Source organism: Streptomyces sp. KL116D, assembly GCF_030766975.1.
Lineage (GTDB): Bacteria > Actinomycetota > Actinomycetes > Streptomycetales > Streptomycetaceae > Streptomyces > Streptomyces longispororuber_A.
Genome location: NZ_JASERH010000046.1, coordinates 1 through 56,644, shown reverse-complemented (window position 1 = coordinate 56,644; position 56,644 = coordinate 1). Strand labels below are relative to the sequence as shown.

General features: G+C 70.8%; 51 protein-coding genes and 3 pseudogenes (1 of these 54 cut by a window edge). 35 read left to right on the top strand and 19 right to left on the bottom strand.

Translation table 11 applies throughout. The features are described from left to right. The 3 genes from RBJ77_RS18490 to RBJ77_RS18480 all read right to left on the bottom strand — a co-directional run. Positions 1-803: the 5' portion of an NAD(P)/FAD-dependent oxidoreductase gene (locus tag RBJ77_RS18490; protein WP_372346311.1), read on the bottom strand. 181 nt of this gene lie to the left of the window's left edge; the window shows 803 of its 984 coding nt (coding positions 1-803); the start codon lies at positions 801-803; its stop codon lies beyond the left edge, outside the window. A gap of 157 nt (positions 804-960) precedes the next feature. Then, complete coding sequence (locus RBJ77_RS18485; RefSeq protein ID WP_372346038.1) at positions 961-1,149, bottom strand: ferredoxin; 189 nt, start codon at positions 1,147-1,149, stop codon at positions 961-963. Continuing rightward, positions 1,146-2,318 (bottom strand): cytochrome P450, encoded by a 1,173-nt coding sequence (locus RBJ77_RS18480; RefSeq protein ID WP_372346037.1) that lies wholly within the window; start codon positions 2,316-2,318, stop codon positions 1,146-1,148. The genes RBJ77_RS18485 and RBJ77_RS18480 overlap by 4 nt, the downstream gene beginning before the upstream one ends. Before the next feature lie 178 nt (positions 2,319-2,496). Between RBJ77_RS18480 and RBJ77_RS18475 the strand changes: the two genes are divergently transcribed. From RBJ77_RS18475 to RBJ77_RS18450, 6 genes are read left to right on the top strand one after another with little or no spacing between them, the layout of a single operon-like run. After that, a complete protein-coding gene (locus tag RBJ77_RS18475; RefSeq protein ID WP_372346036.1) occupies positions 2,497-3,471 on the top strand; it encodes a phosphotriesterase in 975 nt (324 codons plus the stop codon). Positions 3,472-3,521: 50 nt separating this feature from the next. Beyond that, a complete protein-coding gene (locus RBJ77_RS18470; RefSeq protein ID WP_372346035.1) occupies positions 3,522-4,475 on the top strand; it encodes a phosphotriesterase in 954 nt (317 codons plus the stop codon). A 10-nt stretch (positions 4,476-4,485) separates the two neighbouring features. After that, complete coding sequence (locus tag RBJ77_RS18465) at positions 4,486-5,601, top strand: FAD-dependent oxidoreductase (protein WP_372346034.1); 1,116 nt, start codon at positions 4,486-4,488, stop codon at positions 5,599-5,601. Positions 5,602-5,606: 5 nt separating this feature from the next. Continuing rightward, complete coding sequence (locus tag RBJ77_RS18460; protein ID WP_372346033.1) at positions 5,607-6,560, top strand: alpha/beta hydrolase; 954 nt, start codon at positions 5,607-5,609, stop codon at positions 6,558-6,560. Further along, positions 6,557-7,513, top strand: coding sequence for an MBL fold metallo-hydrolase (locus RBJ77_RS18455; protein WP_372346032.1), 957 nt, complete (start codon positions 6,557-6,559; stop codon positions 7,511-7,513). Before RBJ77_RS18460 ends, RBJ77_RS18455 begins: the two co-directional genes overlap by 4 nt. 17 nt (positions 7,514-7,530) lie before the next feature. Beyond that, positions 7,531-9,246, top strand: a complete 1,716-nt coding sequence (locus RBJ77_RS18450) for a CocE/NonD family hydrolase (protein ID WP_372346031.1) — start codon at positions 7,531-7,533, stop codon at positions 9,244-9,246. Between the two features lie 34 nt (positions 9,247-9,280). On the opposite strand, the gene RBJ77_RS18445 is transcribed toward RBJ77_RS18450, so the two are convergent. After that, a complete protein-coding gene (locus tag RBJ77_RS18445; RefSeq protein WP_372346030.1) occupies positions 9,281-9,913 on the bottom strand; it encodes an ATP-binding protein in 633 nt (210 codons plus the stop codon). Between the two features lie 66 nt (positions 9,914-9,979). On the opposite strand from RBJ77_RS18445, the gene RBJ77_RS18440 reads away from it, so the two are divergent. Further along, entirely contained in the window at positions 9,980-10,270 is a 291-nt protein-coding gene (locus tag RBJ77_RS18440) for a hypothetical protein (protein WP_372346029.1), read from the top strand. A 239-nt stretch (positions 10,271-10,509) separates the two neighbouring features. Continuing rightward, the gene (locus RBJ77_RS18435) at positions 10,510-11,706 is read left to right on the top strand and encodes a serine hydrolase domain-containing protein (RefSeq protein ID WP_372346028.1); all 1,197 of its coding nucleotides are present in this window, start codon (positions 10,510-10,512) and stop codon (positions 11,704-11,706) included. A 43-nt stretch (positions 11,707-11,749) separates the two neighbouring features. Here the strand turns inward: RBJ77_RS18435 and RBJ77_RS18430 are convergent, their stop codons facing one another. Further along, positions 11,750-12,643: a phosphorothioated DNA-binding restriction endonuclease gene (locus RBJ77_RS18430; protein ID WP_372346027.1), complete on the bottom strand. Its 894-nt coding sequence runs from the start codon at positions 12,641-12,643 to the stop codon at positions 11,750-11,752. Between the two features lie 23 nt (positions 12,644-12,666). Beyond that, complete coding sequence (locus RBJ77_RS18425) at positions 12,667-13,047, bottom strand: hypothetical protein (RefSeq protein ID WP_372346026.1); 381 nt, start codon at positions 13,045-13,047, stop codon at positions 12,667-12,669. Positions 13,048-13,413: 366 nt separating this feature from the next. On the opposite strand from RBJ77_RS18425, the gene RBJ77_RS18420 reads away from it, so the two are divergent. From RBJ77_RS18420 to RBJ77_RS18405, 4 genes are all read left to right on the top strand, one after another. Next, positions 13,414-14,280: a helix-turn-helix domain-containing protein gene (locus RBJ77_RS18420; protein ID WP_372346025.1), complete on the top strand. Its 867-nt coding sequence runs from the start codon at positions 13,414-13,416 to the stop codon at positions 14,278-14,280. Between the two features lie 29 nt (positions 14,281-14,309). Then, on the top strand, positions 14,310-14,528 hold the full coding sequence (locus RBJ77_RS18415; RefSeq protein ID WP_305128255.1) for a DUF397 domain-containing protein: 219 nt from the start codon (positions 14,310-14,312) through the stop codon (positions 14,526-14,528). 78 nt (positions 14,529-14,606) lie between these two features. Then, a complete protein-coding gene (locus tag RBJ77_RS18410; protein WP_255975880.1) occupies positions 14,607-15,422 on the top strand; it encodes an SAM-dependent methyltransferase in 816 nt (271 codons plus the stop codon). Positions 15,423-15,468: 46 nt separating this feature from the next. After that, a complete protein-coding gene (locus tag RBJ77_RS18405) occupies positions 15,469-16,065 on the top strand; it encodes a gamma carbonic anhydrase family protein (protein ID WP_372346024.1) in 597 nt (198 codons plus the stop codon). Between the two features lie 15 nt (positions 16,066-16,080). Here RBJ77_RS18405 and RBJ77_RS18400 read toward each other — a convergent pair whose 3' ends face one another. After that, positions 16,081-16,506, bottom strand: coding sequence for a hypothetical protein (locus RBJ77_RS18400; RefSeq protein ID WP_372346023.1), 426 nt, complete (start codon positions 16,504-16,506; stop codon positions 16,081-16,083). A 190-nt stretch (positions 16,507-16,696) separates the two neighbouring features. Then, positions 16,697-17,440 carry a hypothetical protein gene (locus RBJ77_RS18395; protein WP_372346022.1) on the bottom strand — a complete coding sequence of 248 codons (744 nt, stop codon included), beginning with the start codon at positions 17,438-17,440 and terminating at the stop codon, positions 16,697-16,699. Between the two features lie 318 nt (positions 17,441-17,758). Here RBJ77_RS18395 and RBJ77_RS18390 point away from each other — a divergent pair, with 318 nt between their 5' ends. Continuing rightward, positions 17,759-19,804 carry an acyltransferase family protein gene (locus tag RBJ77_RS18390; RefSeq protein ID WP_372346021.1) on the top strand — a complete coding sequence of 682 codons (2,046 nt, stop codon included), beginning with the start codon at positions 17,759-17,761 and terminating at the stop codon, positions 19,802-19,804. 27 nt (positions 19,805-19,831) lie between these two features. Here the strand turns inward: RBJ77_RS18390 and RBJ77_RS18385 are convergent, their stop codons facing one another. Beyond that, entirely contained in the window at positions 19,832-20,527 is a 696-nt protein-coding gene (locus RBJ77_RS18385; RefSeq protein ID WP_372346020.1) for a TetR/AcrR family transcriptional regulator, read from the bottom strand. A 53-nt stretch (positions 20,528-20,580) separates the two neighbouring features. Here RBJ77_RS18385 and RBJ77_RS18380 point away from each other — a divergent pair, with 53 nt between their 5' ends. Continuing rightward, positions 20,581-21,711: an FAD-dependent oxidoreductase gene (locus RBJ77_RS18380; RefSeq protein ID WP_372346019.1), complete on the top strand. Its 1,131-nt coding sequence runs from the start codon at positions 20,581-20,583 to the stop codon at positions 21,709-21,711. A 44-nt stretch (positions 21,712-21,755) separates the two neighbouring features. On the opposite strand, the pseudogene RBJ77_RS18375 reads toward RBJ77_RS18380, so the two are convergent. Further along, positions 21,756-22,273 (bottom strand): annotated as a pseudogene (locus tag RBJ77_RS18375) (hypothetical protein); the annotation flags it as partial. 27 nt (positions 22,274-22,300) lie between these two features. On the opposite strand from RBJ77_RS18375, the gene RBJ77_RS18370 reads away from it, so the two are divergent. Next, positions 22,301-22,942, top strand: coding sequence for a hypothetical protein (locus RBJ77_RS18370; RefSeq protein ID WP_372346018.1), 642 nt, complete (start codon positions 22,301-22,303; stop codon positions 22,940-22,942). A 53-nt stretch (positions 22,943-22,995) separates the two neighbouring features. Here RBJ77_RS18370 and RBJ77_RS18365 read toward each other — a convergent pair whose 3' ends face one another. Continuing rightward, a complete protein-coding gene (locus RBJ77_RS18365) occupies positions 22,996-23,355 on the bottom strand; it encodes a nuclear transport factor 2 family protein (RefSeq protein WP_372346017.1) in 360 nt (119 codons plus the stop codon). 151 nt (positions 23,356-23,506) lie between these two features. Between RBJ77_RS18365 and RBJ77_RS18360 the strand changes: the two genes are divergently transcribed. Beyond that, positions 23,507-24,073 carry a TetR/AcrR family transcriptional regulator gene (locus RBJ77_RS18360; RefSeq protein WP_372346016.1) on the top strand — a complete coding sequence of 189 codons (567 nt, stop codon included), beginning with the start codon at positions 23,507-23,509 and terminating at the stop codon, positions 24,071-24,073. A gap of 80 nt (positions 24,074-24,153) precedes the next feature. Here the strand turns inward: RBJ77_RS18360 and RBJ77_RS18355 are convergent, their stop codons facing one another. Further along, positions 24,154-25,029, bottom strand: coding sequence for an alpha/beta fold hydrolase (locus RBJ77_RS18355; protein ID WP_372346015.1), 876 nt, complete (start codon positions 25,027-25,029; stop codon positions 24,154-24,156). A 145-nt stretch (positions 25,030-25,174) separates the two neighbouring features. Here RBJ77_RS18355 and RBJ77_RS18350 point away from each other — a divergent pair, with 145 nt between their 5' ends. Further along, entirely contained in the window at positions 25,175-25,675 is a 501-nt protein-coding gene (locus tag RBJ77_RS18350; protein ID WP_372346310.1) for a CGNR zinc finger domain-containing protein, read from the top strand. Between the two features lie 194 nt (positions 25,676-25,869). Further along, positions 25,870-26,616 (top strand): cyclopropane-fatty-acyl-phospholipid synthase family protein, encoded by a 747-nt coding sequence (locus RBJ77_RS18345; protein WP_372346014.1) that lies wholly within the window; start codon positions 25,870-25,872, stop codon positions 26,614-26,616. Between the two features lie 86 nt (positions 26,617-26,702). On the opposite strand, the gene RBJ77_RS18340 is transcribed toward RBJ77_RS18345, so the two are convergent. Then, positions 26,703-27,164: a pyridoxamine 5'-phosphate oxidase family protein gene (locus RBJ77_RS18340; RefSeq protein ID WP_372346309.1), complete on the bottom strand. Its 462-nt coding sequence runs from the start codon at positions 27,162-27,164 to the stop codon at positions 26,703-26,705. A gap of 223 nt (positions 27,165-27,387) precedes the next feature. Here RBJ77_RS18340 and RBJ77_RS18335 point away from each other — a divergent pair, with 223 nt between their 5' ends. The 7 genes from RBJ77_RS18335 to RBJ77_RS18305 all read left to right on the top strand — a co-directional run bounded on the left by RBJ77_RS18335 (position 27,388) and on the right by RBJ77_RS18305 (position 38,969). Further along, a complete protein-coding gene (locus RBJ77_RS18335) occupies positions 27,388-28,008 on the top strand; it encodes a sugar O-acetyltransferase (protein WP_372346013.1) in 621 nt (206 codons plus the stop codon). Between the two features lie 105 nt (positions 28,009-28,113). Beyond that, complete coding sequence (locus RBJ77_RS18330; protein ID WP_372346308.1) at positions 28,114-28,878, top strand: GNAT family N-acetyltransferase; 765 nt, start codon at positions 28,114-28,116, stop codon at positions 28,876-28,878. A gap of 307 nt (positions 28,879-29,185) precedes the next feature. After that, a complete protein-coding gene (locus RBJ77_RS18325) occupies positions 29,186-29,602 on the top strand; it encodes a hypothetical protein (protein ID WP_372346012.1) in 417 nt (138 codons plus the stop codon). A 104-nt stretch (positions 29,603-29,706) separates the two neighbouring features. Further along, positions 29,707-31,755 carry a flotillin family protein gene (locus RBJ77_RS18320; protein WP_372346011.1) on the top strand — a complete coding sequence of 683 codons (2,049 nt, stop codon included), beginning with the start codon at positions 29,707-29,709 and terminating at the stop codon, positions 31,753-31,755. An 87-nt stretch (positions 31,756-31,842) separates the two neighbouring features. Continuing rightward, positions 31,843-36,726 carry a DNA repair ATPase gene (locus tag RBJ77_RS18315; protein WP_372346010.1) on the top strand — a complete coding sequence of 1,628 codons (4,884 nt, stop codon included), beginning with the start codon at positions 31,843-31,845 and terminating at the stop codon, positions 36,724-36,726. 378 nt (positions 36,727-37,104) lie between these two features. Beyond that, positions 37,105-38,169, top strand: a complete 1,065-nt coding sequence (locus tag RBJ77_RS18310; protein ID WP_372346307.1) for a PucR family transcriptional regulator — start codon at positions 37,105-37,107, stop codon at positions 38,167-38,169. A 221-nt stretch (positions 38,170-38,390) separates the two neighbouring features. Next, entirely contained in the window at positions 38,391-38,969 is a 579-nt protein-coding gene (locus tag RBJ77_RS18305) for an O-methyltransferase (RefSeq protein ID WP_372346009.1), read from the top strand. A 55-nt stretch (positions 38,970-39,024) separates the two neighbouring features. Here the strand turns inward: RBJ77_RS18305 and RBJ77_RS18300 are convergent, their stop codons facing one another. Beyond that, positions 39,025-40,323 carry an LCP family protein gene (locus RBJ77_RS18300; protein ID WP_372346008.1) on the bottom strand — a complete coding sequence of 433 codons (1,299 nt, stop codon included), beginning with the start codon at positions 40,321-40,323 and terminating at the stop codon, positions 39,025-39,027. Positions 40,324-40,638: 315 nt separating this feature from the next. On the opposite strand from RBJ77_RS18300, the pseudogene RBJ77_RS18295 reads away from it, so the two are divergent. Both RBJ77_RS18295 and RBJ77_RS18290 read left to right on the top strand, forming a co-directional pair. After that, positions 40,639-40,902: pseudogene (locus tag RBJ77_RS18295) on the top strand (kinase); the annotation flags it as partial. 304 nt (positions 40,903-41,206) lie between these two features. Beyond that, on the top strand, positions 41,207-41,635 hold the full coding sequence (locus RBJ77_RS18290) for a VOC family protein (RefSeq protein ID WP_372346007.1): 429 nt from the start codon (positions 41,207-41,209) through the stop codon (positions 41,633-41,635). A 47-nt stretch (positions 41,636-41,682) separates the two neighbouring features. Here RBJ77_RS18290 and RBJ77_RS18285 read toward each other — a convergent pair whose 3' ends face one another. Next, positions 41,683-41,967 carry a cupin domain-containing protein gene (locus RBJ77_RS18285; protein WP_372346006.1) on the bottom strand — a complete coding sequence of 95 codons (285 nt, stop codon included), beginning with the start codon at positions 41,965-41,967 and terminating at the stop codon, positions 41,683-41,685. A gap of 223 nt (positions 41,968-42,190) precedes the next feature. On the opposite strand from RBJ77_RS18285, the pseudogene RBJ77_RS18280 reads away from it, so the two are divergent. Next, positions 42,191-42,539, top strand: a pseudogene (locus tag RBJ77_RS18280) (hypothetical protein). 177 nt (positions 42,540-42,716) lie between these two features. Here the strand turns inward: RBJ77_RS18280 and RBJ77_RS18275 are convergent. After that, positions 42,717-43,070, bottom strand: a complete 354-nt coding sequence (locus RBJ77_RS18275) for a hypothetical protein (RefSeq protein WP_372346005.1) — start codon at positions 43,068-43,070, stop codon at positions 42,717-42,719. 374 nt (positions 43,071-43,444) lie between these two features. On the opposite strand from RBJ77_RS18275, the gene RBJ77_RS18270 reads away from it, so the two are divergent. The 3 genes from RBJ77_RS18270 to RBJ77_RS18260 all read left to right on the top strand — a co-directional run bounded on the left by RBJ77_RS18270 (position 43,445) and on the right by RBJ77_RS18260 (position 46,908). Continuing rightward, entirely contained in the window at positions 43,445-43,693 is a 249-nt protein-coding gene (locus RBJ77_RS18270; protein WP_372346004.1) for a hypothetical protein, read from the top strand. A gap of 119 nt (positions 43,694-43,812) precedes the next feature. Beyond that, positions 43,813-45,987 carry a hypothetical protein gene (locus tag RBJ77_RS18265; protein WP_372346003.1) on the top strand — a complete coding sequence of 725 codons (2,175 nt, stop codon included), beginning with the start codon at positions 43,813-43,815 and terminating at the stop codon, positions 45,985-45,987. A 288-nt stretch (positions 45,988-46,275) separates the two neighbouring features. Continuing rightward, positions 46,276-46,908: a hypothetical protein gene (locus RBJ77_RS18260; protein WP_372346306.1), complete on the top strand. Its 633-nt coding sequence runs from the start codon at positions 46,276-46,278 to the stop codon at positions 46,906-46,908. A 1-nt stretch (position 46,909) separates the two neighbouring features. On the opposite strand, the gene RBJ77_RS18255 is transcribed toward RBJ77_RS18260, so the two are convergent. Beyond that, complete coding sequence (locus RBJ77_RS18255; RefSeq protein WP_372346002.1) at positions 46,910-48,073, bottom strand: agmatine deiminase family protein; 1,164 nt, start codon at positions 48,071-48,073, stop codon at positions 46,910-46,912. A gap of 127 nt (positions 48,074-48,200) precedes the next feature. Between RBJ77_RS18255 and RBJ77_RS18250 the strand changes: the two genes are divergently transcribed. Further along, positions 48,201-49,751 (top strand): isocitrate lyase/phosphoenolpyruvate mutase family protein, encoded by a 1,551-nt coding sequence (locus tag RBJ77_RS18250; protein WP_372346001.1) that lies wholly within the window; start codon positions 48,201-48,203, stop codon positions 49,749-49,751. Here RBJ77_RS18250 and RBJ77_RS18245 read toward each other — a convergent pair. Further along, entirely contained in the window at positions 49,714-50,556 is an 843-nt protein-coding gene (locus tag RBJ77_RS18245) for an SDR family NAD(P)-dependent oxidoreductase (RefSeq protein WP_372346000.1), read from the bottom strand. The two genes, RBJ77_RS18250 and RBJ77_RS18245, sit on opposite strands and share 38 nt — an antisense overlap. Positions 50,557-50,701: 145 nt before the next feature. Here RBJ77_RS18245 and RBJ77_RS18240 point away from each other — a divergent pair, with 145 nt between their 5' ends. The 3 genes from RBJ77_RS18240 to RBJ77_RS18230 all read left to right on the top strand — a co-directional run bounded on the left by RBJ77_RS18240 (position 50,702) and on the right by RBJ77_RS18230 (position 55,554). Continuing rightward, complete coding sequence (locus tag RBJ77_RS18240) at positions 50,702-51,283, top strand: TetR/AcrR family transcriptional regulator (protein ID WP_372345999.1); 582 nt, start codon at positions 50,702-50,704, stop codon at positions 51,281-51,283. A 255-nt stretch (positions 51,284-51,538) separates the two neighbouring features. Then, on the top strand, positions 51,539-54,994 hold the full coding sequence (locus RBJ77_RS18235; protein WP_372345998.1) for an alpha-N-acetylglucosaminidase TIM-barrel domain-containing protein: 3,456 nt from the start codon (positions 51,539-51,541) through the stop codon (positions 54,992-54,994). 176 nt (positions 54,995-55,170) lie between these two features. Then, entirely contained in the window at positions 55,171-55,554 is a 384-nt protein-coding gene (locus RBJ77_RS18230) for a hypothetical protein (protein WP_372345997.1), read from the top strand. Positions 55,555-55,647: 93 nt separating this feature from the next. On the opposite strand, the gene RBJ77_RS18225 is transcribed toward RBJ77_RS18230, so the two are convergent. After that, positions 55,648-56,388, bottom strand: coding sequence for a dienelactone hydrolase family protein (locus RBJ77_RS18225; protein WP_372345996.1), 741 nt, complete (start codon positions 56,386-56,388; stop codon positions 55,648-55,650). Positions 56,389-56,644: the final 256 nt, after the last annotated feature.

The window sequence follows — 56,644 nt, the reverse complement described above, 5'->3', positions numbered from 1 at the left end:
AGGCCGAACTGCTCGGTCCAGAAGTACGGCCGGAAGCGCAGCGGGGGAGCCTGGTCGCCGTGGAGCAGGGCGCGTGCCGCGGTTCTGGCCTGCTCGATCGTGTTGCTCCACAGCGGGACGCGGCGCACTCCGTGCGGGGTGGGGAAGGCCGCGAGATCGCCGACGGCCGCGACGTCCGGCCGGGCCAGGCCCCGCACGTCGACCGGGACGGCTCCGTTCGCCGTGAGTCCGGTGTCCGCGAGCCACTGAGTGTTGGGGACGTCGCCGACGGCGCTCACGATCAGCTCCGCTTCGACGGTTTCCCCGCTGTCGAGGACCACCCGGCCGGCGTCCGTGGTCCCGTCGATCCGCGCGGCCGTCTCGGTCCGTACGAGAGTCAGCCCGCTGCTGAGCGCTGCGGACACGAAGACACCGGCGAGGTGCGGGCCGAGCTGCCGGGTGAGCGGAGTGCCCTGCGAGACGAGGGTGGTGCGGCAGCCGGAACCCACGCACGCCGATGCGATCTCCATGCCGAGCGGGCTGCCGCCGATCACGACGACCGACGGTGCGGACGCGAGCCGGTCGCGCAGGGCCACCGCGTCGTCGAGCCCGCGCAGGGTCGCCTCGTCGGGCAGGCCGGACAGCCGCCGGGCCCGGGATCCGGTGGCCAGGACCAGCCGGTCGTACGGCAGGTCCGTGCCGTCGTCGAGGGCGACGCGCCGCCGGGCGAGGTCGAGCCGGGTCGCGCGGACGCCGAGCAGTTCGGTCGCCCCGTGGCTTGCCGGGGGCAGCTCGTGCGCGGTGCGGGCGTCGCGGTCACGCAGCAGTGCCTTCGACAGGGCGGGCGGCTGTACGCCGGGTGCGGTTCGTCGCCGACGATGGTCAGGTCGCCGTCGAACCCGGCTTCGCGCAGGCTGTCGGCGGCGGTCAGGCCGGCGATCCCGTTGCCGACGACCACGATGCGGCCGGCCGCTGTGGTGCTCATGCGATCCTCAGCGCGGCGACCGGACAGACGCGTACGGCGGCCTGCGCCGGAGAGGTGTCGCTCTCCGCCAACTCCTCGCGGTCCAGGACGAGTTCACCGTGCTCGTCGAGGTGCATGAGCTGGGGTGCGGCCTCCTCGCACAGGCCGTGACCCTCGCAGCGCGGGCGGTCGAGGACGATCTTCATGCGGGGATCACCTCCAGGACGGGGAGCCGCTCGATGCTCCGGGTGATGTTGGCGGGGACGCGGACCTCGGGGCCGACGACGAGGCGTCGGACGCGCCGTGCCAGTGCGTCGATGACGGCGTGGGCCTCCAGCCGGGCGAGTCCCTGGCCGGCGCAGCCGTGCGGTCCGTAGCCGAAGGCGAGGTGGTCGACCGGGTTGCGGGCGACGAGGAAGGCGTCGGGGTCGTCGTAGTGCCGCGGATCGCGGTTGCCGGCGCCGAGCAGGAGGGCGACCTGGGAGCCCGCCGGGACGACGGCGCCGTCGACGACGACGTCCTTGGTGGTGCGGCGGCCCCAGGCGTTGACGGGCGGCCAGTGGCGCAGTACCTCGTTGAAGGCGGCCGGTACCAGGGACGGGTCGGCGCGGACCAGGTCGAGCTGGTCGGGGTGCGCGGCGAAGAGGGCGACGACGTTGCCGATCGCGGCCACGGTGGTGTCGAGACCGGCGCCGAGGTACTGGTGGATGACGTGGCCCGCCGTGCCGGGCGGCACGGCGCCGCGGGCCTCGGCCTCGAAGATGCCGCGGCCCACGGACCCCGCGGCGAGGTCGTCGGCGGTGACCTGTGCGCACCACGCGTACAGCTCGCCCGCGACCGGGAAGCTCTCGGCGGTGCGCCGGTTCATCGGCCCGATGACCTGCATGGCCGCCTGGCCCCAGCGCAGCATGTTGGTGCGCACGTGCCCGGTGAAGCCGATCAGGTCGGCCACGACCTCCAGCGGGAAGGCGCGGGCGAGCGCGTCGACGGCCTCGAAGGAGCCCTGGTCGACGAGTTCGGCGACGAGGGCGTCGGCCTTCGCCTCGATGCCGCCCTTGAGTCCGCGCAGCGCACGGGGCGTCAGGTTCTCGGTGAGCGCCGCGCGCAGCCGGGTGTGTTCCGGCGGGTCGGAGGCGAGGGAGGTGCCCGTGAGCGCCTCGTCGGCCGCCGGGTTGAAGGCGATCGAGGTCGAGGAGAAGGACTCCCAGTCCGCGAGTGCGCCGCGCACGGCGTCGTAGCGCGTGAGTGCGTACAGGTCGTTCGAGGGGAGCCGGACGACCGGACCGAGCTCCCGCAGCGCGGCGTACGCGGGATACGGGTCGACGACGACGTCATCGGCGAACAGGTCGACGTCCGAGGTGGGTGGGGTGCTCATGGGCTCAGTGAAGTGGCTCGCCCGGCATCGAACAAATGAATGATTGGCATGCCGAAGCATGCGCGCCATTCATTATTTTTTCACAGTGTCTGTTTCATTGACGTCATGTAAAGCGAATGGCTAACGTGAGCGCAGCCACAGGGTGCTGAGCACCCCATCCCGCACACGTGAGGCAGGCATGAGCGGCAAGAGCAACACTGTGAACACCGTCCTCGGCCCCGTGCCGGCCGGGGAACTGGGTGTCGTTTCGGTCCACGAGGCGCTGCTGTCCGTGGTCCCGGGCGCCGAGCACGCCTTCGACATCACCATCGACCGCGCCGAGGTCTTCGAGATCCTCGCCGCGAAGCTGACGGACTTCCGCGCCCACGGCGGCGGCACCGTCGTCGACAGCACCGGCATGTTCCACGGCCGCGACGTCCGGCTGTACGAGGCCCTCTCCCGCGCGACCGGCGTGCACGTCGTGGCCTCCACCGGCCAGGGGCCCGAGGAACTGCTCGGCGGCTACTTCCTGACACCGCAGACGAACCCGCCGACGCCGTGGCCCGCCGACAGGTTCGCCGACCTGTTCGCCAGGGAGGTCACCGAAGGCATGGTCGTGCCGCGCGTCGAGCGACGCGGCGCCGCCGGGCTCGTGGCCACCACCGCGACCCGTACGGGGATGACCGCGACCGACGAGAGCCTCTTCCGCGGCGCGGCGCGCACCGGCCTGAGCACCGGCGTCGCCGTCTCCGTCCGCCCCGGCGCCGACGCCGTCCACGACCTCGACGTCGTCCTCGACGAGAAGCTGCCCGCCGACCGCGTCGTCGTCGGCGATCTGGACCGCGTCGACGTCGTCGCCGCGGGCGCACCCCTGGGGGTCGCCCGGCGCGGCGCGTACGTCGCCCTCGACCACGTCGGCGCGGCGGACCCCGATCACCTCGCCGATCCCGAACGCGCGGCCCTCGTGGCCGAGTTGGTGCGCGCCGGGCACGGCGACCGTGTCCTGCTGTCGAGCAGCGCGACCGGCGTGGCCAAGGGGCACTCCGGCAACGACATCGCCTACAGCCACCTGCTGACCGACTTCGTCCCGCTCCTCACGGCGCAGGGACTCGGTGACGACGACGTGCGGCGGATCCTCGTCGACAACCCGCGCGACCTGCTGTCCGTGCGCTGACCGCACCGACGCGCCGACCCATCAAATTCCGCTCCCTGAAGGTGAGTTCTGTGTCGCGAGTGAATACCGTCCTGGGACCCGTCCCGGCCGAGGAGCTGGGGCTCGTGGCCGTCCACGAGCACATCGGCTACGGCATGCCCGGCTCCGAGCTGGACACGCAGTGGTGGAAGACCCCGGAGCGGCGCTACGAGGAGACCGTCCCGAAGCTGCGGCGGTTCCACGACCACGGCGGCGGCACCTTCGTCGACGCCACCGGCATCTGCAACGGCCGCGACGTCGACCACTACAAGTCGCTGTCCGCCAAGACCGGCGTGCACATCGTCGCCTGCACCGGTTTCGTCGGCGGCGACACCGCCCTGCCGCACTTCGCCCGAGCCGACGTCGACTACCTGATGCGGCAGTTCGTCCACGAGATCACCGTCGGCATCGCCGGCACCGGCAGCCCCGCCGGCGTCATCAAGGTCGGCGTCAGCCGCGGCGGCCGGATGACGGACCTCGACAAGCGGATCTACCGGGCCGCGGCCCGCGCCGCCCTCACCACCGGCGTACCGATCCTCACCCACCTCGCCATCGACGCGGAGAACGCGATCGCGATCTTCGAGGAGGAGGGACTCCCGCTGCACCGCGTGCTGTTCGGCCACGTCGACGACGGCGTCAACGCCGACAAGACGCGCGACGTGTGGATCGCCGAGCAGGGCGGCCGCATCGGCTTCGACACCTTCGGCTACGAGACCGAGCTGCCGGACCCGCCGTTCTGGGCCCGCCCCCGCCAGGAACGGCTCGACCACTTCCTGAGGTTCATCGGCGACGGCCGCCTGAAGCAGGTGCTCGCCTCCGCCGACGCCAACTGCAGCCCGCTCGGCTGGCCCGGCGTCAAGGGGCACACCGTCAACTACATCTTCGAGGACCTCATCCCGGACCTCCGCGACGCCGGCCTCGACGAGACCGCCATCAGGACGATCTTCGTCGACAACCCCGCGGACTTCCTGACCGTCCAGAACTAGAGAGACACACATGCACTCCTCTGACCTGAAGAAACTGAAGATCGCGGTCGTCGGGGCGGGATACGGCGGCGCGGCGGCGGCCAAGGCGCTGAGCCTGCTCGGCGCCCAGGTCGACGTCTACGAGCAGGCCGGCCGCATCCGCGAGGTCGGTGCCGGCATCGGACTGCGACCCGCCACCATGAACCGGTTCCGCCAGTGGGGCACCTTCGACGCCGTCGCGGACGTCAGCTCGCCCAGCGAGTACTTCGAGATCCTGACGGCGGACGCCGAACCGATCATGAAGGAGGCGTGGCCCGCCGCCGAAGGGCAGACCCGCACCCACCTGATCCACCGCGGCGACTTCATCGACGCCCTCCTCGGCGTCCTGCCCGACGGCATGGTGCACCTCGGCCACAAGCTGGAGCGCGTCCAGGACCTGGGCGACCGCTCCCGGCTCACCTTCACGGGCGGCCGGACCGTCGAGGCCGACCTGGTCGTCGGCGCCGACGGCATCAAGTCCGTCGTGCGCGAGCAGCTGTTCAGCGCCGCGCAGCCGGTCTTCTCCGGCGAACACGCCTACCGCGCCGTCATCTCCGCCGACGCCGCCCACGGCATGGTCACCGACGACAACCTGCGCATGTACATCGGCCGCGGCACCAAGGTCTACCTCCTGCCGCTGCGTCACCGCGGCCAGGTGTCCTTCGACATCACCGCCCTGTGCCCGGACGGGACGTGGGCGCCCGAGGTCACCAAGGACGACCTCATGGCGACCGTCGAGGGCTTCGACGAGCGCCTCGTGAGCATCACGCGCGATCTCGACATGAGCACTGTCAACATCCGCGCGGTCTACGACATCGACCCCATCGACACCTGGCACTCCGACTCGGTCGTCCTCGTCGGCGACTCCGCCCACTCGATGCTCCACCACCAGGGCCAAGGCGCCAACTCCGCGATCGAGGACGCCGGAGCACTCGCCGACGCCCTGCGCGACGCCGCCTCCCTGCCCGCGGCACTGGCCCACTACCAGGCCACCCGTAAGCCGGTCACCGACGAGCTGCAGCGCATCTCGCGCCAGGGCTGGACCGAGGCGGAGATCGACGACGTGTTCCCCGGCCAGAAGCCCGCGGCCACCGCACCGAAGGAGTAGCCCCGATGCCGCTGCACCCCGAGATCGCCAAGGTCCTGGCCGCGCTGCCCGCCCCGCCCGACGGCCCCCTCGACCCGGTCGCGCTGCGCGCCGCCGACGAGACCCAGGTCGCGCCCGCCGCCGACCGACTGCCGCTCCACACGGTCCGGGACACCACCGCCCGGACCCCGTCCGGCGACGTGCCCGTCCGCGTCTACACGCCCGACGACGCCGAACGGCACGGCCTGCTCGTCTACTTCCACGGCGGCGCCTTCTTCCTCGGCAGCCTGGAGACCCACGACCACGTCGCACGGGCACTGGCGAAGGAGACCGGACTCAAGGTCGTCTCCGTCGGCTACCGCCTGGCACCCGAACACCGCTACCCGGCCGGACTCGACGACTGCTACGCGGTCGTGCGCTGGGCCGTCGAGCGGGGGGCGACGCTCGGCTGGGACGGTACGACCCTCGCCGTCGCGGGCGACAGCTCCGGCGGCACCTTCGCCGCCGCCGTCGCCGCCCGCGCCCACGACGACGGCTTCGACCGCATCACCCACCAGATCCTCTACTACCCCTCCCTCGACCTCGACTTCGACGTCGACCGGTACGCCTCACTGCGCGAGAACGCCGAGGGCTACGGCCTGGAGACGGCCGGACTGCGGCCCTTCAACGCCTTCTACCTCGACAGCGGCGCCGACCCCGCCGACCCGCTCGTCTCGCCCGTGAAACGCGCCGACCTCACCGGCCTGCCGCCCGCACTCGTCGTCACCGGTGAACTCGACCCGCTGCGCGACGAGGGCGAGGAGTACGGGCGGAGCCTGGGCGCGGCCGGCGTCGAGACGACGGTCAGCCGGTACGTGGGCGCGGGCCACGGCTTCGTCCAGCACTTCTCCTGGATCCCCGAGTTCCACCAGGTGTTCGCGCAGACAGCCGAGTTCATCGACGGTCCGGCGCGGCGCGTGGGGGAGGGCCGCACCCCATGACGCATGCCGAGAAGCACGAGACCGTCGCCGTCCATCCCCTCGTCTCCCCGTGGGGCAGGTTCGGCCTGTACAGCTTCTTCATCGACGCACCCGAACCGGCCGTCGTCGACACCGGGATCGCCTCGTCGCCCGACGAGGGCATGGCCCCCGCCCTCGCAGCGATCGGCCGCCGCATCGAGGACGTCCGCTGGATCCTGCTGACGCACGGTCACATCGACCACATCGGCGGCGCGTTCGCCCTCTGGGAGCGCACCGGGCGGCGTGCCCGGGTCGTCATCCACGAGGCCGACGCCCCGCTGCTCCGCTCCCGGCGCGCCCACGTCGACGAGTACCTCGCCGGCCGGGGCCGCTACCTGGCGGACCCCGAAGGCGAGGCGAACGTGAGCGCCGCGACACGGGCCGTCATCTCCGGCGAGATGGAACCCCACCTCCTCGTCCGGGGTGGCGAGACCCTCTCGCTCGGCGGCGACGTCACTGTCTCCGTCCACGCGATCCCCGGCCACACCCCCGGTTCCGTCGCCTACTCCGTGGACGGGCAGCGCTCCGTCTTCGTGGGCGACGCCGTCCAGGTCCACGGCGCCGCGAACGGCTTCCCCGGCTACACGGACCCGGCCGCGTACCGCGGCAGCCTGGTGCGCCTGCGCGACGAGATCCGCCCGCACCACCTGTACCTCGGACACCCCTACCGCCGCGCGGACGGCACTCCCTACGGCGTCGAACTGGACGCCTCCCAGGCCCACGAGGCCCTCACCCAGAGCCTCGCCGCCGAGGAACGGGTCGGCGCGGCCGCCCGCGCCTGCCTGGCGGCTGGCCACCGGGAGACGGACTCGCCGTACTCCCCGTTCGCCGCCGTCGCCGAAGCGGTCGGCTACACGGGCGACCCCACCCTCGAACCCTCGCCGTTCTTCACGTCGATGCACGGCTACCGCGAGCAGTCCGACCAGAACGCGTGACACAGGAGCAGCGCACCATGACCGACATCCAGACGCTGCGGGCGGGCGAGCAGACCATCGCCGTCCGCAAGGACCTGCGGGTCCCCCTGCGCGACGGCGTGGAACTCGCCGCCGACGCCTACCACGCCGTGGACGACACCCCCCGCCCCGCGCTCATCGCGATGAGCGCCTACGGCAAGGAGCTCCAGGCCCTCGCCCTCACCACCCCGCCGCAGCGCCGGCCGAGCCCCATGTGGGACGGCTGCATCGAGGCCGGCGACATCGCACGCGTCGTCAAGGAGGGCTACGTCCACGTCATCGGCGACATGCGGGGCACCGGCGACTCCGGCGGCGTCATGATCGGCAACTACAACTTCGGCGGCGTCCCGCAGGGCCAGGACCTGTACGACGTCGTCGAGTGGGTCGCCGCGCAGCCCTGGTGCGACGGCAACGTCGGCATGATCGGCATCTCGTACTTCGGCTCGATGCAGGTCCTCGCCGCCGCCGAGCGGCCCCCGCACCTCAAGGCGATCTTCGTGAGCGGCGGCCACTTCGACTTCTACGAGACGACGTACCACGGCGGCGTCATGTGGTTCATGCCCCGCGCGGCACGCGAGGGCCGCGGCGGCGACTCCGGCATCGCCCACACCGACGTCAAGTCCCGTATGCAGGAGGTGTATTCACCGCAGGAGCTGAAGAAGCTCGTCGACGAACGCCTCGCCGACCCCGACGTGGCCGCCTGGCCGAACCTCGTGCACGTCCTCAAGTACCCGAAGAACCGCGAGTTCTGGTTCGACATCGTGATGAACCCCCTCGACGGCGACTGGTACGAGGAACGCAACCCGGTCAACCTGGCCCGGAACATCGACATACCGGTGTATCTCCAGATCGACCAGGGCCGCGGTTGGACGGTGGACGGCCACATCGAGCTCTTCAACGCCCTCAAGGGCCCCAAGAAGCTGGACATCGGCTCCTACCCGCCGATGCAGTCGCGCCCCTGGATCGAGGAGCACGACAAGATGTTCCGCTGGTACGAGTACTGGCTGAAGGGCATCGACAACGGCGTCATGGACGAGCCGGCCGTCAGCGTCTTCGTCGAGGGCTCGCGCGAGGTGGTCACCGCCGCGCAATGGCCGCCCAAGGAGATCGCACACAAGGCGCTCCACCTGCGCCCGCGCCACAAGCTCTCCTTCGAGCCCGAGTCGATGGGCGCCGAGCACGCCGTCCCCGACGGCTTCTACCAGGCACCGCTCACCGTCACCGACAAGGTGGAGGTGCTGACCTGGAGCACCGAGCCGTTCGAGGAACCCGCCGAACTCATCGGCACGGGTGCGGCGCACCTGTTCGCCGAGATCGACCAGCCCGACACCAACTTCATCCTGCGCCTGTGGGACGAAGCCCCGGGCGGCGGACGGCAGTTGATCACCACCGGCTACCTCAAGGCGTCGCACCGCGAACTCGACGAGGAGCGCACCACCGAGGGCGACCCCTACCACCCGCACACCCGGTCCGTACCGGTGGAGCCCGGAAGGATCGAGGAGTACGTGCTGCGGCTCTATCCGTTCGCCGCCACCTTCCGGCAGGGCCACCGCCTGGTCGCGGAACTCTCCAACAACGAGCCCCTCGCCGACGCCCACAACGCCCTGCTGCCGCCCGACGCCTTCCATCTGCCGGTGGGCCGCCCGGTGACGCACCGGATCTACCGCGACGCCGCGCACCCCTCCCGCCTGGTCCTGCCGTTCACGACGACCTGACCGGATGAACCGGCGCGCCCCCCCCGAGCGCGCCTCACCCGGCGGCGGCCCGGCGATCGTCGATCTCGACGTGCAGCCGCGGCCGAGCGGCCACGATCCGGTCGAGGTCGTCGGGGCCGAGGGCGTGAGCCGAGCGCAGGGGCGGGCCGGGCAGGAAGTGCACGACGGTCCCGGTGCTTCCGTCGTCGACGACCGGCTCCAGACCGCTCGTGGGCACACCGAGTCCGTACCGCTGCTGCCACGACCCGTTGTGGCGGCGGTTGGTGTGGATGAGCCACGTACTCAGGGCTGCGACGACGGACATGCCCCGGCGCGGATGTCCGTCGGGCAGCGGCGGGGCGGCGGGGTCGTCGAAGAAGCGGAGGTCCTTCGTCGCCATCACTGGCTTCTTCACGACCTCGCCCTGTTCGTCGACGCGTGTGTCGGTGCCGCGCCCGTCGTCGGCGACGGCCACGGACCCGTCGGCGCCGAGGGTGACGCGGCAGTGCCCGCCGCTGCCGCAGTCGGCCTCGTCCGCCGCGTAGGCGACGACTTCGAGGACCAGATGCAGCAGGCCGCCGGGCGCGAACGAGAAAGGATTCCGGCGAACGTGCTCAAGGTGGTCGTGGTCCACGGTGGCGGCCCAGTCGTGTGTGGTGTTCCGCCAGGAAGCCCTCGGTGTCTCCATCAAGGAAGTATGCGCAAGGGGAGGGCGAGGGGGAGGGGGAGGGGTACGGGCAGGTGCAGGGGGCCGGTGGGGCAGACCTGCACTTCGGCCATGTCGAGCACCCGGCCCCGATCCGCAGGTTCCACCGAGGAGCAGTTGTCGATCGTCGATGCGTTGATCGTCGACGATCCGGACGGCCAGGACACCGACGAGGCGCCCGAGCCGCTGGCGTCCCTGTGCAGGGTGGCCGGGCGCCTGCAGCTGTGGCAGGTGCCGTCGGCCGGTCGCCGACTCGGGCTGACGATCGGTCAGGCCGACCGGGAGTTTCCCTACGAGTTGCTCGCCGCCGTCGCAGACAGTTCCACGCTCCCGATGTGAGTGCCGGGACCGCGGCGCCACGGCGCCATTGACGACGCACGCGGGCCGGCACTGCCGCGGGGCCGCACCAGAGGGTCGTCCCGGGGGTTAGCCCCACCGCCGGTCCGGTTGATCACCCCATCGCAGCGCCCCTCCCGCTCGGACATGCTGAACCGCAGGCACAGGGCGGGGATGCGCACGGCCCCCGTATCGGGTCTCCGCATGTCGCGGTGGTCCTGGCAGCGGCGAAGGAGCATCACGTGAGCAAGTACGAGCGGACCAAGCGGACCATGGGCGGGGCACTCACGGCGGCCGTGGCGGTCGGCGTCGTGGCGGGCGCGCTGCCGGACGGCGTCGCGAGCGCCGCGACCACGGACCGGCCGGCCTCCGCCCGTTCCGCCCCCACCGGCGGCCACGCCCGACTACAGGCGATCATGGACCGGTTGACGACGGTCGACGGGGCGCCCGGAGCGCTCCTCCAGACGGGGGACCGGCACGGCGGCACCACGGTGCTCACCAGCGGTGTCGCGGACGTGCAGAGCCAGGCCCCGGTGGACCGCGACAGCAGGTTCCGGATCGGCAGCATGACCAAGCCGTTCGTGGCCACGGTCGTGCTCCAGCTGGTGCGGGAACAGCGCGTCGTCCTGGACGCACCCGCGGCGCGCTACCTGCCCGACCTCATGCGTGACGGCGACGGCAACAAAGACAGCAAGATCACCGTCCGGCAGCTGCTCCAGCACACCAGCGGCCTGCCCGACTACCTCGACCTGCTCTCCCCGGCGGAGATCCTCAAGGACCCGTTCGCCCACCACGACCCCCGCGACCTGGTGAACCTCGCGCTGGCCGCGCCCCGCACGTTCGAGCCCGGCAAGGGCTGGGACTACTCGAACACCAACTACCTGCTGGTCGGCATGCTCATCGAGAAGGTCACCGGCCACCCCTACGGCGACGAGATCCGCCGGCGCATCATCGAACCGCTGAACCTGAGCCGGACGTCCCTGCCCGGCGACGTTGCGGAGATCGAGGGCACGCACCCGCGCGGATACGTGCGCCCCGGCAAGGACGCCCCGCTCGTGGACTTCACCGAGTTCAACCCGTCCGTCGCGGGAGCCTCAGGCGAGATGATCTCCAGTGCGGGCGATCTCAACCACTTCCTGGACGCCCTCGTCGGCGGCGAGCTGCTGTACCCGGCCGAACTGCGGCAGATGATGACGACCGAGCGCACCGGCGACAAGGGCCGGCGGTACGGCCTCGGCCTGGAGAGCAACAAGCTGCCCTGCGGCGGCCGGTACTGGGGCCACGGTGGTGACGTCTTCGGCTTCCAGAGCGCCGGCGGTGTCACGGCCGACGGAAGGCAGGCCACGGTGATGGCGACCGTCGACCCGGGCGGCACGGACGCACAGGACGACGACATGAAGGCAGCCATCGAGACGGCGCTCTGCCAGGACCGGCGCTAGGAGCCCCCGTAGCCAGAGCTGTTGGGAGCGCCCTTGCGGATCGTCAGGCCGGTACGGACGGGCGTGGTTCGCCGCGGAAGACCTCGCTGAAGTGCCAGGCGCGGTGGTCGTCGGCGACGCGGCGGGCGCCCGGCTGGGGACCGGTGAGCGGACGGCCCGCGAGCGCTGTGACCTGCGCGCGGGCTGCCGCGCTGTGGCCGACGAAGCTCTGTGAGACCAGGACGCGGTGGTCGTCGCCGACTCCGAGGACGCCCTTGTCGAAGAGCTTGTGGTGCAGCGAGCACAGGCACAGCCCGTTGTCCACGCGATCCGGTCCGCCGAAGGCCCACCAGTGCACGTGCGCGGCTTCCAGCCCGACGGACACCGCGCCGATCCGGCCGTCGTAGCCGCAGAAGGCGCACTGGAACTCGTAGGCGGTCAGGACCAGTTCGCGCATCCGCCGGTCACGCCGCTGCCGGGCGGCGAAGAGCCTCTCGGTCTCGGCCGACTCCAGGTCCAGGCCGACGGCTTCGCACAGTTCGCTGTGGAGCGAGGGAGGGAAGTGCAGGTCGAGCAGTGACCTGGCCATGCGGTGCAACAGATCCGGGTCACGCCTCAGATCGGTCCGGAGATCCGGCGCGAGCCGTCCGGTGGCTCCCGACTCCCGCAGTTCCCGGAGGCCCGTTCCGGGACTGCCCGGTCCGCGGGCGGTGCGCACTTCCCAGACGCCGTCGCTGACCAGGTGGTGGAAGGGATAGGCGGGGGTCGTCCTGTGCGGCGGACCGTACTCGGTCAGCAATCGCCGGAGGTCATCCTCCACCGCGCTGAACGGCAGCTCCCCGTCGGCGTCCTCCTGGAACCGGCCGAGGGCGTACAGGAGCAGCAAGGGCTTGTGCGGCGCGCGCGTCCCGCTGCGGGTCCACTGCCGTAGCTTCGTGGTGCGCTCGAGCCAGTCCATGGCCGGTGATCATAGCGACGGGATCACCGGGCCTCGCCGCTCCGGGACGACAACGGCGCCCACGTGTACCGGACCCGCACCCCGTGATCGCGGAGCCAGGCGGTCTCCCGGTGGCGGAGTTCGTGGGCGGACTCCGGGGCGATCGCGCTGGGCCAGCGGACGAGTACCGCGGTGACGTGGCCCGTCTGCACCAGCTGTCGCACCCGTCGCCAGCCCCGGCGCTCGGCCGGGTCCGGCTCGCCGTACGTGTCGGTGACGATCTCGGAGATCGTCAGCCCGCGCTCCTGGGCGAACGCGCGCCCTTCCGTCTGCGCGCACTGCGTGGCTTGACCGGGTGCGCCCGGTGCTCGGTCGGCGCATACGTACAGCACGACGGGAGAGGCGAGTTCACCGTGGGGGGTCATGGGTGCCTTCTGTGAGTGGGCCGACGAGCGGGGTGTGTCTGTCGCGCGAAGGGGGACGCGTCGGGGCGGTGCGGTGCCGACGGCGGTGTGCGCCGCAGGGCGAGGTGGGCCGCCGCCGTGGGGGCGGGGGTCGTGGTCGGCTCGGGCCGGAGACCATGCCGACGAACGCGTCGGCATCGTGCGTCCCTCCCGGGCCGGATGCTGCGTCAGAGCTGTGACGTGACCGCTCATGTTGCAACTATGCGCGTGATCGCACTCACGCTGCAACCGACTCCCTGATAATTTCAGCAGGGCGGGTATCACCATGGCGTCGACATCAAGTCACTGCCAGAATGGTGTTGTTGATGAACCCTCAGGAGGTTGGGCGTGAGTGAAGCCCGTTCCGGCACCAGTGCGCCGACAGTCCTGCGCATGATCCTCGGCCGTCGGCTGCAGGACATGCGACTGGGCGTCGGCGCCTCGCTGGAGGACGCGGCGAAAGCTCTGCGCGTGAAGACCCTGACGATCCGCCGGCTGGAGAAGGCCGAGGTCGCCCTGAAGCCTCTCTATGTCGAGAAGCTCCTGGAGACCTACGGTGCGGACCGCCAGGAGATCGACGAGTTCGTCGACCTGGCCGAGCAGGCCAACGAGCCGGGCTGGTGGCACTCCTACCGGGACGTCGTGCCCAGCTGGTTCACGGCCTACGTCAGCCTGGAGACCGGCGCCAAGACCCTGCGTACGTATGAACCCCAGTACGTCACCGGACTCCTGCAGACTCCCGAGTACGCGCACGCCGTCCTGCGCGGCGGCCTGCCGAACGGCAGCGAGGAGGAGGTCGCGCGCCGCGTGGAGCTGCGCATGCGCCGCCGGAGCCTGCTGGAGAAGGAGGACGCGCCGACGCTCTGGGTGGTCATGGAGGAGGCAGTCCTGCACCGGATGGTGGGCAGCCCCGACGTGATGCGCGAGCAGATCGAGTGCCTCCTGGAGATGTCCGAACTCCCGCACATCAGCGTGGACATCGTGCCGTTCGCGGCGGGCGCGCACGTCGGTGCATGCGCTCCCTTCACGTACTTCCGGTTCGAGGAGCCCGAGCTGCCCGACATCGTCTACAGCGAACTCCTGTCCGCCTCGGTCTACTTGGACCAGCGCGCGGACGTCGTCGCTCACCTGGAGGCACATTCCCGTATGGCTCTGCTCACGTCGTCCGAGGACAGCAGGGCGCTCTTGAACCGCATGCGCAAGGAGTACTCGTGACGATCACCGACGAGGGCGTCTACAACGGGATGCCGGCCCGTGATCTCGGGGAGCACGGCTGGGAGCGCCCTTGGAGCGGGCCGAACGGCGGGCAGTGCGTCGAGACGAAGAGACTCGCCGACGGCCGCGTGGCCGTGCGGCAGTCGACCGACCCGGCCGGACCGGCGCTGATCTACGCACCGGAAGAGATCGCCGCGTTCGTCCGCGGCGTCAAGGAAGGCCTGGCCGACCACTTGGCCGCCGGCTGAACCGGCGGCACGAGGGACGAGGACCCGGTCCCTCACCCGGCCCGCGGGCCGACCGACACACGCAGGAAAGGGAGAACATTGACCAGCAGGCAGGCCGGCCGGGATCTCGACACGAGCAAGGCGCACTCGGCCCGGATGTACGACTACTTCCTCGGCGGCAAGGACCACTTCGAGATCGACAAGGAAGCCGCGCTGGTCGCCGCCCAGGCCCACCCCGGCATCTACGTGACCGCCCGCGAGAACCGGGCGTTCATGCACCGGGCCACCCGCGTCCTGGCCCAGGAGCACGGCATCCGCCAGTGGCTCGACATCGGCACGGGCATCCCGACCGAACCGAACCTGCACCAGGTCGCGCAGTCCGTCGCCGTCGACGCCCGCGTCGTGTACGCGGACAACGACCCGCTCGTCCTCAAGTACGCCGAGCGCCTCATGCGCAGCACGACGCAGGGCCGCACGGCCTATGTCGAGGCCGACGTCACGGACCCCGATTCCCTGATGGCCGCGGTGGAGGACGCGGAGGTCCTGGACTTCGACCAGCCCGTCGCCCTCTCCCTGAACGCCCTCATGCACTTCATCACCGACCCGCACGACCCGTACGCCATCATCAAGCGGCTGCTCGACCCGCTTCCGGTGGGCAGTGCCCTCGCCATGAACCACTGCACCCCCGACTTCGACCCCGTCACGTGGAACAAGGTCGCGGAGGTCTACACCAAGTCCGGTTCTCCGGTGCAGTTCCGCTCGCACGACGACGTGAGCCGCTTCTTCGACGGGCTCGATCTGATCGATCCCGGCATCGTCTGCTGCCACCGCTGGCGGCCCGCGGGTTCCTCCGACGGATCGGAGCCCACGGACGCCCAGATCAGTCTGTTGGCGGGCGTCGGCATCAAGCGCTGACGTCGCGCTCCAGCCCTCCGGGGGTGCCTGGTCTAGGCTCATCGGCATGTTGATCGAGCACCGCGGGAAGCGGCCAGTGGTCCCTGCATCCGCCTATGTGGCTCCGTCGGCCGTGCTGTGCGGCGCGGTGGTGCTGGGCGAGCGTGCGCGGGTGCTGCACGGTGCCGTCCTCACGGCGGAGGACGGCGAGGTGCGGGCCGGCCGGGACGTGGTGGTGATGGAGAACGCCCTGGTGCGGGGCAGGGCGAATCATCCGGCCGTGCTCGGGGACGCGGTGCTCATCGGGCCGCACGCCCACGTCAACGGGGCGCGCGTCGAGGACGAGGTCTTCGTGGCCACCGGGGTGTCGATGTTCCCCGGGGCGGTGGCGGGGACCCGCTCGGAGTTGCGGATCAACAGCGTCCTCCACGTGAACTCCACGCTGCCCCCGGACACCGTGGTGCCCATCGGCTGGATCGCGGCCGGTGACCCGGCACAGCTCTTCTCCCCTGACCAGCACGCCGAGTTGTGGGCGGTGCAGGAGGGCCTGGACTTCCCCGGCACCGTCCAGGGCGTACCGCGGGGCACGTCCATGCGCACCGTCATGGCCCGCCAGACCGACTTCTACGGCGCTCACCGGGACGACCGGCCCCTGCCCGAGTGACCCGTCCCGACCGGGTCAGCGGATGGTGACCTGAACGGTGTTGGAGACGGCACCGCCACCGACCATGCGGATCTTGTTGAGGCCCTTGATGCCGAGCTTGACGCGCAGGTTGTAGGCGTGGCTGCGGGTGGTGTTCATGTGGATCGGCAGACTGACCCAGCCCTTGCGCTGCAACTGCTGCAGCGTGACGCGGGTGCCGGCCGCCATGCGGGTGGACGAGCCGTAGACGCGGAACTCCTGCCAGGCCTTCGCGGACTTCACCGTGGCCTTCGCGGACAGGGTCGGACGGGGAGCCGTCTTCTCCGCGGCCTGCTGTACGCCGCCGACTGCGGCGTGAGGGGCGGTGGTTGACGCGGTCGCGACTGCCGCGGTGGCCAGCGGTGCGGTGCACATCAGCAGACCGAGGCCGAGACCGGCAGTGCGCGTCAGGGCGGAATTCATTGAGTCTCCCGTACGTCGGGTGGCAATGGAATTCACGCAATATATGACGATATGCGCGAGATGTCGGGAGTGACATGCGGGTGGGCGCCGTGGAGGCGGTGTCAGCCCGCGGCGCCCCGAGGCTGGTCTCATTGCCTCCGGCGACCTGGCGACTTGGCGACCCGGCGATCCGGCGGCCCGGCGAGGCTCGTCAGTGCACGCGATCCCCGCAATCCGCCGGGAGCAGCACGGTGCCCGGCGGCAGTTCGGCCGGTTGGCGACCGGTGACCCGCAGACACGCCTCGGCTTCGGATTCGACTTCGGCTTCGGATTCGGATTCGGGCGAGCCTGCCGCGAGCGGGTACTCGACGGTGACCTCGCTCAACCCGGCGATGACGCCCGCGCGATGCGTCTCCGCCTCGTGCACGCCGTCGGGAAGACGGCCGGCCAGGATGCCGAAGGCCACCGCGTCGCCGCTGTCGGCGACGCACTCGCGGACCTCGAAGCGCCAGTGCGTGTCCGCGTCGGCCAGCAAGGACCTGCCCGCCTTGCCGAGGCCGACGAGGAAGGCGCGGCGGACCCGCAGATGGTGGGCGATGGCGCAGCACAGCGGAACCGCGATGCCGTCGTGATCCGTGACCCGGGTGTACCCGGCATGCGGGTAGCAGTCCAGGGCCTCGCCCAGCAGCCCCAGCGCGGTGCCCCGTGCCACCGGAGGCCCGTGCTGCGCGATGTCCAGGAGCAGCGGGGCGGCGACCGCGGCCGCCGGAAACGCGGCGGCACTGTGACCGTGAAGGATCCCGCGGTCGGCGAGCCGCGAGCGGGCCTCGGCCACCTGCCTCAGGTCCACCGCCTCGGCCAGGGCCTTCAAGCCACGGACGACGACCGCCGGTTCGTACCGGTCGGGACGGCCCGGCAGCGAGGCCCAGTCGACTGCGTCGATCTCCTCCAGCATGCCGGCATCGTCGCACGCGCCGACGGCGGATCGGGATTCCGAGGCCGTGCGTGAACCCGGGCCCAACGGCAGGTGAGCCGCAGGTCACGCGGGATCGGGGACCGGTGGAACTCCTTTGGCGGGCCGCAACTGTCGGGCCTCCGCACCCGTCCCACGAGTGCACCCGCGCACCGCGCGACCTGTGACCCGTGAGGAAGATGAACCGCCGTGACCCAAGCACCACCCCTGCGACGGCCTGGACGACACCTGCCGAGGCCGAGAGCGGCGGAGCGTCCACCGGCGCCGGGCCGACGGGCGGACATCCAGGGGCTGCGGGCGGTGGCGGTCACCCTCGTGGTGCTCGCCCACGCCGGGATACGGCACTTCCGGGGCGGCTACATAGGCGTCGACGTCTTCTTCGTCATATCTGGATTCCTCATCACGTCGCTGCTCCGCCGAGAACTGGCGCGCACGGGCCGCATCCGCGTGGCCCGCTTCTACGGCCGGCGCGCCCTGCGCCTGCTGCCGGCGTCGACCCTCGTCGGCGTGCTCACGCTCGCCGGGGCGTACTTCTACCTCTCCAAGGCGCGCTTCGACGCCTACGTGGGTGACGCGATCGCCAGCAGCCTGTACGCGGTCAACATCCGCCTCGCCGTGACCGGCACCGACTATCTGCAGGCGACCGCCCCGCCGTCGCCGTTCCAGCACTTCTGGTCGCTGGCCGTCGAGGAACAGTTCTACGTGGTGTGGCCGTTGGTGCTGGCCTGCGGTTATCTGCTCGCCGGGCGGCTCCGGGGGCGAGGATCGGGGAAGCCCGCGTTCGCATTCGCGGCGCGGGGCGTGCCGTTCCTGATCGCCGCGGCCCTCGTCGTGGTCTCGTTCGCCCTGAGCGTCCGCACGACGGGACCGTCGCCCTCCTGGGCCTACTTCGGCTCGCACACCCGGGCGTGGGAACTGGGAGTGGGGGCGTTGCTCGCGCTGTCCGCGCACCGGCTGCGGCGGATGCCTCCGCTGCTCGCCGGGGCGCTGTCCTGGGCGGGGCTCGCGGCGGTGGTCGGGGCGGCGCTGGTGTTCGACGACGCGACCCCCTTCCCCGGGTACGCGGCGCTCGTCCCGGTCGTGGGTGCGGCGATGGTGCTCGGCGGCGGTTGCGTCCCGACTCGCTGCGGCGGTGAACTCCTGTTGCAGCAGAGGCCGTTGACCTTCGTGGGCGGCCTCTCGTACGGCTGGTACCTGTGGCACTGGCCGCTGCTCGTCATCGCGCCCGTCGCCCTGGACCGGCCGACGGCCGGTGCGTGGACCGCGCTCGCGGTGTCCGCGTGCGCCCTGCTGCCGGCCTGGCTGACGCTCCGGCTCGTGGAGAACCCGCTGCGGTTCGGCACGGCCTTCCACGACCGGCCGCGCCGGGCACTCGGACTCGGCGCCGGACTGACGGCCGGCGCCGTCGGTCTCGCGCTCGTCGCGACGCTCTTCCCGCCCGCGATCGACTCCGGCCGCCCGGCCCCCGCGCTGGCCGCGACGCTCGACCGGGCGCCGGACCCGCAGGCGCGCCTGAACCAGCTGCTGGCCGAACCGAACGACACCATCCCCGGCAACTTGTCGCCGCGCCTCACCGACATCAAGGCGAACAGATCCGCCGTCTACCGCGACGGCTGCCACGTGAACCTCGGCTCGGTCGCCGTGCCGTCGTGCGTCTACGGCGATCGGGGCGCGGCCACCACGGTCGTGCTGTTCGGCGACTCGCACGCCGCCCAGTGGTTCCCCGCCCTCGAACGGCTCGCCCGCGAGCGGCACTGGCGGCTCGTCTCCCTGACCAAGGCATCCTGCAAGGTCGCCGACGTCACGATCGTCACCGACGGCCGGCCGTACACCTCCTGCGACGTCTGGCGCTCGAAGGCGCTGGCCCGGATCGCCGCGCTGCGGCCCGACCTGGTGATCGCCTCGTCGTCCGACGCCGGAGACCTCGCACACCCGGAGGCCGGGGGAGCGGAACGGCAGTGGACGGCGGGATTCGAGCGGACCTACCGGGCCATCCGCGCGGCCGGGGCCGAGGTGGCGGCGCTCCTCGACACGCCCTGGCCGGAGTCGGACGCGGTGGACTGCGCCGGGACGCACCCGCTGGACCTGACGAGGTGTACGACGAGTCCCGGCCGGGCGGCGAAGGACCCGGCCAGGACGCGCGCGGCCCGCTCCGCCGCCGCGACGACCGGCGCCACGGTCGTCGACCCGACCCGCTGGCTGTGCACGCCCACGGTCTGCCCGGTGGTGGTCGCCGACACGCTCGTCTACCGCGACGACGGACACATGGCGGAGGCGTACGCACGAGCCGTCGCCCCGGTCATCGGGGCCGAACTGTCGCGGCGGTTCAAGGTCTTGGGAGGGTGAGTCGAGTGCGCTTGGGCTGAGGGGACGTCAGGTCCGTGGCGGTGGCGCGAGCTTGGCGGCCACGGCGTCGAGGACCCAGTCGAGACCGGTCGCGAAGGACGTCTCGGCGTCCACGTCCGAGCCGTCGTGCACGAGCTTGGCCAGCGCCGGGAAACGGCCCGTGGCCAGCATGCGCGTCAGGTGCGGACCGGAGGCGCGCTGCCAGTCGTGCTGGGACAGGCCCGTGGCGCGCTCGGCCCGCAGGTTCGCGATCTCCCGGCGGATCGCACCGGTCGAGTAGGCGCTGACGGTCTCCACGGCGCGCATGGCGGAGTCGATGTCGGTGACGCCGACGAGTGACGACAGGGTGGTCTCGGCGACGGCCAGACCGTTCGGCCCCAGGGCCGGTCGTCCGCCGAGCAGGTCGGCCAGCCATTCGTGGCGGAGGGCGGCCTGCCGGGTCCGGTGGGCGAGCGAGCTCAGCGCCGCCCGCCAGTCGGCGGGCGGCTCCTCGGGGAGCAGCTCGCCCTGCACCTCGTCCACCATGAGGTCGAACAGCTCCTCCTTGGTCGAGATGAATCCGTACAGCCGCATCGGCCCGGCGTTCAGCCGGGCGGCGACCTTCCGCAGCGACACGGCCGTCAGGCCGCCCTCGTCGGCCAGCGCGACGGCGGCGGCGACGATCCGCTCGCGGTCGAGCGGCGCGGGGCGCGTCGGCGGTTCCGGCCGATCCCAAACAGTCATGTCAACACCGTACCGTTGCGATACGCCGCCTCGACTCAATACAGTGTATCGCCATGAGACACCGCATTGCAGTGGTCGGAGGCGGACCGGCCGGCCTCACCTTCGCCCGCGTCCTCCTTCGCCATGATTACTCCGTCGACGTCACCGTCCTCGAACGCGATCCCGCCCGCGACGCCCGCCCTCCGGGCGGCACGCTGGACCTGCGCAGGGAGCTGGGCCAGCTGGCGCTCGACAAGGCGGGGCTGCTGGCGGAGTTCGAGGCGCTGTCCCGCCCGGAGGGGCAGGCCATGCGGATCCTGGACACCGACGGCACCGTGCTGCGCGACTGGCCGGCCCGGCCGGACGAGCGGGCCAACCCGGAGATCGACCGCGGGCAGCTCCGCGACCTGCTGCTCGGTCCGCTCGACGTCCAGTGGGGGCGGGGCGTGACGCAGGTGGTGCCGGGAGCGGCCGGGGACGGCGTGCTGGTGCGGTTCGCGGACGGCCGGCAGGAGACGTACGACCTCGTCGTCGGCGCGGACGGCGCCTGGTCACGGACCCGCCGGGCCGTCTCGCCGGTGACGCCGCACTACACCGGCGTCACCTATGTCGAGACGTCCCTGGACGACGTCGACACCCGCCACCCCGACCTCGCGCGGCTGGTCGGGGACGGCTCCCTCGCCGTCTACGGCGTGAACCGGGGCCTGGTCGCCCAGCGCAACAGCGGCGGCCACGTCAAGGTGTACGCCCAGTTCCGTGCGCCCCTCGACCGGCACACGGACCTGGACCCGGCCGACCCCGAGGACGTACGCGCGAGCCTGCTGGCCCTGTTCGACGGCTGGGCCGATCCCGTCCTCGACCTCATCCGCCGCGGCACCGCCTTCGTCCACCGCCCCCTCCACGTCCTGCCCGTCTCCCACACCTGGACCCATGTCCCCGGAGTGACGCTCCTGGGCGACGCGGCCCATCTGATGCCGCCGTTGGGGGCGGGTGCGAACCTCGCGATGCTGGAAGGCGCCGAACTCGCGGAGTCCATCGCCACCACCGGTCCCGCGGACCTGGACGTGGCGGTCCGTGCCTTCGAGGAACGGATGTGGGCCCGGGCCGACAAGTGGTCGAGGCTCACGACGGCCGGCCTGGAACGCCTCGTGAGCCCGGACCCCGCCGAGGCCATCGCCCTGTTCGACGAGGTGCAGCCGTCGTGACGGCCGGGCGCGCCACGGCCGGCACGGCTGCGGCCTCGTGCCGCCTACCGAGCGTGCGCTTCCTGCCGCCTCTCCTCCGTGACGTCCTTGTGAGTGAGCGTCAAGAACACCACCAGGCCCAGGATGACCGCGAGGAACAGCACGCTGGTGACGACGGTGCCGAGGCCCAGGCCGCCGTCACCGTGCGCCCGGGAGAGATAGTCGCCCAGGGAGGCACCCAGCGGACGGGTCAGCACGTAGGCGATCCAGAAGCCCCACACCGCGTCGAGGTCGAGCGTGCGGCGGGCCAGGGCGACGACGGCGATGGCCAGGGCGAACAGCAGCGCCGATGGCCAGTAGCCCAGGTCCATCCGCTCCGCGAACAGGTCGCCCGCGGCGGTGCCGAGCGCGAACGTGAACACCAGACGGTGAAGACACAGGCGAGAGCGAGGGCGAAGACGGCCGTGCTCATGGGCAGCGGCACGCCGATGCCGTCGGTGAGGTTGTCGCTGACGAGTGTGCCGACGACGCTGATCAGCGCCACCGACAGCCAGTACACGCCGGGCCGGTAGGCGCTCGTGCGCGAAGGCATCCTGACTGCGGATAGCGTGTGACCGTGGTGGACCATTCGTACGACGCGGCCGACATCGAGGTCCTGGAATTCGACGCCGTTGTTCGCAAACGGCCTGGCATGTTCTTCCGAGTGGCCCCCGATGAACCGCAGTTCGCCACCGAGGTGCTCTGCGCGGTGGCCACCCACGTGCTTCATCCGGCGACAAGGGTTGCGGGCGAGCACACGCTGCGTGGTCTCGTCGAGATCACCAGCGACAGCAGCTTCACGCTGTGCGTGGACCAGCCTCACTCATGGGAGGACAAGGGGCCTGTCCTCGGATACTTCGGCTCACTGCTGGGTCCCGAGTGGTGGCTGATGGCTGCCGCGGCCGCGATGTGCGAACAAGTGACCGTCGAGATGTGGTGCGCGGGGCGAGGATGGCGCCAACTCCACACCGGGATCCGGCCTCTCGCCGCTCCCCAGGAGTTTCGTCCACCGCAACCGCACGGCAGCGGAACGAGCGTGCGCTTCGCCTTCGACCGGGCGTACGTCGGACCGCACTTCGTTCTTCCTGCGGACCACGAGAGTCTCGACCTGCACGGTCCGTACTGCTCGAAGCCGGCAGGCCCCGGTCAGGTTCTGATCCGGGACACCCGTCGCGGGAGCGGGCACGGTCCGCAGGGAACCCTGCACCGCTGACCGACTCTTGATCCCGGCTGCCCGGCTGCCCGGCTGCCCGGCCGCCCCGACCCTCACCCCCTCGCGTTGGCGACTCCGAGTCCGTCCATGTAGTCGCGGACCCGTGTGATCAGACCGTCGCGGACGTGGAGGATCAGGAGGCCCGGGATGGTGAAGGTGGCGTCTTGCGGAGGCATGGCCGCCACCACGACGTGCTCGGCGACGATCACCTCCGGATCGACGGTCTCGTAGGCCGCGACCGTCCTGACTTCCTTCACCTGTACGGGACTTGCGCCCCAGGCGGCCCGGTATCCCGTGCGTACGGCTTCGCGTCCCTCGTAGCGCTCGGGGAACCCGGGGGAGGAGAACGGGAATTCGTGGATCGCGTCCACGGCGTAGAGGTCGGCGAGGTCGTCCGGGGACTTGTCGAGCATGGCCTGGTGGTAGAGGGCCAGCGCTTCGCGAGGGGTCCTGGCTGTTGAGTCGTTCCGAGATGACACGGCGTCTCCATTTTCACTCAACGCTTGTTGACCCAACGAGCGTAGAAGTAACCGGTGGTTCGGTCAACGGCTGTAGAGTGAATGCGTGACCAGTCCTCGCCAGTCCCGTGCCGACCGTCGTCTGGCCACCGAGGCGCGCATCCTCGGCAGTGCCAGGGACCTGTTCGCCGAGAAGGGGTTCGAGCGCACCACCATCCGTGCCGTGGCGTCCGCGGCGGGCGTCGATCCGGCGCTGGTCATGCAGTACTTCGGCTCGAAGCGCGAGCTGTTCACCCAAGCGGTGCAGGCGTTCCCGGCGCCGACGGGGGCCGCCGACCCCGACGGCCTCGTCGATCAGCTGCTGGCCTCGCTGGGCCTCAAGCTCGGCGGCCTTCCCGAGGGCACGGTGGCCATGATCCGGTCCATGCTCACCGACGAGACGGCCGCTGAACACGTCCGCGCCGCTCTCGGCCGGCAGATCGAGAGAGTCGGTGCGGCGCTGCCCGCGGACGAGGACCCCGAACTGCGGGCAGCGCTGGTCGTCACCACGTTGCTGGGCGTCACCATCGGCCACCAGTTCCTCGGCCTCGCCGCTCTCCGTGACGTTCCCGCGGATCGCATCGCCGCCCTGCTCCGACCTGCTGTCAAAGCCCTTACCGAGCAGCCGAGTTGACCGACGCGGTCTCCGCCGCGATGGCGGAGACCGCGTCATGCCGCTCCAGTGGCGGGCGGTTCCGAGGTGGCGCGCCGTCGTCAGTCCTGCTTCGCGACCGTGCGGTCGAGGAAGTCGAGGATCAGATGGGCCGCGTCGTCCAGGTCGCTCTCCAGCAGGAAGTGACCTGCGTCGAGGAGGTGGACCTCCGCGTCGGGCAGGTCGCGGGCGAAGGCGCGGGCTCCGTCGGGGCCGAAGATGGGATCGTTCTTGCCCCACACGGCGAGCAGCGGCGGCCGGTGCTCGCGGAAGTAGGCGTGCAGTGCCGGGTACTTGGGCGCGTTGTTGGCGTAGTCGCGGAACAGGGCGAGCTGTATCTCGTCGTTGCCGGGGCGGGAGACGAGCGCGTGGTCGTGCTCCCAGGTGTCGGGGCTGACGACGGTCTCGTCCGCGACGCCGGTCACGTACTGCCACTTGATGCCCTCCAGAGTGAGGGCCTCGCGGACGCCGGCCTCGGTGTCCGGGGTCTGCTCGCGCTGGTAGTCCCACACGCTCTGCCAGAACGGTTCGACGAACCCGTCGTCGTACCCGTTGCCGTTCTGCGTGATGACCGCGGTGACCGTGCCGGGGCGGTTCACGGCCAGGCGCCAGCCGATCGGTGCGCCGTAGTCCTGCACGTAGATCGCGTACCTGCTGACGCCGAGCTGGTCGAGGAGGTCGCCGGTCAGTTCGGCCAGGGCGTCGAAGGTGTACGAGAAGTCCTCGGCGGCCGGCGCGTCGGAGAAGCCGAACCCGAGGTGGTCGGGGGCGATGACGTGATAGCGCTCGGCCAGTCGCGGAATGAGGTCGCGGAACATGAACGAGCTCGTCGGGAAGCCGTGCAGGAGCACCACGTGCGGAGCGTCCTGGGGCCCTGCTTCCCGGTAGAAGATCCGCTGGCCCCGGACGGTCGCGTACCGGTGGTGAACGGTAGTCATGCTAACCCCTTTGGTTGCCTTTGATGGTTACAGTAGAACCCTGTCGGGCTAACCTGTCAACATGCTTTTAGGAGTTAGGAAGGTCGTTGGGGTACCGTGCACGTGTAACCGTTCACGCACACGAATGGGGTTAGGGCGAGTGAAGGTGGTCGGACGGGAGCGCCAGGACCAGCTGCTGGAACTCCTCAACAGCACGCCGGTCGTCGACGGCGAGATCGTGGACCGCCTGGCCGATCCGGGCGAGGCGAAGGCGTGGCAGCGCGCGCACGGCGGCTCCGGCAGCGCGGAGGAGCGCCGTCATCTCGCGCGCACCCGCGACGTGCTGCAGCGCGTGGTCCGTCAGGAGGAGCACGCGCAGTCGCTGGCCGACCTGCTCACCGAGGTCGCGCTACGGCCCGACCTCTCGGACCAAGGCGTGTCCTGGGAACTGGAGGCACCGGCACAGCGCCGGATCGCTGTGGAGGCGGTCCTGACCTGGGCGGAGCTGCAGGAGACCATGCCCGGACGGCTGAGGTCCTGCGCCAACCCCGACTGCCGGCTCTTCCTCATCGACCGCAGCAAGGGCAACGCCGCCCGCTGGTGCTCCATGGCGGTCTGCGGCAACCGGATGAAGGCGCGCCGCCACTACCAGCGCACCCGCGACTGACCCGCTCCGGTCGCGGATGGTCCCGGTCCGGAAAACGGGTGGTTCCGGCGGCCCGAAAGGCCTATGTTTGCCGGGTTCAAGATCCGTACGTTCAGAACGAGGTGCATCGATGACGGTCCGAGCAGCGGCGGTCGACTCCGGTCGACTGTCCTCCACCGACACCATGACCGCATCGAAGCAGAGGAACACCCCTCGTGGATCTTCCACGCATCTTCACCATTCGCGAAAGTAGCCACCGCATCCACAACCCCTTCACCCCGGGGAAGCTCGCCGCCCTGGGCCAGGCTCTGCACCTGGCCCCCGGGACGCGCGTGCTCGACCTCGCCAGCGGGTCGGGCGAGATGCTGTGCACCTGGGCCCGTGACCACGGCGTCACCGGGACCGGAGTGGACATCAGCACGGTGTTCACCGAGCAGGCGCGCGCCCGCGCCGCCGAACTCGGTGTCGCCGACCGCGTCACCTTCGTCCACGGCGACGCCTCCGGCCACGTCGCGGACGAGCCGGTCGATCTCGCCGCGTGCGTCGGCGCCACCTGGATCGGCGGCGGCGTGGCGGGCACCGCCGCACTCCTGGCCAGGAGCCTCCGGCCCGGCGGCCTGATGCTCATCGGCGAGCCGTACTGGCGTCGGGACGTGCCCGACCAGGAGACCGCGGTGGCCTGTCACGCCGGCAGCAAGGAGGACTTCCTCGTGCTGCCGGAGCTGATCGAGCAGTTCGGTGAACTCGGGTACGACGTCGTGGAGATGGTGCTGGCCTCCCAGGACAGCTGGGACCGGTACCAGGCGGCGCAGTGGCTCAACCTGCGTCGCTGGCTCGACGCCCATCCCGATGACGAACTGGCCGCCGAAGTACGGACCGAGCTGTCCACCGAGCCCGCCCGCTACACGCGGTACCAGCGGGAGTACCTCGGCTGGGGAGTCTTCGCCCTGATGGCCCGCTGAGGGGTCGGCAGGCGCGGGTCCGGGCAGCACGCACGCCGCCCGGACCCGCGCGGTGTCGGGGGAGCCGCCGTTCAGGACGGCGGCGGCTACTCCACCCAGGCACCGTCCCGCATGATGACCCTGCCGCGCAGCTCGGCCACTCCCCGCCAGGCACGGACCACGGTCGGCGCCACGCGCACGTACACGAACGAATCGTCCTCCGTCCGCGGGTCCCAGCCGAACTTCGCGGCGAACGCGTCCGCCGCCTCCGCCGGCACGTCCGTGTCAGGGAAGCACTCGGCCCTCCCCTGGAGCAGCACCACGTCGAAGGTGTCAGGCAACGACAGGCGAACCCGCGGTTCCGCACGAACGTTGCGCACGGTCGCGGACGTGGCCGCCGTACACACCCACACCGCTCGCCCGTGCCACGAGAACCACAAGGGGACCTGGTGGGGGCCGTGCTCGGGATGCCCTGTCGCCACCCAGACGTCCCGATCCGTGGTGAGACGGTCCAGCGTCTCGCGCTTGCGTTCGGCGACGGAGCGCTGAACTGTCTTCGGCTTCTGCATGGGTGTCGGCTTCTGCATGGGTGTCGGCTTCTGCATGGGTGTCGGCTTCTGCATGGGTGTTGACGCTAGCCAGCAAGATCGCACCGCACATGGGGCTGCGGTCCTACGTCCCACGACCGACCGGGGTGGGGGTTCGCGATGCACGTAGGCTCTGGACGCGCGCGGTCGGCGGGAGCGCGCGCCGAGTCGGTGCCCGAGGGGCGGAGTGGGGGAGTGCTCAGCTGTGACGGATGCTCACGAGGAAGAAGTCCTGGCCCGGATCGCCAAGGGGCTGGTCTACACCGAGTCGGAGGCCGCCTTCCAGAATCCCCGGCGCCGCACCGACGAGATCTTCGCGTACAACCACACGCCGCCCGGCGAAGAGGCGGAACGCCGACGGCTGCTGGTCGCGATCCTCGGCTCGGTCGGTGAACGGACGGTGCTGCTGCCGCCGTTCCACGCCGGGTTCGGCAGCAACGTGCACATCGGCGACGACTTCTTCGGGAACGTGAACCTCACGTTCGTCGACGACGTGGACATCCGGATAGGCGACGGCGTCATGATCGCGCCCAGCGTGACGCTGACGACGACGGGGCATCCGGTGCATCCCGACCGCCGTGTCGACTTCGGCCGGTTCTCGGAGCCGATCGTGATCGAGGACAAGGTGTGGATCGGCAGCAACGTGGTCGTCCTGCCCGGAGTGCGCATCGGCTACGGGTCGGTCATCGGCGCCGGCAGCGTGGTCAGCCGCAGCATCCCGCCCATGACGGTCGCCCTGGGCACCCCGTGCCGGGTCATCCGCCCCATCACGGACGAGGACCTCACCACGCGCACGGCCGCCGGGCCCGAGGGACTGGCCTTCTGACGGCGGGGCGGGTGGCCCAAAATCACATGCGGCCGTCGCCGCGCCATGATGAGCTCGATCACCATGGATGAGCATTTCCCTGACGAGGCCGACCTGACGGACAGGATGGAACGGAACCTGGCGGAGCATGCCGGTCACCTCCACCGGAACATGGCGGGTGCGACGGTCACCGAGGCCGATGATCTCGTGGTCGCCGACAGCGGCCTGGACGACGACACGTTCAACATCGTGGCCGCGGCTCGTTTCACGGATGCCGACGCGACGGCGCGCATCACCGAGACCGTTCGGACGCTGGCACGCACCAACCGTCACTTCTCCTGGTGGGTGGGGCCCGCCTCGACACCGGCGGACCTCAGCACGCGCCTGACATCGGCCGGTCTCCCGGCCTCCGAACGCGAGACGGCGATGTGGGCCGAGCTGGACGCCACCCTGCCGTCGCCCGACGTCCAAGGACTCGACATCCAGCGGGTGACCACGCCCGAACAGCTCGCCGACTACGCCATGGTGCTCGCCGCGAACTGGGACCCGCCGGCCGGAACCGTCCGCAGCTTCTTCGGCCGGGCCGCCCCTTCGGCGCTGGCCGCGCACTGCCCGGCCCGGTACCTGGTCGGCTACGTGGACGGCCGGCCTGTCTGTTCCGCTGAAGTGTTCCTCCACGCGGGCGTCGCCGGTGTCTACAACATCTCGACCCTGGCCGCCCATCGCCGGCGTGGCTACGGCGGTGCCATCACGCTCGCGGCACTCCGTGCGGCCCGCGACGGGGGCCACCGCATCGCGGTCCTGCAGGCGTCAGCAGAGGGCGAGCCCGTCTACCGCCGATTGGGATTCCGTTCCTGTGGCCGGTTCACCGAACACGCCTGCAATCCCTGAACGGCCTTGGTCTCAGGCGACGTTGACGCCCATGGCGGTCGTGAGCACCGCGGCCTGTTCGAGGCTGATGGTGGCCTGCCCCCACGCGAGCCGGGGGACGTGCCGCTCGCGCGGGGCGCCCGTCTACCCGCGTGGCGCGACCGGCATCAACACGGCATAAAGATTGCCGGTGCCCGGCAATGCGCAAGGCGCTAAGAGTGCGTCAGGATCGACGTGGCAGAAACGGGGGCCAAGCCCTGGTGCCGGGCTCCGGAAGCATGGCTCGGCATCAGGGTGGAGCCGGGGTGCGCAGACAAAGGGGGCGGGAATGGGAGAACTCCTCGCTGCCGCGACCGCGTTCCCCGCGGCCCTGTTCAGTGCCGCATTCGGAGCCGTCGTCGCCTTCTGGGGGCTCGTCGTGTGCCGCGTGGCGGACGCAGAGGCGTTCGACAGGGACGTCGACCTGCGGGCCGTGGGCCTCGACGGGGTGCCCGTCGCCAACGCGGTGTCCCGGGTGGTCGTCGTCGGATGGCTGGCGAGCACGGTCGGGCAACTACTGATCGAACGTGCCGAGGCCGGACTCGGCGGACTGCTGCGGGCCACCCTCGAACTGGTCCTGCTCGCCGCCTCGTTGGCCATCGGCTGGGGCGCCGAGCGTGCGCTGCGCGGGGTGTCCCGTCACCCGTGGCCCGGCGAACCTGACGCGCCGGACGAACCCGGCCTGGCGGAGCGCCGCCCCGGCTAGTGCCCTCCCCGAGCGGGGCGAGCCGGCTCCCGGCCTCCCCTGCCGCCGCTCAACCTTCCTCTTCACCGGGGTGGTAACAGCCCCTGGATCCGAAGGATTTCACCATGGATGCCACCACTGTGGGCCTCGGCGTGTCCGTCGTCGCCGTCCTCCTGCTCGTCGTCGTGCTGGTGCTCGTCTTCACCCGGTTGTTCCGGAAGGTGGAGCAGGGCAAGGCGCTGATCGTGTCGAGGATGCGCAAGGTCGACGTGACCTTCACCGGGCAGATCGTGCTGCCGGTGCTGCACAAGGCCGAGGTGATGGACATCTCGGTGAAGGCCATCGAGATCACCCGGACGGGGCGGGACGGGCTGATCTGCAAGGACAACATCCGCGCGGACATCCGCATCTCGTTCTTCGTCAAGGTCAACAACACCGTCGCGGACGTCATCAAGGTGGCGCAGGCCGTCGGCACCCAGCGGGCCAGTGACCAGAAGACGTTGCAGGAACTGTTCCACGCGAAGTTCTCCGAGGCGCTCAAGACGGTCGGCAAGCAACTGGACTTCACCGACCTGTACACCAAGCGCGAGGAGCTGCGGTACCGGATCATCGAGGTCATCGGCGTCGACCTGAACGGCTACCACCTGGAGGACGCGGCGATCGACTACCTGGAGCAGACGCCGCTGTCCCAGCTCGACCCGCACAACGTCCTGGACGCCCAGGGCATACGCAAGATCACCGAGCTGACGGCCATCGAGCACGTGCGCACCAACGAGTTCCAGCGCACCGAGGAGAAGGAGATCACCCGGCAGAACGTCGATGCGCGCGAGACGATCCTGGAGCTGGAGCGTCGGCAGGCCGACGCCGAGATCAAGCAGAAGCGCGAGATCGACACCGTGCGGGCCCGTGAGGAGGCCGAGACGGCGCGGGTGGTGGAGGAGGAGCGGCTGCGGGCGCAGGGCGCGTTCCTGGCCACCGAGGAGAAGCTGGGCGTGCAGCGTGAGAACCAGGCCCGCGAGGTCGCCGTCGCGCAGAAGAACCGCGAGCGCGTCATCGCGGTCGAGAACGAGCGGATCGAAAAGGACCGGCTGCTCGAAGTGATCGCGCGGGAGCGGGAGACCCAGCTCACGAAGATCGCCGCCGACAAGGAGGTCGAGGCGGAGAAGCGGGAGATCGCCGAGGTCGTGCGCGAACGTGTCGCCGTGGACCGGACGGTCGCCGAGCAGGAGGAGTCCATCAAGAAACTGCGCGCGGTCGAGGAGGCCGAGCGCGGCCGGCAGGCCGTCATCATCGCGGCGGAGGCGCAGGCGCAGGAGAAGCTCGTCAAGGACATCAAGGCCGCGGAGGCCGCCGAGCAGGCCGCGACCCATCTGGCGGCCGAACAACTCACGCTGGCGGAAGCCGAGTTGAAGGCGGCCGACATGCAGGCGCAGGCGAAGCTGAAGCTCGCCGCCGGCATCCAGGCCGAGTCGGCCGCGCCGGGCCTGGCCGACGTGCAGGTGCGCGACAAGGAGGCCGAGGTCATCGAGAAGGCCGGTCGCGCGGAGGCGGAGGCCACCGAGGCGCGGTTGCGCGCGGAGGCGGAGGGCGCCCGGGCCAAGGCTCTGGCGGAGGCGACCGCGATCGGCGAGAAGCTCAAGGCGGAGGCCGAGGGAATCAACCAGAAGGCCGTCGCGATGGCGGCCCTGGACGAGGCGTCGCGCGGGCACGAGGAGTACCGGCTGCGGCTGCAGGCCGAGAAGGAGATCCGGCTCGCCGGCATCGACGTGCAGCGGCAGGTCGCCGAGGCGCAGGCCACGGTCCTCGCGACCGGCCTGGAGAACGCCGACATCAGCATCGTCGGCGGCGAGTCCGTCTTCTTCGACCGCCTGGTGTCCTCCATCGCGCTCGGCAAGGGCGTCGACGGCTTCGTGCAGAACTCGCAGACCGCCCAGGCTCTCGCGGGACCCTGGCTGGACGGCACGGCGGACTTCACCGAGGACCTGGCGAAGATCCTCGGCTCCGTCTCCTCCTCCGACGTACAGCACCTCACCGTGTCCGCGCTGCTGATGAAGCTCATGAACGGCGGCGCCGGGGCGCAGTCGGGGCAGCTCCGTGAACTCCTCGACAAAGCGGGTCAGTTGGGGCTGGCCGACCTGCCGCTGGCCGGGCTGAACGGCGCCGCGCACAGCTGACCACACCGGACCGGCCGGGGCCCCCGCACGGGGGTCGGGAGCCTCGGCCACGAACTCGCACCCACCAGGAGGAGAGGGATCCCGCACATGGAAACGGGTCTGGACGCGGGCACGTACGACGTCCTGCGCGACCGGCTCGCCCAGCAGGCCGCCGAACTCGCCCGCAGAGTCGACGAGTTGAACGCCCGCCGCGTCGAGGAGTTCGCCTCGGCGCGACTGGACCTCGCCGGATCCGAACGGCTGCGCACCGAGCTGCCCTGCGTGCCCGGCGATTTGGCCGCCGTCGGTGGACACCTCCTGGTCGGATACACCACCGCGGCCGCGGACGGAGCGCCGCGCAGCCGCGTCGACGAGGTGTTCGCCCTCTACGACCGCGACCTCGCCCCGGCGCCCGACGACGCCGTCCCCGGACTCCTCGACGACCCCGGCTTCGTCCGCGAGTTCGCCGCGCTGCACCGCTACTACGCCGACGCCCGCCTGCGGCAACTCCGCCTGAAGGACGGCAAGTTGCTCGCCGTGTTCCAGACCGGCGACAAGACCGGCGACATCCGCGTGCTGCGCTGGGCCCTCGCCGTCGACGGCAGCGCCCGGTTCCTGGACGCCCGCGGCGAACGCGACCACCTCGCCGAACCCGACCGGGCCGTCGACTGGACCCCGGCCACCCGCGCCGACCACGTCCTCGGCCGCCACCCGCACATCGGCATCGACGGCGAGATCTACGTCTCCACGGTCGGCGGCAGCCTCACGGTGAAGACCGAGGACGACACCGAGACCGCCGAGGGCATCCACAGCGAACCCGTCGACGAACCCCTCCAGTCCCTCGCGGACGCCGACGTCGCCTACGCGCGCGTGGGCGCGCTGATCCTGCTGCGGGTGCGCCCCTACAAGGAGAGCGCCGATCGCTACCTCGTCTACTTCACCCTCACCCACGACGTCGTCAGGCTCGACGGCATCGGACAGGGCTGCCGCGTCCTCCCCGACGAGCAGGGCGTCGTCTTCCCCGGCGGGTACTGCCTGAGCTCGGGCGAGCACAAGACGTTCGACGCCGTCGACACCACCGGTCTCGCGTACGAGCGCACCGCGCACTCGCCCAACGGCGAGGACGTGCTGTACGTCTTCCACGCCCGCGCCGCAGGACGGACCCTCCTGCTGCCGTACAACGTGATCCGCAAGGAGGTCGTCGCCCCCCTCACCTGCCACGGGCACGCGCTCTTCGACGACGGCACCCTGTTCCTGCTCAGGTCGGAGCAGAGCGAAGGACCCGGCCGCGTCCACCCCGTCCAGCGGTACGTGTCGCCCTTCGTGAGCGACACGTACGCCGCCGCGCAGCCGGTCGCGGAGGGAGCCCTCGCCCGCGTCGGCAACGCCGACCTCGTCCGCGCCATCTCCACCTGTCTGACCCTCGCCCGGGCCGCCACCGCCGCCACACCCACCAGCGAGGGCTACGCGGAACTCCTCGCCGGATGCGTCCGGGCGCGCGACTCGCACCCGTGGCTGCTCGACCCCGAACTCGGCGAGCCGGGCGTCCCCCTGGAGCGGATGCGGGCCACCGCCGAGCAGATCGTGACCGAGTTCGCCACCGTACGCGAACTCACCGAGCAGGCCGCCCGGCAGCTGGACGAGGCCGCCGCGCGCATCACCGCGGTGGTGCGACGGCTACGCGGAGAACGGCCGCGCGGTGCGGGGGAGTGGGTGGAAGGACTCACCGAACTCCGCCACGCGCAGGGGCACTTGCTGACGCTCAAGGACGTGCGGTATGTCGACGTCGAGCGGATCGACGCGCTCGCCGCGCAAGCAGCCGCCGACCTCGACCGCTTCGGGCAGCGCGCCGTCACCTTCCTGGCCCATGACGCCGCCTTCAGTGAACAGCTCGCCGCCGCCGAACAACTGGCCTCCGCCTGCTCGGAGGTGACGTCCACCGCGCAGGCCGACGACGTCGCCGCCCGGCTCGACGAACTCGCCGACGGACTGCGCACGGTGACCGACGTCGTCGGCGCACTCGACATCGCCGACACCACCGTGCGCACGGCCGTCCTGGAGCGCATCGCCGAACCCCTCGGCGCCGTCAACCGGGTCCGCGCCCTCCTCGACACCCGCCGCCGCGAACTACGGGACCAGGAAGGACGCGCCTCCTTCGCCGCGGAAACGGCACTGCTCGGACAGCAGGTCGCCGGGGCACTCGCCGCCGCCGACACCCCCGACGCCTGCGACGAACAGCTCGCGCGGCTGCTCGTCCACCTGGAGAACCTGCAGTCACGGTTCGCCGAGCACGACGACTTCCTGGCGCAGCTCGACGTCCGCCAGGCCGAGATCACCGAGGCGCTGGCAGGCCGCAAGCAGACCCTCGCCGACGCCCGCGCCCGCCGCACCGAACAGCTCGCCGCCTCCGCGGGACGCGTCCTGGACACCGTCGCGCGGCGCGCCCGCACCCTGCCCGACGCGGACGCCGTCGCCGTCTTCTTCACGTCCGACCCGATGGTCGCCAAGGTCCGCTCCGTCGCCGACGAACTGCGCGGACTCGGCGAACAGGTACGGGCCGAGGACCTGGCCGCCCGCCTGGTCGCCGCCCGCCAGGAAGCCACCCGCGCACTGCGCGACCGCGCGGACCTGTACGACGCGGACGGCACCACGATCCGGCTCGGCAGCCACCGCTTCGCCGTCAACGCCCAGCCCCTCGACCTGACCCTGGTCCCGGACGGCGACGGACTCGTCTGCGCGCTCACCGGCACCGACTACCGCGCCCCGGTGACCGACCCCGCGTTCGCCGACACCCGGCCCTACTGGAACCAGCACCTGCCCTCGGAGACGCCGGAGGTCTACCGCGGCGAGCACCTCGCCGCCCGCCTCCTCGCCGACCACGGCACGACCGCGCTCGCCGCCGCCGACGACCTGGCGGACCTCGTCCGCCGCGCCGCGCAGGACGCGTACGACGAAGGCCACGAACGCGGCGTCCACGACCACGACGCCACCCTCATCCTCACCGCCCTCCTCCGGCTGCACGCGGAAGCCGGGGTCCTGCGCCACCGGCCGGCCGCCCGCGCCGCCGCCCAGGTCTTCTGGGCGCACGGCACCACCGACGCCGCGCGGCACGCCTGGTCGGCGCGCGCCGTGTCACTGGCCCGCGCCCGCGACACCTACGGCCTCGCCCCGGCCATCGCCGACCTGGAGGCGGAACTCGCCGCCGCCATGGCGGACACCGTCGACGACGGCATGTCGATCGGCGGCCCGGCCGCCGCCTACCTCTTCGAAGAGCTGACCACCGGCCCCGACGGCTTCGTCCTGCCCGAAACCACCCTGACCTTCCTCGACAAGTTCCGCCACAGCACCGGCAGTTCGGCGTACGCGGACGGACTCGCCGCCCTCCACCACGACCTGGCCGCCCGCCGCCAGCTCACCCACGCCTGGCTCACCGCCTACGCCACCTCCAGCGGCCAGGACCTCGACGACGGCGACCTGGCCGAAGCCGTCGCCGCCGAGCTCTGCCCCCACCTGCCCCGGTACCCGCACACCGCCGACGTCTCCACCACCGTCGAAGGGCTCCTCGGCTCCCATCCACGCATCGCCCGCGACGGCACGCTCACCGTCCGCATCGACGAACTCCTCGCCCGCACCCACGAGTTCCGCACCGTACGGGCACCGGGCTACCGCGCCTACCAACGCCGCCGCACCGCCTTCATGGCCACCGAACGCGACCGGCTGCGCCTCGACGAACGCCGGCCCCGCGCCCTGTCCTCCTTCGTCCGCGGCCGACTCGTGGACGAGGTGTACCTGCCCCTCGTCGGCGACAGCCTGGCCCGCCAGATCGGCACCGCCGGCGAGACCCGCCGCCCCGACACCGGCGGCCTGCTGCTGCTCGTCTCCCCGCCCGGCTACGGCAAGACGACCCTCATGGAGTACGTCGCGCAACGCCTCGGCCTGCTCCTGGTCAAGGTCGACGGTCCGGCGCTCGGCCACCAGGTGACGTCCCTCGACCCGGCGCAAGCCCCCGACGCGACGTCCCGCCGTGAGGTGGAGAAGGTCAACTTCGCGCTCGCCGCGGGCAACAACACCCTCCTCTATCTGGACGACATCCAGCACACCTCGCCCGAGTTCCTCCAGCGGTTCATCCCGCTGTGCGACGCCACCCGCCGCATCGACGGTGTCGTCGACGGCCGCCCGCGCACCTTCGACCTGCGCGGCAAGCGCTTCGCGGTGTGCATGGCGGGCAACCCCTACACGGAGTCGGGCGCCCGCTTCCGCGTGCCCGACATGCTGGCCAACCGGGCCGACGTGTGGAACCTCGGTGACGTCCTCACCGGCAAGCAGGACGCGTTCGCACTCAGTTTCGTCGAGAACGCCCTCACCTCCCACCCCGACCTCGCCCCGCTCGCCGGCCGCACCCGGCACGACCTCGAGACCCTGGTCGCACTCGCCACCGACCATCCGGCCGCCCGCACGGACGCACTCCAACATCCTTACAGTGCAGGCGAGTTGACGCGTGTGACGACACTCCTGCGGCACCTCGTCGCAGCCCGCGACACGGTCCTGGCCGTCAACGCCGCCTACATCGCCTCCGCCGCCCAGACCGACGCGACCCGCACCGAGCCGCCCTTCCGGCTCCAGGGCTCCTACCGCAACATGAACAAGATCACCCAACGGCTCGACCCGGCCATGGACGACGCGGAACGCGACGCCGTCATCGACGACCACTACCGCGCCGAGGCCCAGACCCTCACCACCGGCACCGAGGCGAACCTGCTCAAGCTGGCCGAACTGCGCGCCACCCTCACGCCCGAGCAGACCGACCGCTGGGCCGAGCTGAAGGCCGCGTACATACGTCACCAAGCACTCGGCGCGGCCGACGACGACCCGGCGGCCCGCGCCGTCGCCGCCCTCGGCCTCCTCGCCGACCGTGCGGCCGCCATCGAGAACGCCATCACACGAGCCGGCGACCCGAACCGGGCGCGGCACGCGGCACCGCCCGGTCGGTGACACCGCCGGTAGGACGGAATACGGCACCGAAGGAGCGCAACGACTGCCGGGACCGGGAAGTGCACGGACCCGGCCGCGGCGCCACGATGGGCGGTGCCGAGACCTGCTTGACACCCCTCCACGGCCCTACCTTCCGCGGCCCTACCTTCCACGGCCCTACGCCCACCTCAGCCCTTCGCATCTTCGCTCCAGAGCTCCCAGTCCAGGACGCCCACACCTATGCAGCGCAACGACAAACCCCACGACGGCCCGTTCGCCCAGCGACAACCGCAGGTACCCGACAGCACCACGCAACCCCGGTGGGTCACCCTTCCCGCGCCTGCGCTACAAAGAGGGCTGCGGGGCAGCACGGGCGCGGGCGGGATCACGGGGGCGGGCATGGCGGGGCGGGACCACGAGGTGTTCGAGGAGTACCTGGCCGGGTACGCCGCCCTCCTCGCCGACGCGTGCGCGACCGGACGCCGTCTGACCCGCGACGAGATCGAGACCCGGCGGGCGCTGGGGGAGCGCGCCGCCGAGGGCGGCTTCGGCCTGCGGGCCCTCATCGCCGCCCACCTTCGGGAGGCCCGTCTGAACGTGCCGGCCGGGGCAGGGAACCCGGCCGACGTCCTCGCGGTCGTGGAGCAGACTGTCGACGCGTTCGCCGAAGGCTTCGAACGGTCCCAGTTGCACGCGGTCCGTCAGGAGGAGGCGGCCCGAAGGGAGTTCATCGACGACCTCCTGTACGGCCGCAGCGACCTGGGCCGGCTCGCCGAACGCGCCGAACGCTTCGGCCTGCGCCTGTCCCACGAGCACGCCGTCGCGATCGCCCAGGGCGACACCGCGTACGAAGAGGGGGACACGGTTCCGCGCGGCGTGGAACGGGCCATGATCAGCCGGTTCGGCAACCGCAGCATCCTGCTCACCACCAAGGACGGGCGCCTGGTCTGTGTGGCACCGGGCGACCAGGACGAGGTCCTCGTCTTCTTCGCGAAGCAGGCGTACGCGGGCACGGGCGGCGGCCACGTCGCCATCGGCCGCCCGCAGCCGGGCCCCGGCGGCGTCGTCCAGTCCTACGAAGAGGCCCTGTCCACCCTCGAACTCGCCCACCGGCTCGACCTCGACGAACCGGTCCTGCGCGCGGCCGACTTCCTCGTCTACCCCGTCCTGACCCGCGACCGGCAGGCCATGGCGGACCTGGTGAGCAGCACCCTCGGCCCCCTGCAGAGCGCCCGCGGCGGCGCCCAGCCCCTCCTCGACACCCTCACCGCCTACTTCGACTGCGGCTGCGTCTCCGCCGAGGCGGCACGTCGCCTGTCCCTGAGCGTGCGAGCGATGACGTACCGCCTGGACCGCATCCACAAACTGACCGGAGCCGACCCCTCCGACCCGGTGCACCGCTACACGCTCCAGACCGCGGTGATCGGCGCACGGCTGCTGGACTGGCCTGCACGACCGTTGTGACCGAAGGCAGGTCGACGCCGTCGCACGGGCCGAGCTGGGGAACGGAGTGCGCGCCGACCAATTGGAGCGGGAAGCCGCGAGCCAGCGGTCTTCCCCGCTCTGACGGGGATCAGGGCGCGGGCGCGGGTCGGTTACGAGGGTGTGCGAGGGGCGCGCTGCTGCGGCCGGGCGCCGGGGGAAAACGCCTTGCTCGCAGGGGCAGTTGCTCGCATCATCACCGGATGGACGACATGCCGAGCCACTTTCCTGACACTCTGCCCGCCCTGCGCGCCGCGGCACGCGAGGCGGGCTTCATCATGTCCAGCGAGGACCGGACGGGAAACCTTCTCGCCGTACTCGCCGCCGCTCGCCCCGGCGGCCGGATCCTCGAACTCGGCACCGGAGTGGGGGAGGGGACCGCCTGGCTCCTCAGCGGCATGGACCGTGCCGCCCACCTGACCACCGTCGAACTCGACCCCGCCGTCCAGACCGTCGCCCAGGAGCAACTGGGGGCCGATCCCCGGGTGACCTTCGTGTCCGGGGACGGCGGCACGTGGCTGGAGGACTTCGACGGCGCCCCCTTCGACCTCGTCTTCGCGGACACCTGGCCCGGCAAGTTCACCCACCTGGACCTGGCCCTGCGACTCGTGGCACCCGGCGGTACCTATCTGATCGACGACCTCTTCCCGCAGCCCGGCTGGCCGGACGGCCACGAGGCCTCCGTCAAGCGGCTGTTGGGAGAACTGGGCGCACGCGAGGACTTCCTGTGCGTGCGCCAGGCCTGGGCGAGCGGGCTCCTCATGGCGGTACGCACCGCCTGAGACCGAGCCTGCCTCTTGCGTGTTCCAGGGGGCTCGGCGGGCAGGCCTCGGCCCGTCATCGCATGTCGTCGACCTTCAGATCGGTCCCGACCACGAGGGTGACTTCGCCGGCCGGGGCCGAGGCGTCCGCCTTCGACCGTGCGCCGGGCACCTGGGAGGAGAGGACCGCCGCTCGCTCGGCCAGGTCGGCCGGATGGGTGACCGTGGTGCGGGTGGCGTGGGGCGCGTTGCCCGTCGCGGTGACGGTGAACCCCGCCTCGCGGAGTCGGGCGGCGACCGCGGCGGCCTTCCCCTCGGTACCCGAACCGTTGAGGACCCGTACGCGGACCGACGAGGCGTAGATCAGGTTCTTCGCGTCCGCCTCCACGCGCTTCTTGCCGACCTCCCTGTCCTTGGCCAGGGCGGTGAAGACGTCCGCGGCCTGCGGGTACTGCCACGCCACGTTGGCCTTGTCGGTGGCGACGTCGGCCTCGCGCGGGTAGTTCGGCACGGTGAGGAACGTCAGGTGTTCCTTGGGGATGCCCTTGATCTGCGACGCGAGGGAGCTGAGCGGCTTGATTCCGTCCAACTCCTCGTCCGTGGTGAGGGACTTGGTGACCGACTGCAGCAGATCGTAGAGCGCACCCGGACTGGTGATCTTCGATTTGGCCTTCTCGGCCAGCGCCTGCATGAACTCCTGCTGGCGGCCGATGCGTCCGGTGTCGGAACCGTCCCCCACGCTGTACCGCGCGCGTACGTAACCGAGCGCCTTCTCGTCCCTGATCGTCTGGCAGCCCGCTTCGAGGTCCAGGTGGGCCTTCTCGTCGTGAATGGCCTCCTCGGGACAGACCTCGATCCCGTCGAGGGCGTTGACCATGCCCTTGAAGCCCTGGAAGTCGACGGACATGAAGTTGTCGATGCGCAGGTGGGTGTTGGCCTCGACCGTCTTGATGGTGCAGGCGGCGGCCCCGGCCACGTCGCCGCCCGTCCCGCCGATCGTGAACGCCTCGTTGATCTTGAAGTGGTGGGCGGCGGACTTCGACCCGTCACCCTTGTCGCAGGCCGGGATCCGCACCCAGGAGTCGCGGGGGAGGGACACGACCGTGGCCCACTTACGGTTCGCGGCGATGTGCAGCACCATCAGCGTGTCGGAGTGCATGGTGTCCCCCTCCATGCCGCCGTACTTGGAGTTCGCGCCGTCCCGGCTGTCGGAGCCCACGACCAGGATGTTCCGCGACCCGGGACTGAGGTTCTCGGGACGGTCCTCACCGAGCTTGTCGTCGAGACGAGCGGTGTGGATGTTGTTGTCGAGGTCGTGGTAGATCCACGCGCCGACACCGGCGGCACCGAGCACGAGAACGGCACCGACACCCACCGTCCAGGCGACGATCCGGCCCCGCCGCGTCCGCCGGCCCGCACGCCGCCCGGACCGCCCGGCCGACGGAGCATGTCTTCGTCCTCGCGTGCCGCCCACTGGTCTCTCCCCTCCCTCGCCCGCGCCCCGCCCGCTCCCAGCGGCCGGACATACAGCGCGGACACCCCGTCCTCGATCACCGGACCCTATACGGTCGTGCAAGAGTTCGGTCGCTGCGACGTGCCGTCGAAGGGCGGATACGGGGCAGACCGTGCGCGAGCGGGCCGTGGTCCGCCTGCGTGCGCGCCGGGAGGGCGGTCGGCGGCGACCGGTACCGTGCCGGGGACGACCGTGGCAACCGACCGGACCCACCTCATCGTGCTCCGATGCAACTCGGCCAGCGAAAAGAGCACCGCCGCCACCCCACTCCGCAACCGCTGCGGCCGGGGACTCGCCTCGTCCACCAGGACAACCGGCGCCGAACCGTGCTGCGCGAGCGGGACCGTCCGGGCGCCGCGAACATTGGCCTGATCTCCACGGTGGCGCGGTACTCGCGCGACGCCGGTCCACGCCGTGGTGGAGGGCATTCTCCACGCGGACCCAGGTCACCGAAGAGAGGCCGGCCACGTCAGCGCCCAGATCCTGCTCCTCGTCCTGGCAGGCGCCCTGGTGGCGCTCGTCTCGGACGGTCTGTGGGGACTGACTGCCTCAGCCGCGCGCAACTGGCTGGGCCGTTCATCCCGGCGGATGTCACTGATCGGCGGCACCGGGAGACTGGCGATGATCGGACTCGGCACGTCCGTCGCGCTCACCGGCCGCTCCGACCAGGACCTGTCCGGCCAGGTAACTGACTCTCGGCGACTGGACCATGGGTGCGGCAGATCGTGCCTGCTACCGTGCGCTGATGTCCGCGATCAAGAAGTTCCAAGTCACCTTCGACTGCGCAGAACCCGAGCGTCTGGCTCGCTTCTGGTGCGAGGTGTTGGGGTACGTCGTACCGGCGCCGCCGGCAGGGTTCGCCACGTGGGACGACTTCCAGCAGGCGCAGGCCCCTGAGCAGCGGGACGCCTGGTTCGCCTGCGTCGATCCCTCAGGTGTGGGCCCGCGGCTGTACTTCCAGCGCGTTCCCGAGGGGAAGGCCGTCAAGAACCGGGTGCACCTGGACGTGCGGGTCGGCACCGGCCTCGTGGGCGAGGAGCGTCTCGTCGCACTTGAGGCGGAACGCGATCGGCTGGTCCCTCTCGGCGCGGTGTACGTGCGAACGCTGTACGACGGCAACGACGCGTGCATCCCGATGCTGGACATCGAGGGCAACGAGTTCTGCATCGACTGAGCCCGTCAGCATCGGGCAGATGGTGAGCCGCCCGGATCAGGCGCCGGTCACTTCAGTTCGATCTCGACGAAGGCCAGCGGGGCATCGCCGGCGTTGACGACCTCGTGTTCGCTGCCGGCGGGCCGCGCATAGGACTCGCCCGCCCGCAGCCGAGAGGGAGTGACGGTGCCGTCGGGAGCGATCACGTGGGTCAGCCCGTCGGTCACGGGCACGACGACGTAGTCGAACTCGTGCACATGGCGGCCGGTGCTCTCCTGCGGGGCGAAGTCCCAGCGGGTGACCCGCGTCCGCTCGTCCTCGTGCTGCAGGGTGACGCGTGCGGTGGTCGTCATGGCTGATCTCCTCATCGTCGTTCGCCGCCCTGCACGGCGGACCGGCGCGGCTACATCCCAGGTGGCAGGCTAACTGCCGGGTGCTTCGGGAACTGGGGCAGGGGTGCGGCTCGCTGGGGGAGGGCGGGGACGGCGGCCGGGGTGAGCGTGGGGCGACCGCTGCGACAGCGTTCCGGCTCAGTGCTCAGGGCACAGAGCCTGAGCACACCGCTACGGTGAAGGCGTGATCGGCTACGGGGTACCCCTTCTCTTCCTTGACGTCGACGGGCCACTCATCCCCTTCGGGGCGACCCGACAGCAGCTCCCGTCCGCCGGACCTGCCCGTGGTGACCTGGTCCGAGGAACCCGGCGAAGAGGAGAAGGACGGCCTGCACTGGAAGACTCGTCGGCTTCGCCAGTGGGCGGGTGGACGGCCCTTCGCCTGGGTCGATGACGAGATCACGGAGACTGACCGGGCCTGGCTGGAGGCACACCATCCGGGTCGAGTCCTCGCGCTTCATGTCGACCCCCGACAGGGCATCACAAGCGGTGACTTCGTCACTCTCGACCATTGGTTGAGGGCACCTGGGTGAGCATGCCTGCCATGGTCATCGCGACGAGGCGGTCCGCCTGCTCCGGAGATACGTGCTCACGGCTCCATGCGGCTGCGTTCATGAGGGAGAAGGCGTCAGCGCTCGCGGGAAAGGAAAGAACGAGGGTCCTGGTTGCCCGGGACCCTCGCACACTGTCGACCAAATCAGAAAGAAGACCTAAAAGAGATTGATCAAGTGACTAAAAGCGGCTGCGGCCTGCTGGATCCACGTCGGATCCGCCGGCCAGAAGATACCGTGAACAAGACTGTCGATGCCGGGGATGGGTGAGACGATCGCGACGGTTTTCCATGTTCTGTTGGTCCGTCCCCACCACCTCTTCAAGAGCGATGACTTCTGTGGCTCTTTGGTACCGGCAACACTGGAATTGATCTCGTGGGTAGAAAATCGAGGTACGGTCAACTGGGCTACGTACTCACGCTCGATCCTCCTTCCTTCATGCTCGACCACCTCGCGTCCTCGAATGGTGATGCGCAAGGCGGGCTGTCTGGGATCCGGATAAATGAGCGCCACTGCGATCGTGTTCCGATCTCGGTTGGAGCGCTGTGCAGGCCAACCCTGCACAGACCGCACAGGAGACAGAACCTCGAATCCTGCGCGGACCGCACAGGATTGAAGCGAGATCCCGAGTTCGGAACGAAGTGGGTGATGAGTGCTTCAATGGTGCCAGTGCATCGAGATTCCCACTACGGTGCGCCCGAGGCAATGCCCCCTTCGAGTGACTGGCTCGCCGTCTTCTCGATCATGAAAAGAGCGGGTGTGTGCTCGTGGTATCCCTGTTGCCGGTGAAGCGGCACGGGTGTTGCCGCTGGTGAGGGTGTTCCAGTCTCGGGTGGCTGTGCGACGCGCTCATCCATGTTCCGGGCGAATGCGGGTAGTTGGGGTCGATGACCCTTCCGAAGCCTGTGAAGTACTTCCTTGTCGCACTGGCGCTGTACGTGGCCGGGGTGTTGTATTTCCGGTTCGGCGCGCGCCATCCCGAGGGGTGGGGCAAGTCGTTCTTGATCTCTCTGCTCTTCACGCCGGTCGTGCTGCTGTGGTGGTGGGCCAGGGACTCGATGATGGACAAGGCCCGTCGAGCCGGTGAGCGTCGCCGCGAGGCGCGTCGGGAACGGCGTCGGACTCAGGGTGCTTGAGGCAGGTTTCGATCTGCCTCGCGCGTGTGTGCGGGGCGCCGATCGGTCACTGGCGCAGCTCCATTGGTGCCCCGAAAACCCAAGTGCGTGCGCCCACGCCCCTCTGTCACCATTCCCGCATGGTTCACCCCCTCGAACATCTGGTCGTCCGACACACCCACCGTCTCCCTGCTCCCGAGGGCGCAGTCGGTGACGGTGCTGTCGCCGCGCGGCAGTTCGACGCCGCGCTGATGTCGGTGGGCTTCAAGCTGTCCGCGCCGCTCCACGAGCGACTGGCCGGGCTGTCCGAAGGCGCGGTGGTCGACATCGCCGTGCGGACCCTGGCCGGCGTCCGTGAGCTGGTCGGTGACCATGTGCGGCACAACACGTACTTCATCGACTTCCCGGCGAACGTGCCGGACACCCTGGACTTCTGGATGCAGTGCATCCGCGAGGCGCTCGCCGACGACAAGACCCGCGAAGGCACCCTCAAGCAGTTGAGCACCGGCGTGGTGAACCTGCTGACGCTGCCTTCGTACGGGCGCTACCCGCACACGTACACCGAAATGCTCGGCCACCACGACGAGTTGATCGAGGCGGCCGGTGACCGGATGACCGTGCTGCACCTCGGCCGGGACGCACAGGACGAGGTCAGCGACCTGTACGTGCAGCTCGCCGGCAGCCGCACGCCCCTGGGCGCGGAGCATCTGCGAGACCTCGACGCGCTGGCCGCGCACTGTGTCGACGGCCGGCAGCCCGAGCAGATTCCGGTGCGCGAGAACCGCGCGGTGATCAACCGGGCACGTCTGCGGGCAGGTTCGGCGCTGATGCTCGACACCGTCACCGACGTGCTGCGTCTCGCCTGTGTGCTGGCGGAGGGCGACGTGTCCCTCGTCGAGCCCACCCGGTTCGTGAAGTTGTCGCGGCCCGTGCGCCGAGCGCTGCTCGGGGGTCTCGACGCGGTCGTCGCCGCGGTGCCCGCGAAGCTCGCCGATGTGACCGCCCATCGGGAGGCGTGGAAGCGGCTCGGCGAGCGACTGCACCCGCACGAGTACCCCCAGTTCCCGTATGCCGCCCAGGTGTTCGCGGTGGCGCGTGGTGATCAGCGGGTGCGGTCCTTCGCGAGCCGGACCGAGGAGCTGCTCGGCCAGGGCGACCTGACCGGTGCGGTGGCGCTGCTGAAGTCCGCGCCGGGCGTGCTGCTGCGGTCCGTTGACCGCCTGGCGCGCACCGCCCGCACCGAGGAGGAGCGCGAGGCGGTGCTCGCCGGCGTCGCCGAGGCCGTCCCGCAGACGGCCGGACGGGTCCTGCTCTCGGTGCGCCAGCACCTGCTGAACCGGGGCGACCGGCTCGAACAGGCGGGCGCGCGCCGGGTGTTCATCAACCGGCTCGGGCGTGCCTGGGTCGCCGATGACACCCGCCCCGCGCTGCCCGGCACCGTCAAGTCGCGGCTGATCGCGCTGCTCGACGCGGAGATCACCCGACGCCTGCCGGTCGCCGGACCGGTGCTCGTCGACCCGGACGTCCTTGACGTCGCACTGCCGCTGAGCGGCAAGGCCGTCTCGTCCGGGCTCGGGGTGCTGCCGCGTGGTTCGGTGTCGCCGGTCGAGGGCGAGCTGCTGCGGTTCTTCGTGTACTGGAAGCAGAAGAGCGAGGACACGGACTACGACTTGTCGGCGGTGATCCTGGACGAGGAGTACGAGCAGGTCACCTGGCTCTCGTACACCCAGCTCACGGACGTGGAGGGCCGGCACTCGGGAGACATCACCGAAGCGCCCGACGGCGCCTCGGAGTTCATCGACCTCCGGCTCGGAGCGGTGCGCGGCAGCTTCGTCGTGCCGCAGGTCCTGCTGTACTCCGGGGAGAGCTTCATGGACGTCGAGGAGTCGTTCTTCGGGTTCATGCTCCGGGAAGGCGAGCAGCAGGGGCGGCCGTTCGAGCCGCGGACCGTGCGGATGAAGTCCGATCTGCGGGGCCCCGGACGGGTGGCGCTGCCGCTGGCGTTCCAGCGCGGCGAGGACGGACAGTGGCGTGCGCACTGGCTGCACCTGTACCTCAAGGGCATGCCGGCCGCGAACCGCGTCGAGGAGACCCGGGTGACGGTGGAGACGCTGCTCCGCGGCATCGTCGAGCGGGAGCAGTTGACCGTGCGCTGGCTGCTCGGTCTGCTGGGTGACGCGGACGTGACGGTGTGGAACGGCGAGGGCCTCCCGGAGGGGCCGGTCACGTATGTCGGGCTGCAGCGCCCTGATGGGCTGCATCCCGAGTCGCGGGTTCTCACCCCGGAAAATCTCCGCGACGTCATCCCCGAGTGACTGGTAGCGTTCAGCGCGTCGAGGCCATGAAGGGGCTTCCTTCTCAACCCACCCTCATCGGGGGTTCATAGCTAGCCCCTTCGCTCTCCTCGACTCAGGCCGGTGAGGCCATGAAGAGGCTTCCTTCTCACACCTTTCCTGTAGAAATAGTCTCTTCGCTTTCCTCACCACCGACTTCGAGCCCCTGGCGTTCCACGCCAGGGGCTTCGTCGCGCCACGGGTTCATCAACTCCAGGCGCTGAAAGGGCGCCAACCCGCGCCGTGAGGCCCGTTGCCTATCCTCGGGGAATGCATCAGCCACCTCAGGATCCAACGGCCTTCGCCGACGTCCTAACGGCAGCGTTTCCGGCCGCCCTCGCCGACGAGGCCAAGGGCGCGCTGGAGGTGATGCCGCACGTCAGGTTGGCGCCGGTGGCGCCCTTCGACGTCGAGGTGCAGGGCGAGACCGTCACCATCCCCTCGCGGATCTACCACGACGAGCCGGACGCCGAACTGCAAGCCTCGCTGACCGCGACACAGCAGCTGATCCTGCATTGCCTCTACTCGCGGCACTGTGACGGCCGGGTCCGGCAGCGTCACCTCGAGCGGATCGTGGCGTCGGACGAGCCGTGGGTGGTCCCGTTCGTCGTGCAGCTGGCCGGTGAGTACGTCGTGGAGATCCTGGCGGCCATCACTAGGGGACTTCCCGGTCTCGCCATCTCAGGTTCGGCGCAGCGCAGGCTCTACGGGGAGTTCATCGTCCGGAATCCGGCCTTCTTCGCCCGTACGGAGCGGCGGTTGGTCAGCTACTGGACGTGCTATTACCGCTGGATGCACGAGGCGTTCGCGACGTATCCGGGGGCCGTTTTGGTGGATGAACTGCGAGCGGCCGCGACCGAGCAGGCGGGGCGACCGTGTCCACGGCAGACCCCGCGCTCGTGACTCAGGCCGCCGGCCTGCCGGGCTGGTCGTGGGTGGAGCAGTGGATGCCGCCACCCCCGGAGGCGATGGTGTCGATCTGCACCTGGACGACGTCCCGCTTCGGGAAGTGCTCCCGCAGGATGCCCTTCGCCCGTGAGTCGGCCTTCCTGTCCCCGAACCGGGGCATGAAGACGGCGTCGTTGGCCACGTAGAAGTTGGCGTAGGTGGAGACGAAGTCGTCGCCCTCACCCGTGATCTCGTACAGGTCCGGCTGGGGCAGCTCGACGATCTCGAAACCACGACCCCGTGCGTCGGTCGCCTTGCTGAGCACCGAACGCGCCTGATCGGCCGAGCGGGACCAGGAGTCCGGCGGCGAACCGGGGAACGCCTGGTCGAGCAGCACCACGCCGGGAGCGGTGAACCGTACGAGGCTGTCCACGTGGGCGTCGGTGATGTCCTCGCCGCGCACGCCCTCCAGCCAGATCACCTGCTCGACGCCGAGGGTGTCGATGAGTTCGTCCTCGACCTGGTCCCGGCTCTTTCCGGGGTTGCGGTTGTCGTTGACGATCGAGCTCTCGGTGATGAGGAGGGTTCCCTCGCCGTCGGTCTCGAAGGAGCCCCCTTCGGCGACGAGCGGTGCCTTCTCGCGCGGGATGTCGTACTCGGCGAGCAGCTTGCGGCCGACCTGGGCGTCGTCGGTGTGCTCCTGCTTGTTCCCCCACCCGTTGAAGTTGAAGTCGACGCCGAGCACCTCGCCGCCGTCCTCGACGAAGACGGGAACGATGTCGCGGGCCCACAGATCGTCGACGGGCAGCGGAATGACCTCGACCTGTGAACCGCAGGCCCGCTGAGCGGCGGACACCTGGTCGGCGCGCGCCATCATCACGACCGCCTCGTAGTCCCCGATCGCGCGGGCGATGCGGGCGATGTCCTCACGTACGTACGGCAGGTCGTCTCCCCAGACGGAGGCGAGGGCCGGCCAGGACATGAAGGTACGGGTGTGGCTCTCCCACTCGGCCCCGAACCGGCGCCCACCCGACGCGGCGGGCTTGCGCACGGGGGCGGTGGTCGTGCTGCTGTCGGCAGCTTTCTCGGGCCCGCAGGCGGTGGCGCCGAGCGTCAGAACGCCGCCGAGGCCGGCGAGGGCGCGCAGGGCGGCGCGACGGGAGGTCGGGAAGGGGGACACGGTGAGCTCCGATCATGGACTGGTGAGACTACCCGCGGCAGGTGTCCCGCGCAGAGGCGCCGCGGTGCGCTCGCGGTTCGGCTCGGTTCGGTGAGCGCCGAACCGTTACGGCCCTAGCGTCGGAGCCATGACGTACACGACGCATGAATTCGACCGCGCTGCGGACGTCCGGGCGGCGCTGGCCGACCCGGCGCTGGTCCCCGACCTGCCGGTGGCGGACGACGGTCCGGCGGGGGCGAGTGTCGCCTGGCTGCGTGCCCACGTGGCCCGGTTCAGCGTCGGTGCGGCGCACCAGCGGCGGCGGGCCCTGGTGGAGGCGGAACTGGCCCGGCTGGAGCCCGCCGTACTGCGGCAGGCGGCCGCACGCGCGAGCGGGGGAGAGGTCCGGGCACAGGTGGTGCGCGCCCTCGCCGAGGCCCTCGGGATGCCGGGAGACGAGGCGGTCGCGGACGACGTGATCGCTGTGGCCGGGGTCTACTTCGGCGGGAGCGACCCGGAGGCGGACGCTGCGGTGGGCAGGCTCACTGCCCGGCTGCTCGGCGGGGCGGCGACCGAGGACGACCTCGAAGCGGCCGCCCATCGCATCGGGCTGCTGGTGCAGGCGTGTGACGCCACGGCCGCGCTCGTGGAAGCCGCGGCCGGCAGCGAGTTGCCGATGGCGCGGGTGCTACGGGACGTTCCGCCCGTACGGGCCATGCGCCGGGTCGCTGCCCGTGCCACCCGAGTGGCGGGCCGGGAGATCGCCGAAGGCGATGTCGTGGTGCTGGATCTGGTGACCGCGCAAGGCGGGAACCCCGTACCGCTCACCTTCGGTGCTCCTCCGCGGGTCTGCCCGGGGCGGGCCCACGCCCTCGCCCTGGCCGAGGGTCTGCTCCAGCGCCCGCAGACCCCCTTCGCCCGACTGCACCACGAGGCGGCCCCGCTGCTCCTGCCCAATGCCTGGGACCACGCCTCCGCGGCCGCGCTGGTGGCGCAGGGCTTCCGGGCGATCGGCACCACAAGCCTGGGCATCGCCGCGGCCGCCGGACTCCCGGACGGGTCGGCGGCCACCGCCGAGGCGACCTTGGCGCTCGCCGGTCGACTGGGACGGAGCGCCTTCCTGTTCACCGTGGACGCTGAAGGAGGCTTCAGCGACGACCCGGAGGACGTGGCCGAGCTGGCCAGGAAGCTGCACGACGCGGGCGCGGCCGGCATCAACATCGAGGACGGCCGCCCCGACGGCACCCTCGTCCCCGCCGCGTTGCACGCCGCGAAGATCGCCGCGGTCAAGTCCGCCGCACCCGCTCTCTTCGTCAACGCCCGCACCGACACCCACTGGCTCGGGTGCCAGCAGGAAGAGACGGCGGAGCGCCTCGCCATCTACGAACAGGCGGGCGCGGACGGGGTGTTCGTGCCGGGACTGTCGGATCCCGACGGGATCGCCGCGCTGACGGCCACCCTCCTCGTCCCGCTGAACATCCTGTACACGCCGACCGGCCCCTCGCTCACCGACCTGGCCGCGCTCGGCGTGCGAAGGATCAGCCTCGGTTCGCTGCTCTACCGCAGGGCCCTCGCCGCCGCCGTGGCCGCCGCGACCGACATCCGCGAGGGTCGCCCGTCCGATCTCGCGTCGCTCTCGTACGGGGAGGTGCAGGCGTGGGCTACGGCTGCCGGGGCGCGACCGGAACCGATGCCGTGACCGATGTCCCGACCGAAGGGCTGAGGACCTTGCGGGTGACGCGCTCGGAGACGGCGGCGACCAGGGTGCGCGGGCGGCGGGGCAGCAGATGCGCGGCGAGGGCGTTGCCGAACCCGGGGGTGACGTAGCCGCGGTCGCGGTCCAGTGCGCGCAGTGCGGCGCGCACGACCGGTTCCGGTGTGGTCATCGAGCCGTTGACGGCCGCCTTGCGCGTGCCGATCGCGTCGAAGAAGGGCGTGTCGACCGGGCCGGGGCAGAGGGTGAGTACGCGGATGCCGCGTTCTCGGTACTCCTCGCGCAGGGCGAGGCCGAAGTTCAGGACGAAGGCTTTGGCCGCGCCGTAGACGGCGAAGTACGGGGCGGGCTGGAAGCCCGCGGTGGACGCGACGTTGAGGACCGCGCCCGTGCCGCGGTCGAGCATGCCGGGGAGCAGGGCGTGCGTGAGGTCGACGAGCGCGACGACGTTGACCATCAGCTGGTCGTGGTCGCGGTCCGCGGCGATCTCCTCGAAACGGCCGCACGTCCCGAAGCCGGCGTTGTTGACCAGGAGGTCGACGCTCAGGCCTCGGGCGGTCAGCTCGTCGGTGATGCGGCGGGCGGCATCGGGCTCGGCGAGGTCCTGGACCAGGACGTGCGCACGGATGCCGTGCGCCGCCGCCAGGTTCTCGGCGAGAGCGGTGAGCTCGACCCCTGACCGCGCGACCAGGATCAAGTCGTGCCCGCGGGCCGCGAGTTGGGCGGCGAACTCCGCACCGAGTCCGGACGAGGCGCCGGTGACGAGGGCTGTGAGACCTGTAGTGCGCATGGAAGGCTCCTTCGTTCGTTCGGCCAGCTGATGAGACAGGAGAGTATCCGTTGGAGTTCTATTTGCAACAGAGCTGACGCAGATCAATCTGAAGTGGTGCAGCGCGGTATCGTTTGCGGAGTCGAGTGGAGGAGCGAGAGGCGCCATGGACGAGACAGCAGCGCGGCCGTTGCGGGCAGACGCGGAGCGCAGCATGCGCGCGATCCTGGAGGGCGCTGAGCGCGTCCTTTCTGTGGATCCCGGCGCCTCCATGGAGCAGATCGCCGCCGCAGCGGGCGTGGCGCGGACGACGATCCACCGGCGGTTCGCCAGCCGGCAGGCGCTGATCGAGACGCTGGCCCTGGACGCGGCCCGTCAACTCGCCCGGGCCGTGGACGACGGACGCCCGGACACGGCCCCTGCCCAGGTGGCCCTGCACCGGATCACGGTCAACGTGCTGGAGGTGAAGGGCGCCTGGGCCTTCGCCCTGGGACTGCCGGCCGAGCCGGGCAGTGAGGCGGCGGCACTGCACGAGGACCTCGGCCGGCGCTGCATCACGGTGCTGGAGCGGGCGCGTGCGGACAAGTTGATCGACGAGGCCGCCGACCTCGAGTGGGTGCGCCGGGTCTACTACGCGCTGCTCGGCGAGTCCCTGCACGGCGGCGCGGACGATGCCGACGTCGACACCGACACGCTCGCGGCCCGCATCGTCGACACCCTGTTGCACGGCGCCGGCCCGCGCGCCTGAGCGGCGCGGTCAGATGCCGGACGGGTCCACGCGGCCGCCACCGCGACCGGGCCCGCGACGGAGCGGCAGCAGCCGGCTGCGGGCGATCAGGAGGAACCCGCCGAACAACAGGGCGTTCCCACCGAAGAAGCGGACCTCCCAGGAGACAATTCTGGTGCGGATCTGCTGCCGCCCGTCCTCCTGTCAGGAACCTTGACAGTGCGATCACGCGCTGAATAGCGTGCGCCGCACTTCAATTGAACCGGGGGATGCGGCGTGGGCAGACCGGGCGATACCTGGAGACGATGGCTCGCTTCGCTCACCGCGCTGCTGAGTCTGCTGGTCCTCACCGCCGCCCTGCCCGGGTCGGCCACCGCCGCGCCGCAGTCACCCGCCCCCGTGGCATCCGGCGGTCGTCCCTCCTTCGACACCGGCCCCGCCCACGACGTGATCCAGCGTCTCATCGGCCCCGGTCGCGCCGCCCAGGTCAAGCTGGAACCGATGCCCACCGCCGCGGGCCGGGACACGTTCCGGGTCGGGAGCGGCCCGGGCCGACTGGTCATCGCGGGCAGCAGCGGTCCGGCGCTGCTGATGGGATTCAACTGGTACCTCAAGCACGTCACCAGGACCGACGTCTCGTGGAACGGCGACCAGCTCGACCTCCCGCACCGGCTCCCGCTCCCCGGCCGGCCGATCGAGAGGTCGTCCGCGGTGAAGCACCGGTTCACCGGCAACGACACCGAGGACGGGTACTCGGGGCCGTACCGAAGTTTCCGGGACTGGGAGCGGCTGATCGACGTGATGGCGCTGCACGGCGTCAACGAGATGTTCATGCCCGTCGGCGCGGAGGCCGTGTACTACGAGACGCTGCAGTCCTTCGGATACTCCGCCGAGGAGTTGCGCGCGTGGATCCCCAGCCCCGGCTACCAGCCGTGGTGGCTGCTGCAGAACACCTCGAACTTCACCGCGCCAGTCAGCGAGGACCTGATCGAGTCGCGGGCGCGGCTGGGGCGCCGGATCGCCGACCGGATGCGGGCGCTGGGCATCACACCGGTCCTGCCGGGCTACTTCGGCACGGTGCCGACCGACTTCGAGACCCGGAACCCCACCGCGGTGACCGTGCCGCAGGGCACCTGGATGGGGTTCACCCGGCCCGACTGGCTGGCGCCGGTGAACCCCGTCTTCGACCAGGTGGCCGAGGAGTTCTACGCGGTCCAGGACCGGCTCATCGGCACGACGACGATGTACAAGATGGACCTGCTGCACGAGGGCGGCCGGGCCGGTGACGTCCCGGTCGGCAAGGCGTCGGCCGCGGTGCAGGCGGCCCTCGACCGGGCCCACCCCGGCGCGATCTGGGTCATCCTCGGCTGGCAGGACAATCCCCGGCGCGAGACGGTCGAGGCCATCGACCGGAGTCGGATGCTGGTCGTCGACGGCCTCTCCGACCGTGCCCTGGGCCCCGACCGCGACGCGGACTGGCTCGGCACGCCGTACGCCTTCGGGTCGATCTGGAACTTCGGCGGCAACTCCACCATGGGCGCGTCCGTCCAGGCCTGGAACGACCGCTTCTGGGACTGGCTGGCCAGGCCGGACAGCGCCCTCGACGGGATCGCGATCATGCCGGAGGCCGGCTACAACAACCCGGCCGCATTCGAGTTCCTCGCCGAACTGCCCTGGCACGAAGGGCCCGTCGACGTCGAGAAGTGGTTCTCGGAGTACGCGGACGCACGCTACGGCGGAGCCGACCCGCACGCCCGTGCCGCATGGAAGGTGCTGGCGAACACCGCCTACGCGGTGCCACCGAGCGGGGGCCGGTCCTCGGGCCACGGCGGACTGTTCACCGCCACCCCGAGCCTGACCGCCACCCAGCCGCACAGCTGGGCGCAGGCCGCCTTCGCCTACGACCCGGCGGCATTCGCCCCGGCCCTGCCCCAACTCCTCGCCGTCGACAAGTCGTTGCGCGACAGCGACACCTACCGCTACGACCTGCTGGAGGTGGCCCGCCAGGCGGCCGCGAACCGGTCGAGGACCCTCCTGCCACAGATCCTGGCGGCCTACCGCGCCAAGGACGTCGCCGAGTTCACGCGGCTGGCCGGGACGTGGACCGAGTACATCGAAGCCCTCGACGACCTGACCGGAACGAACCGGCAGTATTTGGTGGGGCCCTGGCTGGAGCAGGCTCGAGACGCCGGTGAAACCCCGGTCGAGTCACGACAGTTGGAGTACGATGCCCGCAAACTGATCACCTCGTGGGGGCTGCGCACCACCGACCTGCACGACTACGCCTATCGCGAGTGGTCCGGACTGCTGCGCGACTACTACGCGCCGCGCTGGAACCGGCTGTTCGACAGCCTGCGGACTGCCCTGGAAACCGGCGACAGCCCGGCGGACGTGGACTGGTACGGCCTGGCCGAGAACTGGTCCAAGGACCGCACCCGATACGCGACCGAGCCGGCCGGCGACACCTACACCCAGGCCGCTCGGATGCTGAAGCGGCTCAGCGAGGACACCTACGATCTGCCGCTGTCCGCACAGCCGCGGGGAGCGGTCTCCGACACCGCCTCCGGCTCCCTGGCCGCCACCGTCACCAACACCAACTACTTCGCGTCCGTGACCGGTGTGACCTTCGACGTCACCGCCCCCGCCGGCGTCGACGTCCGGCCGACCGGACCGCAGGACGACAGCGTCGGCCCCGGCGGCACGCTGGAGCGGTCCTGGTCCGTGCGCCGCGGCACCCTCCCGACGGACACGACCGAGGTCGAGCTGAAGATCTCGGTCGGCTTCGAGCAGGCCGGCCGGCACGTCACACGGCGGACTACCGCCGTCCTGCCCGTGGCCGCGGAAGGCCGGTACCAGCTGAGTGACCTGCCGTTCGCCTCCGCGCGCAACCACGACGGCGTCTACCCGGTGGCCCGCGACACCGTCACGCCGGGCACCCCCGCGGGCAACGGGCGGCCCCTGCGGCTCGACGGGACGGCGTACGCCAAGGGGCTCGGCACGAACGCGAATGCCGACGTGCGCATCGAGACCGGCGGCAGCTGTCGCCGCTTCACCTCCGTCGTCGGGATCGACGACGCCATGAACCACACCGCCGACGGTGACGTGCTCGTCCGGGTGTACGGCGACGGCAGGGTCCTGTACGAGTCGCCCGTCCTGCGCAGCGGCCTGGCCGACACCGGAGCGGACGCGATCCGGCTCGACGTCGACATCGCCGGCGTACGCCAACTGCGCATCCAGGTGCACCAGTTCGACGCCAACCGCTACTTCGACGCGGTGTCGTTCGGCGTCCCCGCGCTCACCTGCACCTCCGCACCACCGGTCCCGCTCGGTGACAACAAACCGACGAGTGCCTCCAGTTGGGAGGCGAACCGGGATCCGGCCAAGGCCAACGACGGTGACCTGACCACCGGCTGGTTCTGCGACCCCAAGCAGTGCGCCGGTCAGTCCGCGCACTGGCAGGTGGACCTCGGCGCGGCGCACGAGCTGACTTCGGTGCGCGTCACGCCGTACTACGCCGACGGCCGGTCGTACCTCTACCGGGTCGAGGGCAGCGCGGACGGACAGAACTGGACCGTACTGGCCGAGAAGTCGACTCACCGGGCGCAGACGGACGTGGGCGACCTGTACGCCGTGACGGGCAGCCATCGGTACGTGCGGGTGACCGGTTTCGGCAACACGGTGAACGCGTACACGCTGCACCTCCAGGAGGTCGCGGTCTACGCGACGAGGTGAACGTCCGCTGGCGTGCCGGGAGTTGGTCCGGCGTCGCTGCTTCATTCCGCATCCGCGCAGGGGGCCTTGACACTGCACACCTCTGCACGTTTACCTTTGCGTTCAAAGGTAATTAGCTTTGCGTGCAAAGCAAGTGTGCCCTCATCGTACGCACCGGTGTGAAACGGAGTCGCCCCATGCCGCACTTCAACGTGCACATCCGCGAGGAAGCCCTCGACGGAACGGTCGAACCGAAGCTGATCAGCGCCCTGGCCGACGCGGTCGGAGCGGTCTACGGCCCGGACTTCCGGCGCCTCGTCGGGGTCGACCTGATCGGAATCCCGCAGCACCGTCGCGGCATCGGCGGCAGCCCGACGGAGCTTGACGCCCCTCTCGTCACCCTCAGCATGAGGGAGGCCGCGTACCACGTTCCCGAGGTCCCGGACGCTCCCGCCCGCCTGGTCGCGGCCATCACCGACGCACTGGTGGCCGTGCTGGGCGAGGACATCCGCAAGCAGGTCATCGTGAGCATCGTCGGTGTGCCCGACGGCCGCACCGGCGTCGCGGGCGCCGTCGCCTGAACTGGCGGGCGCACCCGGAGCCCGGGCCCCTTCCGATGCGCTCGGCAGGGGCCCGGGCCGACTCGCCTTCTCCTGATGACCCGGTGGCCGGCGCTACTTCAGGTGCCGGGTGAAGAACTGGGCCGCGGCGTCTCCCGCGTGCTGCGGGACCCCGGTGTGCCCGCCCATGTTGGCGTACAGGGACTTCTCCTCGGACCCGAAGGCGTCGAACAGATCGAGGGCCGCCTGGCGGTCGTTGCCCTCGTCGTCCCATTGCAGCAGGACGTGCAGCGGGATGGTGATCTGGCGGGCCTCTTCGCGGATGGAGCGGGGTACGAAGCTTCCGGCGAACAGACCCGCGGCCGCGATGCGCGGATCCACGGCCGCCAGCCGGACCCCGATGGAGATCACTCCGCCCGAGAATCCGACCGGCCCGCCGATCTCGGGCAGGGCGAGGAGAGCGTCGAGAGTGGCCTGCCACTCCGGGACCGCCTCGTCGACGAGCGGCAGGACGACCGCGTCGATGATCTCGTCGCTGACCGGCTCACCGGCCGTCAGCACCCGGCGCAGGTCGGCGCGTGCCTGGTCGAGGGCGGGCAGTCGGGGACGGTCGCCGCTCCCGGGGAGTTCGATGGTGGCCGTGGCGAAACCCTCCGCCGCGCTGTGCAGGGCGCGGCCCACCAGCCGGGCGTACATCTTGTGGAGCCCGAGCGGCGGGTGGCCGAGCAGGATCAGCGGCACCGGTGCGGAAGGAGAGGCGGAAGCCGGAGTCCACAGGATGCCGGGGATCTCGCCGAGGGTGAACCGGCGCTCGCGGACGTCGCCGTCGAGACGCTGCTCAGAAGTGAGGTGCATGGTCGTGCCTTTCGGGAGTGCTCAGAGCGGCGCTCCCGGACGACGACCTATCGCCCGACCGTGACCCCGGAGGGGAGCACCCATGTCGATTCTGCGTTCACGGGTACCACCTCCTCGATCTCTCGCACGGCCGTCGGAAACGTAGCAGGGGGTGCCGTGGCGAGCCAAACCGTTTTCTGCGCGGGTGCGGGCCGGAGGGTCAGAGCGCGGCGAGTCGGTCGACGATCAGGTCGAGGCGTTGTGAGGTTTCCTCCGG

What these genes read in the sequence shown, in the direction of transcription:
- RBJ77_RS18465 (WP_372346034.1), top strand. Translation starts at nt 4,486, where the DNA reads ATGCACTCCTCTGACCTGAAGAAACTGAAGATCGCGGTCGTCGGGGCG.
- RBJ77_RS18330 (WP_372346308.1), top strand. Translation starts at nt 28,114, where the DNA reads ATGGAACGGAACCTGGCGGAGCATGCCGGTCACCTCCACCGGAACATG.
- RBJ77_RS18240 (WP_372345999.1), top strand. Translation starts at nt 50,702, where the DNA reads ATGGACGAGACAGCAGCGCGGCCGTTGCGGGCAGACGCGGAGCGCAGC.
- RBJ77_RS18315 (WP_372346010.1), top strand. Translation starts at nt 31,843, where the DNA reads ATGGAAACGGGTCTGGACGCGGGCACGTACGACGTCCTGCGCGACCGG.
- RBJ77_RS18405 (WP_372346024.1), top strand. Translation starts at nt 15,469, where the DNA reads ATGTTGATCGAGCACCGCGGGAAGCGGCCAGTGGTCCCTGCATCCGCC.
- RBJ77_RS18365 (WP_372346017.1), bottom strand. Translation starts at nt 23,355, where the DNA reads ATGCTCGACAAGTCCCCGGACGACCTCGCCGACCTCTACGCCGTGGAC.
- RBJ77_RS18380 (WP_372346019.1), top strand. Translation starts at nt 20,581, where the DNA reads ATGAGACACCGCATTGCAGTGGTCGGAGGCGGACCGGCCGGCCTCACC.
- RBJ77_RS18290 (WP_372346007.1), top strand. Translation starts at nt 41,207, where the DNA reads ATGTCCGCGATCAAGAAGTTCCAAGTCACCTTCGACTGCGCAGAACCC.
- RBJ77_RS18385 (WP_372346020.1), bottom strand. Translation starts at nt 20,527, where the DNA reads ATGACTGTTTGGGATCGGCCGGAACCGCCGACGCGCCCCGCGCCGCTC.
- RBJ77_RS18460 (WP_372346033.1), top strand. Translation starts at nt 5,607, where the DNA reads ATGCCGCTGCACCCCGAGATCGCCAAGGTCCTGGCCGCGCTGCCCGCC.
- RBJ77_RS18320 (WP_372346011.1), top strand. Translation starts at nt 29,707, where the DNA reads ATGGATGCCACCACTGTGGGCCTCGGCGTGTCCGTCGTCGCCGTCCTC.
- RBJ77_RS18305 (WP_372346009.1), top strand. Translation starts at nt 38,391, where the DNA reads ATGGACGACATGCCGAGCCACTTTCCTGACACTCTGCCCGCCCTGCGC.
- RBJ77_RS18250 (WP_372346001.1), top strand. Translation starts at nt 48,201, where the DNA reads ATGACGTACACGACGCATGAATTCGACCGCGCTGCGGACGTCCGGGCG.
- RBJ77_RS18415 (WP_305128255.1), top strand. Translation starts at nt 14,310, where the DNA reads ATGCCGGCCCGTGATCTCGGGGAGCACGGCTGGGAGCGCCCTTGGAGC.
- RBJ77_RS18230 (WP_372345997.1), top strand. Translation starts at nt 55,171, where the DNA reads ATGCCGCACTTCAACGTGCACATCCGCGAGGAAGCCCTCGACGGAACG.
- RBJ77_RS18355 (WP_372346015.1), bottom strand. Translation starts at nt 25,029, where the DNA reads ATGACTACCGTTCACCACCGGTACGCGACCGTCCGGGGCCAGCGGATC.
- RBJ77_RS18265 (WP_372346003.1), top strand. Translation starts at nt 43,813, where the DNA reads ATGGTTCACCCCCTCGAACATCTGGTCGTCCGACACACCCACCGTCTC.
- RBJ77_RS18245 (WP_372346000.1), bottom strand. Translation starts at nt 50,556, where the DNA reads ATGCGCACTACAGGTCTCACAGCCCTCGTCACCGGCGCCTCGTCCGGA.
- RBJ77_RS18340 (WP_372346309.1), bottom strand. Translation starts at nt 27,164, where the DNA reads ATGCAGAAGCCGAAGACAGTTCAGCGCTCCGTCGCCGAACGCAAGCGC.
- RBJ77_RS18325 (WP_372346012.1), top strand. Translation starts at nt 29,186, where the DNA reads ATGGGAGAACTCCTCGCTGCCGCGACCGCGTTCCCCGCGGCCCTGTTC.
- RBJ77_RS18285 (WP_372346006.1), bottom strand. Translation starts at nt 41,967, where the DNA reads ATGACGACCACCGCACGCGTCACCCTGCAGCACGAGGACGAGCGGACG.
- RBJ77_RS18225 (WP_372345996.1), bottom strand. Translation starts at nt 56,388, where the DNA reads ATGCACCTCACTTCTGAGCAGCGTCTCGACGGCGACGTCCGCGAGCGC.
- RBJ77_RS18430 (WP_372346027.1), bottom strand. Translation starts at nt 12,643, where the DNA reads ATGGACTGGCTCGAGCGCACCACGAAGCTACGGCAGTGGACCCGCAGC.
- RBJ77_RS18260 (WP_372346306.1), top strand. Translation starts at nt 46,276, where the DNA reads ATGCATCAGCCACCTCAGGATCCAACGGCCTTCGCCGACGTCCTAACG.
- RBJ77_RS18475 (WP_372346036.1), top strand. Translation starts at nt 2,497, where the DNA reads ATGAGCGGCAAGAGCAACACTGTGAACACCGTCCTCGGCCCCGTGCCG.
- RBJ77_RS18485 (WP_372346038.1), bottom strand. Translation starts at nt 1,149, where the DNA reads ATGAAGATCGTCCTCGACCGCCCGCGCTGCGAGGGTCACGGCCTGTGC.
- RBJ77_RS18425 (WP_372346026.1), bottom strand. Translation starts at nt 13,047, where the DNA reads ATGACCCCCCACGGTGAACTCGCCTCTCCCGTCGTGCTGTACGTATGC.
- RBJ77_RS18445 (WP_372346030.1), bottom strand. Translation starts at nt 9,913, where the DNA reads ATGGAGACACCGAGGGCTTCCTGGCGGAACACCACACACGACTGGGCC.
- RBJ77_RS18455 (WP_372346032.1), top strand. Translation starts at nt 6,557, where the DNA reads ATGACGCATGCCGAGAAGCACGAGACCGTCGCCGTCCATCCCCTCGTC.
- RBJ77_RS18450 (WP_372346031.1), top strand. Translation starts at nt 7,531, where the DNA reads ATGACCGACATCCAGACGCTGCGGGCGGGCGAGCAGACCATCGCCGTC.
- RBJ77_RS18480 (WP_372346037.1), bottom strand. Translation starts at nt 2,318, where the DNA reads ATGAGCACCCCACCCACCTCGGACGTCGACCTGTTCGCCGATGACGTC.
- RBJ77_RS18310 (WP_372346307.1), top strand. Translation starts at nt 37,105, where the DNA reads ATGGCGGGGCGGGACCACGAGGTGTTCGAGGAGTACCTGGCCGGGTAC.
- RBJ77_RS18395 (WP_372346022.1), bottom strand. Translation starts at nt 17,440, where the DNA reads ATGCTGGAGGAGATCGACGCAGTCGACTGGGCCTCGCTGCCGGGCCGT.
- RBJ77_RS18400 (WP_372346023.1), bottom strand. Translation starts at nt 16,506, where the DNA reads ATGAATTCCGCCCTGACGCGCACTGCCGGTCTCGGCCTCGGTCTGCTG.
- RBJ77_RS18270 (WP_372346004.1), top strand. Translation starts at nt 43,445, where the DNA reads ATGACCCTTCCGAAGCCTGTGAAGTACTTCCTTGTCGCACTGGCGCTG.